This is a genomic window from Aquimarina algicola (assembly GCF_006443095.1).
GTDB classification, from domain to species: Bacteria; Bacteroidota; Bacteroidia; order Flavobacteriales; family Flavobacteriaceae; genus Aquimarina; species Aquimarina algicola.
In genome coordinates, this window is sequence record NZ_VFWZ01000003.1 from 345,475 (window position 1) to 403,145 (window position 57,671).

Here is a 57,671-nt window from a genome sequence, read left to right on the forward strand (position 1 = left end):
AGTACTACAATAAGTCGATTCTGGAAATGTTACCTTAGCGTTAATCATTAATTTATAATAATTCTAAATAATATTTTTTGACATTTTTGACTTATTAAACTTTACCTTTACTGCAAATTAATTTGAAATGAGAAAGTTAAATATAATTAGACAAACATTTGTGATTGGTTTTTATTTCACAGCAATCTTTAATTTAAGTGCTCAAGACAGCCCAGATATGGGTCAAAAAACAACAAATCAAGACAATTTTACACCTGTAAACATCATTCCTCCACAAGAAGCAACGGTAACGATCAATCAAGATCCCAAACTTAAAGCGCTTTTAGACATAAAATCTAAAATGGAAAAAGACGGAGAGTTTAGTGATCGTTATAAAATTCAGCTTTACTACGGAAACTTAAAAAAGGCCAATGAAATTATCAAATCTGCAAGACAAGATTTTGAACAATGGGATTCTTCACTACAATGGGAAACCCCTAATTATAAAGTTTGGATAGGAAACTACCGAACAAGATTAGAAGCAGACAGAGCACTTAAAGAAATACGCGAAAAATTTCCTAACGCTTTTATATTTAAGCCTGAGAAAAAACAATAAAATTTCATAAAACTGCAAAAAATAACCCTTGATAAAAATCAAGGGTTATTTTTTTATTGATTAAAAGCTTTTTTAAAGCTTTTTCTTAACCGCTACTTCTTCGTAAGCTTCAACGATGTCTCCTTCTCTAATATCATTGTAATTTTTAATTTGTAAACCACAATCATATCCTTTTGATACTTCTTTTACATCATCTTTAAATCGTCTTAAAGAAGCTAACTCTCCTGTGTACACAACTACACCTTCTCTAATCAAACGTATCCCAGAGTTTCTATAAATCTTACCATTTTGAACCATACATCCGGCAATAGTACCAATTTTAGAAATCTTAAACGTTTCTCTGATTTCTGCTGTACCTGTAATCTCTTCTTTCATCACAGGAGACAACATTCCTTCCATCGCATCTTTAAGATCATTTATAGCATCGTAAATGATAGAGTATGTTCTGATATCTATTTCTTCTTTGTCTGCAACTGACCTTGCATTTCCTGCCGGCCTTACATTAAATCCGATAATAATCGCATCAGACGCAGAAGCTAAAAGCACATCACTTTCTGTAATAGCACCTACAGCTTTATGAATGATATTAACATGTATCTCATCTGTAGACAGTTTCTGGAATGAATCTGTTAACGCTTCTACAGAACCATCCACATCACCTTTTAAGATAATATTTAATTCTTTGAAGTCTCCCAGAGCGATTCTTCTACCAATCTCATCCAGGGTAATATGTCTCTGCGTTCGAACAGATTGCTCTCTATGCAACTGTGCTCTTTTGGATGCTATTTCTTTTGCTTCTCTTTCATCCTCTAAGACATTAAATTTATCCCCTGCCTGAGGAGCACCATCAAGACCAAGTATTGAAACCGGCGTAGAAGGGCCAACTTCTTTTATATTATTACCACGCTCATCTTGCATGGCTTTCACTTTACCACTGTTTTTACCTGCTAAAACATAGTCTCCTATTTTCAGCGTACCGTTTTGAACCAATACAGTAGACACATATCCTCTCCCTTTATCAAGGAAAGCTTCTACTACAGTACCCGAAGCTAATCGATTTGGATTTGCTTTAAGCTCTAGTATTTCTGCTTCAAGAAGAACTTTTTCTAATAGCTCTTTTACTCCTAATCCAGTTTTGGCAGAAATGTCATGAGATTGGATTTTTCCTCCCCAATCTTCTACCAATAGATTCATAGAAGCTAATTTTTCTTTAATCTTATCAGGATTTGCAGTTGGTTTATCTACCTTATTAATTGCAAACACTATAGGTACGCCTGCTGCCTGAGCATGACTGATTGCTTCTTTAGTTTGAGGCATCACATCATCATCTGCTGCTATCACAATAATCGCCAAATCTGTCACTTGAGCACCTCTGGCACGCATCGCTGTAAAGGCTTCGTGACCAGGAGTATCCAGAAAAGCAATTTTTTGCCCACTATCCAGTTGCACTCCATATGCACCTATATGTTGGGTAATTCCACCACTCTCGCCTGCGATCACATTTTCTTCTCTGATATAATCAAGCAATGAAGTTTTACCATGATCAACATGCCCCATAACTGTAACGATAGGCGCCCTACCTTCTAAGTCTTTTGGATCATCTTCTACTTCGTCAATAGACTCTTCTATATCCGCAGTCACAAAATTAACCTCATAACCAAACTCATCCGCTACTATAGAAAGAGTTTCTGCATCTAAACGTTGATTCATGGTCACCATAATACCTAACGACATACAAGCAGAAATAACTTGCGTAGTAGATACATCCATCATTGTAGCAACTTCAGAAACCGTAACAAATTCTGTTACTTTAAGAACTTTACTATCTTGTTCTTGTTGTGCTACACTATCTTCAGCTTTTTGACGGTGCTGATCTCTTTTATCTCTACGATACTTGGCAGCTTTTGACTTATTAGATTTACCTTGAAGTTTTTCAAGGGTTTCTCTAACTTGTTTTTGCACTTCTTCTTCACTTGGTTCTTCTTTTACAACAACAGGACGTTTTCCTTTGCCAGAACCTCTACCTCTATTATTAGATCTATTATTTCTATTTCCGGGATGCTGCCCGCCTCCTTGTCTAGGACCGCCTCCTTGACCTTGAGAGTTATTATCTTTACTTATACGTCTACGACGCTTTTTGGGGTCTCCTCCTTGATTAGACTTTTTATCAGATTTGTCGTCTTTTTTCTTTGCAGGCTTTTTAAATTGAGCTAGATCAATTTTCTGCCCTGTAAAATTCGGACCATCTAATTTTTTATATTGAGTCTTAACTTTTTCAGGCTCTGCAGGAACTTCTTGTTGCTTAGGAGCCGCTTCTTTAGGTTTTATTTCTTTTTTAACCTCTGTTTCCACTGGTTTCTGTTCTTGAACTGGTGGTTTCTTTTGCTCAACAGGTTTTGGAGCTTCTTGCTTGATCTTGATTCCCTTTTTAGCAGGTCTATTAGAAATCATTTCAGGCTCTTTAGGTTTAACCACCTCTTCTTTTTTAGGAGGAGTCTCTTCTTTTTTAGCTTTTGCAGGTTCCGGAGCAGGAGTTTCTTCTTTTCTATCAAGCTCTATTTTACCTACTTGTTTTGGACCATTTAATTGAGCTTTGGCTTTTATGACTTCTCGAGCTTCTGCACGCTTACGCTTTTCTTCCTGCTCATTTTCAATCTGTGCTCTCAAAGCTTCTTTTTCTTTCTTTTTTTCTTCGCCCACTTCTTTGGAAGCTACCTTTTTGCTCTTATCTGTCTGAAATTCATCAAACAAGAGCTTATAGATATCTGAAGAAATTTTTGTAGTAGGACGCGCATCTATATCATGGCCTTTGGAACTCAAAAAGTCCACAGCCCGATCTAGCGAGATATTAAATTCGCGTAATACCTTATTTAATCTCATTGTTTTTGCTTCAGCCATAAATGCCTTTTAATTTTATGCTCAAATATAAATGAATTGAAGTTATTAATCTTCAAATTCTGATTTTAATATTCTAATAACTTCATTTACTGTTTCTTCTTCTAAATCTGTTCTTTTTACCAGATCTGATACATCTTGTTCTAAAATACTCTTTGCTGTGTCTAATCCAATTTTAGAAAATTCTTCTATAATCCAAGAATCGATTTCATCAGAAAATTCGGATAACTCTACATCTTCTTCTACTCCTTCTCTAAATACATCTATTTCAAATCCAGTAAGTTGACCTGCTAACCTAATATTGTGACCTCCACGCCCAATAGCTTTAGAAACTTCTTCTGGTTTTAGCATTACTTCTGCTCTTTTTCCTTCTTCATTTAACTTTATCGAAGTAACTCTAGCCGGGCTTAAAGCTCTTGTAATATACAACTGTACATTATTTGTATAATTGATCACATCAATGTTTTCATTTCCTAACTCTCTTACTATACCATGTATACGAGAACCTTTCATCCCAACACAAGCTCCTACAGGATCAATTCTATCATCATAAGAATCTACAGCTACTTTTGCTTTTTCTCCGGGTATTCTAACTACTTTTTTAACTGTGATCAGACCATCAAATACTTCTGGTATTTCAGACTCAAAGAGTTTCTCAAGAAATAATGGAGATGTTCTCGACATAATAATAGAAGGCTTATTCCCTTTTAATTCAACTGATTCAATTACCCCACGAACATTTTCTCCTTTTCTAAAAAAGTCTGAAGGAATCTGCCTGTCTTTTGGCAAAATAATCTCATTACCTTCATCATCCAACATAATAATCGCCCTATGACGAATGTGATGAACCTCTGCTGTATATATCTCTCCTTCTAAATCCTTGAATTGTTTATATATATTAGTATTATCGTGTTCATGAATTTTGGAAATCAAATTTTGTCGCAATGCTAGTATAGATCTTCTTCCCAGATCTATAAGCTTTACCTCTTCTGACACATCTTCTCCAACTTCAAAATCCGGTTCTATTTTTTGTGCTGCTGTTAATGAGATTTCCTGATTACTATCTTCAACTTCTCCATCTGCAACTACAATACGGTTTCTCCAAATTTCTAAATCTCCTTTGTCTGGATTTATAATAATATCGAAATTGTCATCGCTCCCAAATTTTTTCTTTAGGGCATTTCTAAACACATCTTCTAAGATCGCCATAAGTGTAACTCGATCTATCAGTTTGTCATCTTTAAATTCTGAAAATGACTCTATTAATGCGATATTCTCCATATCAATACTATTATAATTAAAATGTTATCATAACTTTTGCTTCTACTATATTTTGATAAGCTATATTAGCTTCTTTGGTAACTGTAACTTTACCTTTACCTACTGGTTTTGGCTCTCTGGTTTTCCAAGTAAGAACGACCTCATCATCTGTAGCAGAAACCAATGTTCCTTCTATAGAATCGTTTTCAGTTTTTACTTTAAGCTTTCTTCCGACATTTTTTTTATATTGACGAACGTGTAGCAGTCCTTCTGAAACCCCCGAAGACATTACTTGTAATGAAAAATCCTCTTCTTCTCTATCCAAATTGTGCTCTATCGCTCTACTTACAGCAATACAGTCTTCAACCTTCACCCCCTCATCTCCGTCGATAATGATTTCGATAGTATTATCGGAATGAATTTTAAAATCAATTAGAAATAAAGACGGATTCTCTTGTAGCGCCCCTTTCAGTAAATCTTGAACTTTATCTTTTAATGACATAAATAGATAAAAAGAGGGGACTTTGCGTCCCCTCAATCTGGTTTTTTAATTTCAACGCTGCAAAGATAGTAATAATATCTTATATACAAAAATTAGGTTACTAATTGATTTTTATTCGTAAATTTAAAACTAATAAGTTGATACTCTAACGATTCTACATTTTGTAATGTATTGTCATATTCTACAATTCGAACAAAGTGTACATGCGAAATTTTTAACACAAAACTTAACGAATTACTCACTCTTAAAAACAAACACCATGATCAAAAGCATTTTAGTGCCAACAGACTTTTCTAAACAGGCCGAAAGTGCCTTAAAAGTAGCTGCTCAAATCGCCAAAAAGAATGATGCAAAAATCTATGCTCTTCACATCTTAGAACTCCCCATACATCTTACAGACCTAATGTCTTCTGGCGCACCAGCGCCTGCTCCCGAAGCTATTTTCTTTATGCAACAGGCACACAAGAAGTTTGAAGAATTACTCGACAAAGATTTTTTAGACGGTATCGAAGTTATAGAAACCGTAAGTTTTGAAGATGTGATGAAAGGTATTATTGACGCCAGCACAAAAAATGAAGTAGATATAATTGTAATGGGGTCACATGGTTCTACAGGTATAGAAGAATTATTTATAGGGTCAAATGCTGAGAAAATCGTACGGATGTCTAAGCAACCTGTCTTAGTCATCAAAGAAAATTGCGATCTCTATGGAATCAGCGATTTTGTATACGCTACAAACTTTGACGATGAAGATAAACCTTCTCTCATAGCTGCATATGAATTTTCTAAATCAATAGAATCCAAGTTACATCTTGTATGGATAAATACTGCCAACAGTTTTAAAACCACATATGAAACTGAAGAAAAAATGAACAACATGATTGCTGGTTTAAATATTGACAACTATAGCCTGAATATTTATAATGATACTACTGTTGAAAAAGGAATTCTAAACTTTGCCAAGTCAATCAATGCCGGAATGATAGGAATAAGCACTCATGGCAGAAAAGGAATATCTCATTTCATCAATGGAAGTCTCGGTGAAGATGTAGTAAACCATGCCAAGAGACCTGTATTAACATTCAAAATCTAAAGATTAAGGCTATCTAAAATAAATTAGATAGCCTTAGATATAACCCAAACATTTAGCAAAACAAATTCAATACAAACTTTTATTATTTTCTTGTTTCCAGAATTTCACTTTAATATCCCGTACGATTGACTCTAATTTTATATTTATTTTTTCTAAATCCCCACCAACCTGAGAAGTGTAATATTTATACAAGTCGTTTTTAAATCTAAGCTTTATTACCTGTTTATCTCTAATTTTTTTGAAACTCTTGATTTTATAAGGTCCTTTTGACAACAAAACTTTTAGAGCTTTAAACTCTTCATCTTCCAAAACTGTTTTATACTTCCCTTTAACAGGAAGGTTATCTATTGCAGTAAAAGAGACAGAACCATCAGTATAAATCTGCAAATCATACACTTCACACTTTCCAAAACATCTCCCTTTGGAATAAAAAACCATTACTTCATCATTTTGCAATATTTCTGCCAAAGGTTTTTTATTTGAAGTACAAGAAAAATAAAACAATCCTAATACTACTAAAACATATTTCATATCTAAATTAATTTATGCTTTTGATTATCGCGACTTATGAAGACGACAGTGAGACTTATTTCTATCACCTATAGTTTTTGCATTTTTCCAAGTACCTGGTATTGGCAATAATCTTTCACTACTTTTCTGTGTATTTCCTCGAATGTAATTTCTTAATTTGACTAACTCTGATTTTTGATACAAACGCTGAACTTTTTTATCAGCCCCATTTTCACCTTTAGGTTTTGCTTTACTAGTTACAAAAGTTGCAAACACCTCAGCTATATCTTCTCCTGGATTTGTAGATGCATATTGTGTAACATATCGAGTTTTGTATTTTTGATAAAACTTTTCAGCTTCTTCTTCTTTTTCAGGATCCACATTATTAAATTCTTTCCATATATCTACCCAATGATTTTGATATAGTGTATTGATATAAGAATCCTCTTTTGAACACCCTTCTCCCGGGAAGTAGTGCTTACAACTTTCTTCATTTATAGATGAATCTACTTGTTCTTTTTCTAAACTTAAAATATGTCCAAATTCATGTATAATTGTATATGCTAGTTCTCCATCTTTATTAAAACCACCTTCATAGGCAAAATCTATTGCAATTCCCATTTGCCATTTAGAAAGATCTTTCTCAGTTTCAAAAACATATCCCGAACTACCGCTGTCCTCACCTGAATAAATCATGAATTCGCTCATTTTTGACATATATTCTTTTGGAATTATCTTTTTGACCAAATCCCATATCTGTTGGTGTTTTTTGGTATCCTTTTGATATTCTAGATTAGTTCCTGTTACATTTTCATCTCTCTTTTTTACAATCCTATCTCCTTCTACTCTATACAATGTAATCGATCCAGATTCTGAATTATCTTGCTCACTTGAGTCTGTTTGCTGACCAGCCACTGCATCATCATCGTTATCACAAGAATAGAAGAATAAAGCACAGACACTCAAGAAAACAATGAGCAGGTATTTTTTAGTTTTCATAAATTTTATTGCTATCATATTTTAAAAATTAAACTTGCTTTATTTCTAAAACACGAAACATGAAAACAACCCTAATTTTTATTTATTTTTTTGATCATTTATATAATGAATCAATAAAAAATAAAGATCAAGCAATATATATTTACAGAACACCTCGAATGAGATATAGAAGAAGATTTTCTTAGCATGTTACTTGTTGAATGACATCAAAGCAACAAAAGCAAGTTAAAGCATTTTGATTACAGAAAATAAAAAAAGGAGTAACAAAAATTGTTACTCCTTTTCTGTTGGTCTACTAGGGCTACCATACTTTTTAAATCCTGTTTACTTCTATTTAATTCCTTATATTTGAATACATAAGGGTTATAGGTTCATTAGAGTTATCTTTATTTAACAAAATTAAACAACACTCTTTCCCCCTTTAAATCCCCCTAATTAATATATTTTAAACTCTATTCACTAGAGTTAAATTAATCGTTATTAAACAGTATTCATTATAAAATGCAAGTTTCATTCACATTACGTAAGGATAAAATAAACAAAGATGGTTTCATTCCAGTGCGCATGCTAATTACCGTAAATGGAGAACGAATACGGAGAAATGTCAAAAATGTAAAAACCATTGCTAAAGATTGGAAGAATCAAAGGATCAAATCTAATCTTAAAAGTGAAACCTATAACTATCATTTAGAATACAACAAAGAACTTGATGATCTTGAAAATAAAGTGAAGTTGATTTATAGAAATGCTCTTCTCAATAACATTGCTATTACGAAGGAGTATATACTTGATAAATTAGATAACGAGAACTTTGGTTCAAACAATCTGACTCCTAACTTTTTTGATTCATTCCAAGAATTCATTGACACCAACAAGACCACTAAAGCGAAAGGAACTATCAAGAAATATGTTTCCTGTAAAAACTTCATACAAGATTTTGATACTGTAAAAAACTATAATTTGAGATTTGACAACATCAATATCAACTTTTATGAAGAATTCAGGGATTATTCATTTGATGAACGAAACACACTAAACAACTATTTCGGTAGAATAATATCCGTACTCAAAACCTTTATGAATTGGTCTTTTGAGAGAAACTATCATGAAAATCTCGAGTTTAAAAAATTTAAAACTGTAAGTAATACTATTGAGGTTATTTATCTAACAATGGATGAATTAATGACTTTGTATAATCATAAATTTGACTCAACTAGACTAGAACACGTTAGAGATTTTTATTGTTTTGGATGCTTTACTGGACTTAGGTTTTCAGACATAAAACAACTAAGACCTTCAAATGTTTTTTCTGATCACATTAAACTAAACATAACTAAGACAAAATCAATAGATCATAAAATTCCATTGAATAATTATGCAAAAGCTATATTAGACAAGTATAAGGAAACATTATATGAACCATTACCCGCCATCTCTTCTCAGAAATTCAATAAATATATTAAAGAATGTGCAGAGATAGTAAAAATTAATAAACCTCTTAATATTACTCGCTACATAGGTCAAAGAAGGGTAGATAAAGTACTTCCTAAATATGAGTTAATTACAAGTCATACAGCTAGAAAAACCTTCGTTACTAATAGCCTCATTTTAGGAATGAAAGAAATGGTAGTTCGAAATATCACAGGACATAAAGACGAATCCTCCTTTAAAAGGTATGTTGAAATTGCCGATGACTTTAAGAATAAGGAAATGGATGACACCTGGAATAAAATCTAACAAAATATGATTATCAAGTCTGATAAATTGGAAAATTTAATACGCTCTAAAAAGAACGATATTAAACAAGGAATAGATTATTTCAAAAATTTCTTGACTAACGCAACATTCCTAAACAGCATTGGGGTTTTGGAAGGGAATGATTTTTATAATCAGATAGTTGAATTTATCAATGTTGACGAAATGTTTAATACGGATCAATTTAATTGCGAGATAGATTCTTACAAATTTGAAAGAGAAAGACTTATCTCAAATATTTATTTACATAAAGAGAAGAACAAATTGTATGATGAGATCTTAAAATTAACTCCACAAGAATTTATCGAAAAAGATACGTACCAATTAAATAAATTAAGCGCAAATGAAATAGAAAGTATTCGTCTGAAATACTACCATGACAACGTATTCAATCTTTTAGTAGAATATGTAAATACTATTGAAAAAATAAGTTATGAATATGATTTAAAAAATATAGACAAAAAAATAAAAAATCGAGAATCAATACTCTATGACTCAAAAATAACCTTGTATAGCCCGCTATTGTTTGGACATGAAGAATGGGAGAAAATAATCTTAAATGAATTATTGCTTTCTAACTCAATAGAAGAAATGGAGCAAAAGAAAATAACATTTCTAGAAAACTTAATTGAGCTTGAAACTATCATCCCTTATGATTTTAAAAATCTCCCTCTTATTCATATCAACGAAACAAACTACTGGTTAACCCAGTGGAATGATGAGCAAAATTTATTTATTTACCCAATATATTTTTGGCTTGGAAGAAAAAAATATTTTCTTGAATCCCTAGGTAGTAATAAATTAAAAAGGCTCTTTAATAAAGAGCTTATAATGAGGTACAATGATGCAAAGAAAATAGTAAAAAAATTAAAAGATCAACTTAGACGAGATAAAATAGAAGTTCGAGAAGAAAAGTACTTAAAGCCAATTACCCAAGGACTGACTTATTTGTTATCAAAAGAAAATTCTAGTTTTTCGAAAACAGAATTGCGCCAACTAGCAGAGAAATTAATAACTAATTTGTTTTATTCAAGTAATACAGAACCTGAAGACAATATCATTGATACATCTATCAAAATTAACAACATTGTTCTTGTTGAATTTATTCTTTTTCTAAGAGATCAAAAACAGTACCTAACAGATAAGAAAATTTCTATCCCAAGATTAATCAGTGATAATTTAAACTATAAATCTAAAGGTTATTCATATCAAAACTTAAATAAAATTTACAAGGCTGTTGAAACAAAAAAAGAATTTAAGTTTAATGGTCTTACTTCTGTTAAGGCGTTATCAAATGAGATGAAAATGAGAAATTATTAAAGTAATTCGAACTAAAATTCATTTATTTAAATAATTTCAAGTTGTTAAAAATCAATTGTTTATAAGTGTGCCTGATTAGACTTTTCTAAAAATTATAATTCTCTAAAAGGCAACCTTAAAATAGATTAGCACTGTCGAATTAAAACAGTGTTAACATGAATAATCCAATATTATACGGTTTCACAAAAAAGGACTTAGAACATACTATTGAATTAGTAGTTAATCGTCTTAGAAAAACCGAACTTATCGATGAATCCTCTACCAATCCAGAAGAAGATCGTCTTACCCAAAAAGAAGCTGCAGAACTGCTGGGCGTTTCTGTTCAATGTCTAATTAAGTGGAAAAAGAAAAAACTAATCCCTTTTTATCAGATAGGTCGATCTGTATTCTATTCTAAAAAAGAACTCTTAGAACAAGCAAGAAAAAACACTAAGCTAGTCAAGGCAAGTCGAAGATAAAAAAAGCCTAAAAACAGCTTCCTACACTTCTTTTAGGCTTTAATCATCAATTATTAATTAGATGCAGTAAATATACTGTATTCTATAGAAATCAACACTATGGAAAACGAAACACCGTATATCCGCATAGGAACAACCTATTATAAAATTATTGAAATACCACTTATTTCTGGAGATACAATTTCTACGAGAACTAGATGGAATAGAGAAACTATTGCAGCTGACCATGGAAAAGAATACTTAGCGAACATACCTAAACTAGATGGTTTTTGCTGTATTCCTGATCACATTAATTACCAACAATATATTAAAGGGTTTTACAACACCTATCATGAATTACCTTATAAAATAGGTGAATATGGTAAAATAGAAGCTTCATTAGAATTTGTGAAACACATATTTGGAGAGCAATACGAACTTGGACTTGACTACTTAAGATTGCTTTTACGCAAACCAACTCAAATTGGCCCAATATTATGTTTAGTGAGTAAAGAACGAGGAACAGGTAAATCAACTTTTATAAAGTGGCTTAAAGCTATTTTCGGTTTAAATATGACCTACATAAAAGGAGATTCTTTTGCTTCGCAATTTAATGCCGATTGGGCTTCGAAACTAGTAATAGCGATTGATGAAGTTTTCTTTGACAAGAAAGAAATTACTGAAAGGTTAAAATATCTCTCAACTACTGACAAAGATAAGATTGAAGAAAAAGGAAAAGACCGAGTAGAAATTGAATTCTTTGGCAAATTTATTTTATGCTCAAACAATGAGGATAATTTCATTTTAATTGATTCTGATGAAATACGTTTTTGGGTCAGAAAAATTAAACCTTTTGAATCCGAAGACACAGAGTTCTTATCTAAATTAACAAAGGAAATCCCTGCCTTTTTGAGCTTTCTAAATGAAACTGATTTCACCACTCAAAAACAGTCTCGAATGTGGTTTACACCAGAACAGATAAAAACCAAAGCTTTAACTAAACTTATGTGGTTAAATAATAACAAGCTTGAAAAAGAATTAGTCTTATTCTTTTATGAAATATTTGATGCTACTGGAAACGATTATATACAAACTACTCCAAGAGAAATTAATGCAGGCTTGAATAAGCTTAAAAAGCGAAACTTTGAAGCTAATGAAATAAGAAAAATCCTTAAAAATACTTGGGATTTAAAACCTGCAGAAAACTCCAACGCTTATAAAGGTTTTGAATATACATCCTATGGCGAATTTGTCCAGATTGAACGTAAAGGAAGATACTATACCATAAATAAGGCTTTTGTTCTCAAACTTTTTGATGAATTGATGACAGATTAAGTTAAATCCTTATAAACAAAGAGATAACCCCTTTCATCAAACTGTCATCAATTTGTCATCAAAAATAAAAATGATGACCAGTAAAATTCAAGCTTGATGAATGATGAAAAAATGATGACACGCTTAAGCCTTGATATCATTAATCTCCAAACACTTTGTCATCAAATCATCAAAAAAATTAAAAAAGAGTTCCATTATGAAAACAACAAAACTAACGTGTGAAAAAGCCCGTAATATTTCCATCGTGCAAACACTTGGAAAATTAGGGCATTTTCCTAAACGAGAGACAGAGAAAGAAGCTTGGTTCCTTTCTCCTTTCAGGAAAGAAACCCAAGCCTCTTTCAAAGTATCTAAACAACTAAATCGATGGTATGATCACGGTGAAGGATTTGGTGGTAATGTAATTGATCTTATTATCAAATCTCAAAAATGCACAATCAAAGAAGCTTTATACTTTTTAAGCCAGGATCATTTTTTTTCTTTTCATCAGCGAACAGTTACTAAAAAGGAAGAAATCAAAAAGGATTATGAAATTTTAAAAGTAAAAAAACTTGAAAATCAAGCTTTATTAGAATATCTAATTTCTAGATCTATTGATTTGGAAATTGCGCAAAAGTACTGTCAGGAAATCTACTATAGAAATAATTACAAAAACTACTTCTCAATTTCATTTAAGAATGATCAAGATGGTTACGAACTACGTAACAAGTACTTTAAAGGATGCCTTGGAAAAAAAGCTGTAACAACTCTTGGAAATGATAGTGATTGCATTTGTGTTTTTGAAGGCTTTATGGATTTCTTGTCTTATAAAACCTTGTACAAGTCTGTCAAATTAGATGAAGACTACATCATATGTAATTCGACCTCATTAGTTAAAAGTATAACATCAAAACTTCAATATTACCATACAGTTTATGCTTGCTTAGACAACGACAACACAGGTAATAAAGCAACCTCATTTTTAAAAGAAAATCATAATGGTGTTTTTGACTGTAGTATCCTTTACAAATCTCATAACGACATCAACGATTACCTAATAGGAAAATCTTAAAACTCAAAAAATGTTCTCCATAATCTTAAAATTAGCAAAGGCTTTATTCTTCATTTTTTTGATGATTTTACCTATTAGCTTTTTAGCTGCAGCACCACTATTTATTTTCATAAAATATTTTGATTTTTGTGCGCATTTTGAAATAGATAGTATACCTAATGAAGTAATCCAATTAAGTAAGTTTCCTCTATTTCTGGCAATTGCTTTTTCTCTGAATCCTGTACTAATTTTCTCCACAATGAAAATAATTGGAAAAGGAAACACGATCATAAGGAATGCATTTATAACAGGAATAATAGTATACCTAGAAATATTCTTTATCCCATTGTTCCAAACTCTCATCAAAGATGAATACCTGTTGCCTTATTCAATATTAACTATTGATATATGTCTCTTGACCTTTTTACTGGTTCGATTCTTTATTAAACGGAATCGATAACCTGATTTAGTAATACAAAGCGTAGTACTCACTACGCTTTGTTCCAAAGCTGCGTTCGCTTTTTTCCTTAAAAGAGGAAAAAAGAAAGCCAATCTAACCGGATAAAAAATATAAAAAATGAGCTACGCTATTTTAAGAATGCAAAAGGTGAAAGGTAATATGACTGGTATAGGTAAACACCTAGATCGTAGTTATGATGGTTCTGATTCTATTCCCGAAAATGCCAATATAGATAATACAAAAAACAACATTCATTGGGATAAAAATGGCACTGCATATACCCAATCAGAATGGACTGCGTATACCAAAGAAAACACTTTCACTAAAAGAGTAAATCAAGAGATTAAAGAGAGATATACTCAGGATAAAAAAATAAGAAAAGATGCTGTAAAATGTATTGAATACATAATGACATCAGATCATCAAAAGATGGTTGAAATTTTCTCTGACCAGAAAACTGCTCAAGAATGGATAAAAGACAACAAAGTGTTTTTAGAATCAATTTATGGGAAAGAAAATATTGTCAGCATTCATCTACATCTGGATGAACAAACCCCTCACCTACACGCAACTGTTACCCCATTAACAGAAGACGGAAGATTATCCGCAAAAGATTACATCAACGGCAAAAAAGTTCTTAGAGAACAACAGACAATGTATGCTGAAATTATGGAAAAGTATGGAATGGAGAGAGGTGAAAAAGGCAGTACTGCAAAACATACTAGACCTAGAGCATACAGAAAACAACAAATTGATAGAAACAGATAATTATGAAAAAACACTTAGACAATTTTTATGTTAAGTCAGGATTATTTAACAACTATAAGATTCATAACCTAAATAGATCTTTAATAGCTATAGGAGGTGCAGGATCAGGAAAAACCTATTCTATAATTAATCCCTTATTAGGGTACTGTATTCCTCGAAAAGGAGTGTTAACATTTGACCCTAAAGGAGAGCTTACATCCCTTATCAATACTATCGCAAAAAAGCATAATAAGCCAATTATAAACTTTTCATTAGATAACAATTATGATGTAATAAACCCTTTGACCTTATGCGAAAACAAAAGTGATATTATTGAATTCAGTTCTTATTTTCTTAGTGGAATTGTAGGTATTCCCCAACAGGATAATGCAAAGTATTTTTTTAATGCTGCAAAATCAGTTCTAACGGGTGTTATAGTGTACTTCAGAAATAAAAAACCTAAACTATGCACTATACCGCATATTATAGCACTCTTTTTATCAGCTAAACCAGAACAGATAACCTCTTTGCTGAATAGTGATGAAGAAGCTAAAAGAGCTTCACAAGTTCTAGTAAGTATTAATGAAGATAAAAAGCTGTTAGGTTCTGTTTTAAGTACGTTTACCGCATTTTTTGCCAGTCTTGACACTCCTTTACTATTTAGAAATTTAGTTAGTCACGAAAGGCTCGATTTACCCAATAATCCTGAAAATCCAAATGTAATTAATCTAATATTCAACCTTTCAAAAAGGGACTTGTACACTCCTATCTACTCTAGTATTATAGGGATGATTATCAAGAAAATGAACATCCCTAATCAAGCCAAATCTGCTGTAATCATAGATGAATTTACAGTGTTATCGATTCCGAATTACAGTAATATTCCTGAAACTTCACGATCTAATGGTATTTCTAATTGTATCGCCATTCAAGATTTTTCACAGCTAATTTCAAGATATGGTAAAGAAGAAGCCAGTAGTATCATTAGCAATATGGGATCACAGTTTCTATTCAGAACTACCAATCCTGAAACCTTAGAGCATTTCCAAAAAATGCTGGGAACGAGAGAAGTTGAAAACATATCGAACAACAACAGTACAGATTTAAGTTTCAAATACTCACAAAATAAGGGTATCCGAGATAAAAACATATTAAGCAATGAGCAAGTAATTAAATATAAGCCTGGACAATGTTTTGCCGTAATCGCAGATGGCAATAAACACTTTATAGAGAATAAAAGAATTACAGGAAATCATTATTTGAAAAACTATTCAAATAAATCTCCAATAAAGGAAACTTCTACTGATGAAAGAAGAGTATATAACCAGGTCTATGCAGATATAAAAAGCTTATTAAAAAGACCTCAAATTGCTACAACAGAGAAATTCAATATGTAACATAAATCATTAATAATCAAAAACAATCCTATATGAAATCAAAACTTATAATTGGGCTTCTATTCATTTACAACTCCATTACTGCTCAGGTAGCAGAAAACGCAACCGCTATTCTTACAGATAAACTGGAAGAACAGTTTCAAGAATTTCAACGTTTAAGTGATCAGTTCAATGATGACCTAGCAAAAATTAAGGAATCTATCATTCTAAAAACAGCAAAGAAACATTCTTTTAGTGCCCTCGGAGGATATACCGAAAATGGCTTTTCTATTTTAGGAAGCTATAATTTTTACAACAGTAGTAAATTAAGCAGACTCAATAATTTTATTGAACTAAGTATTCTGGCATCTTATATAAAAGAAGATCAGTCTAATTATGAAATACCTATACAGAATTACACATTCAATGCGGGTTATTTCACAAGAATACCAATGCTTAGCGGAACACTTCAAGAGGTTACAACTACAATTGGTTTAGGTGGACTTATAGGATATGAAAGTATTAATAGCGATAATCAAGATTTACCAAATGGTGCCTTAATTCTAGACGAAAGTAAATTTATTTATGGAGGCTTTGTTGGAATGAATGTAGATATATTCATCTCAGATCATTTTGATTTAACTGCGAAAAGTAATCTCTATTATCATCCTAACAGTGACATTGGACAGACCAAAATCTTTATAGGAGCTGGAATAAAATATTCAATTTTAAAAAACTAAAACAATGAGAAATATAATTTTAATTCTAACAATAATAACAATAGCAATTAGCTGCGAACCTATTGAAGTTGAAATCAAGGACAATTTCAATTTTGATACAACTGTTCTTACTGAAAGTACGGGGAAAATAAATTCTGAAATACCTTTGTTGCTTACTATTAAACCTGATAGATTAATTCAAGGAACAAACTATTCATTCTCATTCGTATATAAGGAAGGAAATGGGATATTATCATTAGATAATCAAATATTACAGGCAAATCAAACCTATCCATTAGAAAACCTTTCTAATCAGCTAAAATTTAGAGGAGGTTCTAAAGGAAAGTACCAAATTGATTTTACTATTGTAGATGATAACGCTAATGAAATCCTTCATACTGTTGAATATACTTTATATGATGATAACGATTTTAGTTTCAATGTAGAAGCCCAAAATTTAAGTGTTTTCTATTCTCAAGAAATTCCTTTCCAATTTAACTTAGCGGAAATTGACAATGGTTCTCCTGAAGTATCAAGGTATACTTTGAGATATGAAACTAACAATCTACAAACTACCTTTCTATATGATGAGATTGAATATGGACCAGGAGATATAATCGATAATATTTCTTTAGGTGAGTTTAGAGCAATACTAAAAAGTTCTGAACCTGGCACAAGTTCTATTTCATTTTTTACAACTTCCTCATTAGGAATAACCAAAAGTGTTACATACCAAATTGAGTTCAAACCAATAGACTTTGATCTTAACGTTTCTTTCGAAAATGAAAACCCTACTAAAGCTGAATACACCATTGTAAATTTTTCTATTGAGGAAGTATTTGAATCTAATGAAAATTATGAGATTAGGTATTCATCAGATAATAATTCGTACAAGCTATTTGAAGGATATCATTGCAGTACTAATATAAATCTTGAAGGCACCACCATAACGATTCCTAAGCAATTCTCTTTCCTTTTCTCTGGTTGTAATAACATATACGATGATGAGATAACATTTACATTTTTTGTAAAAAACAGTACTATAGAAAAAGAGTTCTCAAAAACAGTTTCTATTAAACCATTCGATTTTGAATTCAGCATTACTCCTGATATTACTACTACAGATCTAGAAAATATCAACAAAACTTCAAGATTACTAATAGATTACGCAGTATTCTTAGATGATGATGAATTTTCTGTCAATAATTATTATATGAAAGTTACTTCCAGTTTAGGATCTGGTACAATCGGATACTTCTCAGATTCATATGGTAATAGTTCTGAATTCCAATTGATACACAGAAATACGTTTTTCTCTTTCACGAGCGGAGTTAGTGGTGAAGCTACTCTAACATTTGAACTTGTTGCAAAAGATAGCGGTCTTACTAAAACCCAAACAATGAATGTACGGTTTGTAGATTGAGATATATACCATCAAATAAATAACAAAAAATGATTGCAAAATTCTTAAACTCGCTAGAAGCTATCCTAATACCAATGCTGATTTTATTAATTGCATTTGTTGTCGATGCAGGAGTACTTTTTTATAGAGTATTGCCAATAGATATGAATAAAGATTTGAAATTGTTCGCAGCTATAATGCTCGGTATTGCTGTAGCTTTTCCTTTGCTGCTAACAAGCGTGAATTCTAAGCTATTGAAACAGAAATATAATATTGGTTTTCCAGAGATATTTGGATTCTGCAGTTTCTTTATGACGCTTTTATTCTTTGATGTTTTTTCAGAGCAGATCAAATCATTCAATTGGTATTTGACAACAGTATTTATGTGTTTGCTTTTAGGGCTTATTGATTATTTATATGCACATCTTTTCGTAAAAAAGTATAATCAAATCAATGAATCCGAAAGACAAAAAACACACTATCTAGAATTACAACAGGAAAGCGTTAGTATTCATCAAGACCTAAAAAAGTCTAATGAAGTCCTAGAGAAGTACCATAAGGAACTAAACGAGACTAAAACAGGACTTAAAGAAGCCATCGAGAGACTACAGCAGGCTAATGAAAAGCTAACCTGTCCTCATTGTAGTGAACTACAAAAATCCGTTAGTGCATATCGAAACCACATAGGAGCTTGTAAGCATAACCCAAAAAATAGTAGCTCGCTAAATGGAAAAATCAAAATTAATACTATAAAATAATGAATCGTTCAAAGCCATCTTATCTTGATCAGCTTCGCAAAATTACGTTAAGGGGGCATACGCCCACTTACCTTAAATCTTTGCTCGCTTCTCTACCCTAAGTTGGTTTTGAACTTAACAACTAAAAATTAAAAAAATGGACAAACACTTATATTTCTTTTACAACCCATTAAACAACACTATCAAAATTGGAAGGTCGGATAATCCTGATCAAAGGTTAAAATCAATTAAATATATGTCAGGAGTTACTAAGCTTAAATGTATTTTAATTTATAAGTACCGTGGTGATTTAGAACCATATCTTCATAATTTGTTTTCTCAATATAGAACAATTGGAGAATGGTTTAAATATGAGTCTGTTTTGAAATCTTACATAGAATATTTATTGAAATATGACAAACAAATAAAAGAACATGATTTAGCTTATATAGCAATATCAAGTGATGTCTATTTTCATTTACGCAAACTCTATCAAAATAAATCATTGACATTTAACCAAGTAAAAAGAGAAATAAGACCTCAATATGAGAGTTTTAATAAAATTTATCATAATCTTTTAATTTCAAAAAAAAATCAAGAAAAAAGTGCTTATTCTCTCTGGCAATGTATTAGAAAAAGAAACATACATGTTACAACTAGAGATAAAAACACCAAATACTCCTCTGGAGATGATTATTTTATTGATTTTAATGATAATGAATATTCGTTGCTAACTCATTACCTGTAGAATCTAAGAATTTAATTCAAAGAAAGTCAAATAATTTACCATTCATTTCATAGTATTAGTTTTGGTAGATTTTGGGGCTGCGCGCTTCGCTTACTAAAAAAAATAACAAGATGTATTGGAAAGAAAAACTTAGAAATCAATCAAAAGAAGAATTGATTGACAGAATATCCTCTTTGATCACAAAAACAGAAAATCAAGCAAAACAATTGAAACAAAAAGACGATGCTATAAATAACTATAGACTAAAAGTAAAATCCTATGAATTAAAATTAGTCAAGGCTTTACCTAACAATAAAAAAGAGAGTGCCAAGCTCAATCAACATGAAGCTCTATTACGTGATTATAGATTAGAAATAAGTGATTTAAAAGATGAGATTGATTCCTGGAAAGAGAAATATCTTATTTGTTTGGAGAAATTGAAAAAGTAAAACTTATATATAAATGACGATTTATCTCCTTCTTTAAACATCTGGTTCTCATTTTATTTGTAATTATTCAATTATAACCTTAAAAAACCTTATTTTAGAGTAAAATTCCCCACTATCGTTTTTTTCGATACTGGGGAATTTTTTATGCGTCGCTATTACATTACATAAACCAAAAACCATTTATTATGAGATCATTATTACTTTCCTTCTTTTTTCTAATTATAATTAAATTCGGACAAGCTCAAAAAAGCTTTTCAATATTAGGCAACACCTATAAATATGAATATAAAGAGACCGAACAGAAATTTAAAATAATTAAAATAGAATCTAATAATGATGAATTTATTCATTCGAAAGATATTTCTCCTGACTCTTTTTCAGGTTTTTCTTCAGCAATAAGGGGTTATTTTAACAATCAAGAATTCTATTTTTTAAGTAAGAAATTCAAAATTAAAGATATTAGTAAAGTTGGAATTGAAAACGAAATTGAAAATGGAAATATTCAATTTAAAGATCTCCCGAATGAAGATAAAATATTGGATACAGGAACTTTTGAGATAGTTGGAATGCCAAAGAAGTTTAGAAATTTCAAATACATAACTATAAAAAATGAAGGTTCTGATGATCATTATACTATTGAAAATAAAAACCTTAATATTTCTATAAATAATATTGAAGAATTAAGTTCTAGCAAAATTAAAGAAAATCTTATATCCCCTCTTAAAACAAAATCCGAAGAAATACTAGCACAAATTAAAGCTGAATTTTATGTTCATCTAAGTGAATTTGATAAGTTCTATGACTCAGTTATTAAAAAATCACCTGATTATACTTTCTTAGAAACAGAAGTTTTTGAAGATACTGCTGGCAATAGTCATAACATTTCAGTTTTCTATTTAGAAAAAGAAGAAACAATAAGTTTGAAATTGATAAAAGTAAGTGATCAATCAAATTTAGGAATTGGAGTTTTTAAAACTACTTGGGAGATATATGAATTTAAAGAAAGTTTTTTTGGGTATTTTAATTTTCCTAAAAACACTATAAATAATCTAGCTATAGAAAGAATCTTAGCCTTAATTAAACAAAACAAATCTACTTCTAAACTATTGAAAGAGAAAAAAGAGGCAGAAAAATCACTAAAAGAAGTTATAGAAAAATTTGATAATGAAAAAACCAATTATAGTGGAAGAATTGTAGTTAACAAAAAGTTCAATCTTTATAACCAAGAACCTGCTAAAGAGAAAGTTAAAGTTAAAAAATGCAATTGGTGGGTTTTGTGTTTATGCAAAAAGGAAATAATCAAGAATAAATACGTTTCGAAAATTTCTAATGTGTTTATGGTTGATCATGTTAATATTACATTTTTCAATAATAGAATTGATGAGTTATCTATTGAGGGCAGATTTGAAAGTCATCCTGATATACCTGTGTCTATTAAAAATGATCAATACAGTTTGACTTTAAAGGATTTCAGAAATAGAACTCAAACAGATTTTTATAGGAATAATGAATTGGCGATAAACGGGAAATTTTACTATGGAGATGTTTTGAGTTTTCTTTCTTTAGAAGACGGTTCAGATTTTAATACTGCGATTAAAAATGGTTCAATAAAGGTTTCACCGGGTAGCCCTGTAAAAGTGGAAAGCAGAGATATTTACGATTACTTTACAGGTGTTATATTTTCAGATTTTTTAGGCTTTAATCCAAACAACTCTAACAGTCTATTAGTTGCGGAAGGTATGGTTAGAATCCCTTTAAACCGATATCATAAAGGGAAACGCACCTATTTAGATAATTTAACCATATCAGGTTCTGCGAATATTGTAGGCAATACAGAAAATAATGCCCTAAAAATTGAACTTGAGGACATACAGAGAGAGAATCCAGAAGATTTTAAGTTGTCTGAGGAAAATTTCAGTTCTAATAATTTTGACTTACTCAGATATAATAATACTCGCTTAGGAATAAAGGCTAGTTTAGTAACTTATGAACTAAAAACACTTAAGAGTTTCTTGCATCTTAGATATGGGCTAGAACTTGTTAGGACTCGCTTCGATTTTAATTTAATAGGCATTGATTCAACAACAGTTGATAGCGAAATAAGAGTTGAAAGATCACTATTTGCTGAAAAAAGTTTTCAGATTTTCTCTATAGGCCAGGAAGTTGATTTGAATATAGAAATTAGGCCGCAATCAAAATACTTTGGTGCAGACATATCTTTTGGGATCAATTGGTTTGGAGAAACTGGTGGAAATGATGTGAATTTTAGAGCCTTCAATAACACTCCTAATTTAAAACTGATGGGTACAGTATATGCTACTCCAAAAAAGAGTAAAAATGGATTATTTCTTAGGTTAGGCGCCTATTATAATCTTGGAGATTATGAATCATTTCCTCAACTTATGATAGGTTATGCCGCTAATCTATCTTCATTCATAAATAAAGGAGCTAATCAATAGTATTAGTTTTGGTAGGTTTTGGGGTTGCGTGCTCAGCTTGCTATTTTATTCTATTTAATAGCTTTACGAAATTTTGATAAACCTGAACTTCCATGGATTTTGAGTTAAAAATATTTTGCAAATAATCTATAACTAACTTGATATCTTTGGGTTTTACAGGAGTATTATTTCGCTTTATAAAAGGTCCATCAGTCTCCGTTAGAATAAATTCTTTAGGAATTCTTTTTATTATTTTTTTTCCAGATTCAGATTTTATCATTGCCGTATTTACTGAAAAATAATATCCCTCATCAATAATCTGATCTATAAGTTTTACTCCTCCAGAATACCAATGGAATATAGCATTGTGTATTTTATATTCTTTCAATAATTGCAAAACCTCTTTCTCTGCTTTTCTAGAGTGAATACTTAATATTTTTTTTTCTTTTGAAACGGCTGCTAGAATTTTTTCAAAACTATCAAGTTGAATGTTTTTAGTACTCATTCCTTCTCTTGAGAAGTCCAACCCTATTTCTCCAATATAAGATGTCATATCAAGGTATTTATAAAAAAGAGGGAGTTCTTTAGAGTGATACTCAGCCATTAACGGGTGCATTCCTAGAGCTAATCTAACTTTTTTGTAATTTTGAATATGGGGGTATCCCATTTTGAAATGGCTTGGCAAATTAGTCATTCCAATAGTAATTATTCCAAGGTTTTCCGATTCTTTAATAATATCTTTAGGCGTTGGATACAAATCAAAATGACAATGTGAATCTATAAACATTATATATTAAGTTCAGATTTAATAAAACTATTCCCTTTATCCTTAAAAAGCTGTAATACTTCTACTTTTGAACGTAATACCATTTTGGCATAATCTTCCAAATCTTCAATTGGAACACTTCCATTTATCAAAATATCTCTTTTCATTTGTTCTAAATTGATGTCTTTCCTTAGATAGTTTATTACTGCCGGCAAATCTACATAACTATTTCTAGATGATGGACGTGTTATATCCCTTCCGTAAATTTGATTGTCTCTATTAGACTTATTTAATGAAGCCCTACGATATATACATGGCATACAAACACCACAATGATTAGTATTTTTATTTTCCCAACTTCTATTATGTCCAGATTTTCCGCAAGAAGTAGACTTTTCTACAAGAAGGTTAAGTACAGTAGAGTTCAAACAATTTTCTATCATTTCTCCCTTTGTATGAAACTTGTAGGGGTTTTGAAGTTCCATTTTAATATTCAAATTATTCAACAAAGATTGCATCTTACTTATTACAAATGGATGTGTGGTTCTTGTACTCAAAGAGCTAACTCTAGATGGTGTCAATGGATAATTAATAGAAATTGTCCCATTTTCTGGTATTATTAAATTCGAAGAAGGTGATAAATAACAGCCTAATCCTATAAAGAAAAAAGAACGACTTCTGTAATTTCCTTCTGTATTGAACTTATCACCATTTATATTAACTCTACTTAAAGCTAATTTTGCCTGAATCCAATTAGCTTTAATTTTATCAGGGTATTTTTTAATTAAATCAGAGAACAGTAAATTTTGATCTCTATTCGGTCCTGATGAATAAAAATCAAAATGAGAAACTAATAAAATTTCCTCATCCTTATTTAGCTTTTCAAGTTGATCAATAATTCCAATTAACGAATCTAATCCTCCAGAAAACAGGCTAGTAGTTTTTATTTTATCTAAATTGAAGTTTTTCCTGTTTTTATTCCATCTACCTTTAGTTTCAATATAAATTCTATCAATGGTATTTAGTTCAAAACCTATATTCCAATAATCTCCAGTTAAAAACTTTAATGCTTCTTGCAATATTATTTCTTGACCTGTCCAACTGGGTAGATTATAAACTGGAAATGTAACGTCTATTTCTCTAGCCCATCCATCATCAGAATAATATTCTCTATCCAGAAGGCAATCTATTCCATAAACAAGGACAGATATTAGAAATAAATCAAATTTTATTGATTTTATATCTTTTGTTAAATCATAAGCATCCACAAAATTGCGTAGAATTAATGGTACTTTTTGCTCAATTCCTTTTAAGTCATTAAAAACCAAATTAATATTTGAGAATTTACCATTATTGGCTTCGTATAATTCAATTTTTACTTCCATAATTATTCAAACACAGTTAAAATATCTTCTTGCATATTTTTGATTAATCTATCAGCTTCATCTGAACCCCAATCAAGTTTTTGTAAAGAATATGTTCGTTGTACATCTCTTAGACTCTCAAAAATGAAGTCTTTAATTTGTCTAAAAAGATTATTACAATCCAATTGATTTTTATCTTTTATCAATTTTTCATAAAACCATTTATCTAAATGCTCATAAATATAGTATCCAAAATATTTAATAATAATATCCTGAGATGTTTCTATTTCGAATTTATCAGTCAGTATTACCCCTATATCATCAATATCATTTGCATCAGAGATAAGCTCCTCTAATAATTTCCTTGTGGCTTCCTTAGCAGCTATTTCATCAATTGTTGAAGCTGATCCTGAACAATATTCAATTAAATGATTAATTACATCTGAGACTGACTTATCCTGTAAATTATCTAATCCCGTTCCCTCTAACGCTTCTCTAATATTGTTACCAGCACTAGTAAATGAACCAAAGAAACCTCCAATCTTTTTTGCTGTTTTTATTCCGCTTCTACCTCCTATTTTAGAGCCGCCACGCCCCCCTTTTTTAGAGCCACCGATTACAGCTACATAATTTTTTAGTATTCTGTTTTTCTTTTCAACAGACAAAGAAGATGAATCACAACTACTAGTAATAGAAGAACTCAAATCTCCCCAATTAGGCATCATTGCATGTCGTGTGTCTGAGAAAGACTTGGAAGTACCCATTATTATTTCGTTTTTAAATTATATGCTTTACTTATTTTACTTCTATTATCACTAAATAATTCATTGAAAAAATGACCCATAACTGGATGATTATTAAACCTTCTAAGACTCACTCCTAATGCAGGATCAATATCACTTTTCTTAATTACCTTTAATGCTTCCATATAATATGTTGTTACATCTTCAAGCTCCATTTCCAACATATAATTAAATATTTCATAACTCTTTTTTTCTTTAGGGCTTTTTTTAATGTTACTTGAAAGTATATTTAAGAAACTGTCTTTTTCTAGTGAATTAAGTTTCACAAACTTTTCACCAATAACCCTCTTGATTAAAGCTGTAGGCATCTCTTGATTTAATTCATTAAATAATGCTTTTACAATTGGTGGAATTAAACTTGAAGCTGAAATAGAGGTAGCTATCCTATCTCTTGATATCCAAAAATAATCACGTAAATCAACATCGACCAATTTTGGTTCAATATGAAGCCATTTAATAATTTTCTCTTTTGACCAATCACCGAAGCCAGCATTTTCGACTTCTTTAGATTGTTCATTAGAATTCCCTTCATCACATATCTTTTCTAATAATATTATTTCCTGGGGCTTACCCTCTTGATTTAACTGCCATTCAAATAATTGCCTAAAAAGTCTAATTTCTGAATATTCTAATAGCATTAATTTGGCTAAAATAGAAGTATTAAAATCACTTAGCCTTGCCACATTGGACAACCTTTGCCTAAGTATATAAGTATTCAGAAATCTTTTTATTTGTCTTGGGTTTCCATATAAACTTTGAGTTATTAGCGGAACTAAAGAAGGAATAGATATTATATTAGACTTAACTTTTTCAAAATCTTCAGGCTGCAGCAATGATTCTATATTTAACAAACCATAAGCAGAATATTTATCTTTTATTCTATATTCTTGAAAATTTGAATGAATTCCTTTAAATTTTTCATTTCCAATTTCCCTTTTACATATCAGCATTGAGATATATGTTTCAACCTCTGGTTCAGATAGTTTAGGTAGCGAATAAGGTAATTGTATTAATTTTTCTAAATAATCATCAATAATTCTTGAATTATCCCCTTGTATTGAATTAGTATCTCCATATTTAAATTCAATAGCATGCCTAACTATTCTAGGATCCGCACCTATAACAAATGCTGTTCTAGGAACGTTTACAAACAATTTAATTGCTTCTAAATTTTCTATAATCCTCTCTGGTTTACATCTATCCAAATCGTCAATTATAACTACTAATCTTTTAAAATTAGTAGCCTCTAATAAATCTGAAAAATCATCCCTAAATTCTGCTACCGGGTTTATATTAGAATTTTCATTTTCTTCATTCTTTTTTAATGAGTCAAAAAATTCTCGCCCCTCATCTGAACTCATTTTCTCAATCAGTTTTTCTGGACTATCTAGATTCCATTCTGCTAATTTTTGCATTGCAAAAGGGGCTAAGCTCAATCCTCCAGTAAAGTATGCAGATACTGCGGGTAAGGCTATATTCTTTAAAACCATACCTGCCCCTCTCATCCAGTTAATTGATTTCCATAATTTTTTAGATTTTTCTTTTATTGATTCTTTTATCTCAGCACTTAATTTTTTGTTATCCTCTAATCCTTTTAAAATAGAATTAAGTAGTGCTGCTTTTGCATCATCATATCCTTCAAAAGTCCATCCGTTAAAATATATACAAAGGGTATCCTCTTCTTCCTCATCTTTATCAAATTTTTCCTGAATTATTTTTAAAATACTTGACTTACCGCTACCCCAATCTCCAAAAACCCCTATAGTAATTGGCAATACAGAATCGTCTTTAATAACATCTATGAGTAAATCTGCATGTACTTTAAATCCTAGTAAGTCTTCTGATGTTTCATTGTCTGACCACATATTTAATTATTTAATAAAGTGAAATAGTAATATTTTAGTAATTACTTCTATATAAAATATTAATTCTCTAGCCCTGTAGCGAATTTAATCTTTGTTTCCATTATTAAATTGCGGTAATCCACAATTCATTAGTCCTATTTCAAAACACAACCCCTTTACCTAAATACTATATTTAGGTAAAGGGGTTGTGTTTACTTTTATAAATATAGCTATTATACTTGAGTGTAAAAAACCTTAATTTCAGCAATAGTTTTCCATTTTACTAGGTTTTTTAGATTTAACTTCAATTTTTATTGAATGTTTAATTCTTTAACTCTTCTTTCTCTTTAATTATATCAACTAATTCAGACCAATCATATTTTTTCATAGAAGCACCCAGTTGATATGTTGCAAAGCTATCCGCTTTAACTTTTAAAGCTGCTGCCAATGCTTGATTTGATTCTTCCCAAACATAGCTACTTTGTGAGACTACTTGCCCAGACATTTTCTTAAATTCTTTTAATTTTTCAGAATATCTTTCCATTTCCTTAAAGGAAATAGCATTATTATAGTTATGTTTAATTATCCCTGTCGTAGCACTTAAAACAAAACTATCCTTCATACTATCTAAACCAATTTGATAATAAGTTATACTATCATTTTTAAAATCAGCAATTGCCATTTTCATACTCCATTTATTTTCTTGATCTTTTTTAGGCTTATAAGTAACAAAAGCGGAATGTATATCTTTTCTATATCTAGCCATTGCGATTCTTTCCCTATATTCTGGTATAATATTTCCCAATTTATCAATCTCTCCGACATTACTTATTACCTTTTGATTAATTCCTTTTAATTCACCATTAATTGAATAAAGACTAAATGCAATCCATCCTAGAAAAGTCAGTAATGCAGTAATTAAAATTTCTTTAATTCCAATACTTATAGTATTACTTTTATTATCATCTCCCATTATATCTAGGTTTTAAGAATTGACACTATATATTTTAACATTTTAAACAAAATACCCCATATCCTAAATCAAAAGGATATGGGGTAATCAAATATGAATTTAATAAAATTCAATAAAACTACAATCACATTTTTATTTTTTCCTCCCTATTTTTTTATAAAACCTACTTTATTCTGTATCAGAAAATACAGTTGCATTTTTCAAATAATACAATATATATAGTTTTTTATATACATATTGTATTATTTGTTTTTTATTTATAACTTTAGAGCAATTCTTAAAATTCAAAATTGGACGCTAACAAAAACTACAATAAAACATTAACAACTACAATTCGTTTAAAAAGAATTGAACGAGGTATTACACAGGCAGAATTAGCTAAAAATGTAAATATTTCACCCATAATCTATGGTCATATAGAATCAGGACGCCGAGAATTAAAAATATACGAGTTTGTAAATCTATGCCACTATTTGGATATTGATATTGATGAAACTTTAGAATCTAGCATATTAAACATTAATGAAAATATACTAACACTTGAAAAAAAACTTAAAAACAAAGTAATATCTTTTACAAGTTTTAAAGGTGGGGTTGGTGTATCGACGTTATCCATTCTTCTCTCAAATGAAATATCTAAGGATTATAAAATTATTTTAATCGATTCACACTATCAGAACTCGTGCTACGATCTAAGAATGAGGGATATAAAAACATTCCCTGAGACCAAACCATTATATGAGATCAAAACAGTTCCATTCGAAAATCTTGCAAATTATCTAAGTACTGCAAAAACTGAATATGATTACATAATTATAGACCTCCCTAAATTCTTTTATATAGAAGATCATATTGAAAATATTATTGAAAAAAGTGATTTTGTTTTTGCTCCTTTTCATTTAAGATACAACAATCAACCATTTGAGACTTATAAAGACGAACCTTTAAGGTATGCTGATGGTCGATTGGATTTATTTGTAAACCTTAGAGAGCGTTCCTCTAAAAAAGGAAACAAAGCTGTCTTCTCACTGATTCCCTTTAGAAACAATATAGATGTTGAATTCAAAGAATATATTGAAAATTACGACATCACATTAATTCCTGAAACGTTCAAAGAGTTTGAAGAGATACCAGAGTATCTAGATACAATAAACCCTATTTCTACAAATGAAAACTCTTCTTTTGCTCCATATATAATGGAAACAATGAAAGTTTTATACTACTTAATGGAAATCACAGATTCAAACTTAGTAATCGAGGATCAAAAGAATATCAAAAAATTGAGATGGAAGAATCTTTTTGATAGAATCTAAAAAAAACACATTGTTATGAAAATCAAATATCTACTAATAAAAAATAATCCTTTAGAAAACCTAAACAACCTACTTGAAGATTTCTCAGCTACACTTAAAACTATTACTATTTTACTTACTATTAGCGCTATAGCGGTAATAATAATCCATCACTATATCCGCAACAAAAGATAGCATAAAAACATTCTTTCCCCCTATATATCCCCCTAAAAAAGCAAAATCCCTTTAAAAACAAATGTTTTAAAGGGATTAAAGTTGGTCTACTAGGGCTCGAACCTAGACTCTTCTGGACCAAAACCAGACGTGTTGCCAGTTACACCATAGACCAATGTGTGATTGCGGGTGCAAATTTAAAACTTTCTTTTTGCTCTGCAAATATTTTTTAAAAAAAATATCAAATAATTAATTGTTAATTTCTCTTTTTACAATATCTCCTACAATTTTAAAATATAAACTTCTGTTAAGCGTTTCCAAAAAAAACCAATTCGGAAGTATTTTTATTACTAAATTCGCCACACGTTATATAACCGAAGAAATCTTATGAATACATTCAACTTTAGTAAGTGGAATAAAATATTGGGATGGGTAGTATTTGCAATTGCTCTATGTGTTTATTCTATTACAGTAGAACCCACAGCTAGCTTTTGGGATGCAGGAGAGTATATTGCCACCTCATCAAAATTGCAAGTAGGACATCCTCCAGGGGCACCTCTGTTTCAAATGATTGGAGCTTTTGCCTCGATTTTTGCATCAGAACCTACACAAATAGCACTAATGGTTAATATGACTTCTGCGTTCGCAAGTGCATTTGCCATACTTTTTATGTTTTGGTCTATTACTATTTTAGCAAAAAACATTGTTAGCAAAGATGAAACAGTGTCTCAGGGGCAATCATTTGCTATTCTTGGAAGCGGTTTTGTAGGAGCTTTAGCATTTACTTTTACGGATAGTTTTTGGTTTAATGCAGTGGAAGCAGAGGTATATGCAATGGCAACTTGTATTCTTGCTGTACTCTTTTATCTAGGTTTACTATGGGAAAGAGATATGCACAAACCAAGAGGAAATAAATGGCTTATTTTAATTTCTTTTATTGTAGGATTATCTTTTGGAGTTCATTTTATGGGATTACTCTCTATTCCTGCCATTGGATTATTATACTATTTCAAAAACTATAAAGATATTAACATTGTTAATTTTGTACTAGCTAATGTTATAGTAGTAGCTATATTATTATTTATTTTTAAACTACTCTTGCCTTCTACTCTTAAATTCTTTGGTTTTGCCGAAGTATTTTTTGTAAATACAATAGGACTACCTTTTAATTCAGGTACTATTATCGCGGGATTAATCATAGCTACTGCTTTTTATTTTGGAATAAAATATACAAGAAGTAAAAAATATGTACATCTCAACACGCTTTTATTGTGCATACTTTTTATTCTAGTTGGTTTTTCTAGTTGGATCATGCTACCTATTAGGGCCAATGCAGGAACAGTTATTAACGAAAACAATCCAAACAATGCCAGAGAACTTTTAGCATATTATAATCTTGAGCAATACCCAGAAACACATTTGTTTTACGGTCCTCAATTTACCGAAATCTATTCTGGTTTGGATAGCGAAACCCCTTATGAAGATGATAAACCAAAATACGAAAAAGACCTTAAAACCGGTAAATACATCATTGTAAATGACTGGAAGGACGCTAAGCAAAATTTGGATAATGCTCACAAAGCGTTTTTACCAAGAATGTGGAGCACAGAGCATATTGCTAATTACATGGAATACTCTGGACCAATTAAATTTACAATAAAACCAGAATATCAAAGTGAAGAAGAGTTGCTTAATGCCGTAACCCAATTTAGAAGAGAATATGCTAGTGGAAAATTAGACAATGATGACTATCACAAATTTTTACAATCTTTTGGCAATTATATAGATGTAGAAAAACCTTCATTTTGGAGCAATGTCACATACTTATTTGACTACCAAATGGGTTATATGTATTGGCGTTATTTTATGTGGAATTTTGTCGGGCGACAAGACGATAATCAAGGTAAGATGACCAAATTAGAAGGAAATTGGTTAAGCGGAATAAAATTTCTTGACGAAATTCGATTAGGCCCACAAGACAATCTACCAGAAGACGCCCTCAAAAACAAAGCTCGAAATACGTATTACTTTTTACCATTGATTCTTGGCTTAATAGGCTTTATATTTATGTTTCAGCAAGACAAGAAAAAATTCTGGGTATTACTTATATTCTTCCTATTTACTGGATTAGCATTAAAGATTTATCTTAATGAAAGACCTTTTGAACCTAGAGAAAGAGATTATGCATTAGTAGGTTCTTTTTATGTTTTCTGTATATGGATCGGCTTTGGGGTGTATGCAATTTTTGATGCTCTTAAAGCGTATCTAAAACCCAAAATACTCGCCCCTATTGTTACTGCATTTTGTTTTCTTGCAGTACCAGTTCTTTTAGCCTCAGAAAACTGGGATGATCATGATAGATCTAATAGATATACTGCACAGGCTATGGCAAAAATGTATTTACAATCCTGCCAGGAAAACGCAATATTATTTACAATAGGAGATAATGATACTTTTGCTTTATGGTATGCCCAAGAGATCGAAGGATATAGAACAGATGTGAGAACTGTAAATACAAGCTTATTTGCTACAGACTGGTATATTGATCAAATGAAAAGAGCTGCATATGATGGCAAACCTATTCCTTCTCAACTCACTCATGAGTTCTATAGGTTTGGTAACAATGACGCTATATATCATAAACCTATTACCAAAGACACAATGTTGATCAAAAATTGGATGAGATGGATTGAAAGCAATGATCCAAGAACCAAAGGTGATCTTCAAAGTGGTAAAAAGGTCAACACATTTCCATCAAAGCACATCAGAATACCAGTTAATAAAGAAAAAGTTTTAGAAAGTGGAATCGTTGCACAAAAAGATGCGCACCTTATAGTGCCTTATATCGATATTCATCTTAAAGGAGATCTTCTATTTAAAAACAGGCTGCTCATGCTTGATATTATCGCTAACAACAATTGGGAAAGACCAATTTATTTTACCGGCGGTAGTTATGGAGATGATGATTTTCTTTGGATGAAAGACTACTTACAACTAGATGGGGTTACCTTCAAACTAGTTCCAATAAAGACAAAAGTAGACCCTAGAAATCCTTTTGACATGGGTAGAATCGACACAGATCTCATGTACAAAAATGTAAAAAGTTGGGATTGGGGTAACAGTAATGATCCCAATATATATCATGATCCAGAAACAAGGAAAAATGCGATCACATATCGTAGTAACCTTGCTCGTTTAGTAGACGCTCTTATCAAAGAAGGTAAGAAGGATAAAGCAAAAGAAATACTTGATTTGGCTATGGAAAAAATGCCAATAGAGTATTATGAGTATTATACTTTACTAGAAGCATATGTGAGTGGTTATTATGCAATAGGAGAAAAACAAACAGCAAGAGACCTCTGGGGGAAACTTGCTAAAAAATACCATGACCAACTCACCTATTTTGGTAGTTTAGAACTTAAAGATCAATACGAATATGCCGAAGACATCGTCACCAATGTTGAACGTTATCGAAGCTTAATAGATCTTTTAATCATTAACAAAGACAGAGAAATGGTAGAAGAAAAAGCTGATGAATTCAACAAATACCTGAGACTGTTTACAAGGCTTTATTCTAGTGATGAAGAATACGATGACGGAATAGAGCAACAAGAGGAACCTCCTATTGAGGAGCAAAAAACACCTCAAGATTCTACTGTATTAGATACTTTATCAAACTAAAATACAAACGAGGCTTTAAAAAATTTAAAGCCTCGTTTTTTTATCGTGAATATCATACCTGTAAAAACACCATATCTTATAAAGAGCATTTTCTCTAATTACATCTGGGATCTTCCTGAAACAGATAAGAAAAAGATATATCTTACTTTTGATGATGGACCAATACCAGAAGTTACAGACTTTGTATTAGCACAGCTTGAAAATTACAGCGCAAAAGCTACCTTCTTTTGTATTGGCGATAACATACAAAAGCATCCTGATATTTTTAAAAGAATTATAACAAATCAGCATGCAATAGGCAATCATACCATGAACCATATAAAAGTTTGGAAACATAGCAAAAGCGCTTATATCCAAAACACAATCAAATGCCAGAATATTATTAATAGTAACACTAGAAAGAATGAGAACACAATACTCTTTAGACCTCCTTATGGCCAAATAAGCATTTCTACATTCAAAGAATTAAAGAAATTAGGATATAAAATTATTCTTTGGGATATTCTATCAAAAGATTGGGATAAGAAAACAAGTCCCGAGAAGTGCTTGAAAAATATAATTGATAATACTAAAGCAGGAAGTATTATAGTTTTTCATGATAGTTATAAAGCTGCCAAAAACATGAAATTTGCTTTACCAAAAGTTCTGGATTACTACACCAAAAGAGGATACACCTTTGAAAAGATCACTTTTTAAACATATTCTTTCATAAGACCTATAAGAGTATTAGCATCTTGTTCTCCACTTTGTCGCCATACCATTTCTCCTCCTTTATAGATCATTAATGTAGGAAGTCCTTTGATGCGTAAGGCTGTGGCTAACTCTTCATTTTTATCCACATCAATTTTTATCACTTTACCTTTATCACCTAAAGCAGCTGCTACATCTTTCAAAACAGGGTGCATTGCCAAAGAAGGCTCGTTCCACTCTGTATAAAAATCTAATAAGACCGGCACTTTAATCCCAATAATATCTCCAAATTTTGACATGTCTAAAACTTTTTTGTTTTGATCTAACATCTATTTGACACTTAAACAATTGTAAATATAACATTTTCTAGTGACTACGCCTCTTCTTTACCTTTACGCAACTCAATAACTGTAATTTCTGGCCATATCCCTACTCTACCGGGAAAAGCATGAAAACCGAACCCTCTGTTTACATTAAGAAATCTTCCCATTTCGTTATACATACCCGCCCATTGCTTGTACACATATTGTACAGGACTCCATCGCATAAAACCAGGAATTTCGATACCAAACTGAAAACCATGAGTATGCCCACTCAAGGTTAGATGAAAATGATCTTCATGTTCCTTTACTTCATATTCCCAATGAGAAGGATCATGACTCATTAGAATTTTAAAATCTTCTTTATTTATTTTTTGAGATGCTTTTTCTAAATCTCCAGCTTTTTTAAAATTATGTCCCCAGTTTTCAACTCCTACGATAGCTATTCGTTGTCCGTCTTTTTCTATAAAGTCACTATCATTAAGTAACAGATTAAAATTGATTTTAGTATGTATATCCTTTATTGCCTGAAAGTTATTCTCTTTTTCTTCCTGACTCTCCCAAGTTACATATTCACCATAATCATGATTCCCCAGAACAGAGTATTTACCATATTTATACTCTTTAATTCTATTAAAAGTATCAATCCAATCATCCATTTCGCTTGCTACTGTATTCACAATATCACCGGTAAACAAAAGCATATCTGTATCTTGCTCATTAATAAGGTCTATTGCATATTCAATTTTATCAGCATCATCAAAACTCCCAGAGTGAATGTCAGAAATCTGAGTAAGCCTAAAACCATCAAACGCAGAAGGAAGATCGTCAAAGTACAATACGTGTTTTAGGACTTTAAAATTATATTTTCCTTTTACTATACCATACAAAAGCCCTGCAAAAGGTATCGAAGCAACCCCTAATGCTAATTGAGATAAGAATTTTCTTCTCCCGGGAAAGTATCCCATTTCATTCTCTCCAGTAGAAGGAATAATATATCTGTAAATAGCAACAATGACTCTTATAATATCTTCACCAAACATAAAAAGCACCAATACAATCTTTGGCACTACTGTGAGCATAATCATACCACTTGCTCTTAATGTATATTTTGTTGGCCCAACGCTTCTGTCATAATTTGCAAAAACATAAATTACATACCCCAAAATCAATATCGAAATCACTATATACGACAACTGTATCCATTGGTTTTTTGCAATAGTTCGTATGGCTTGATAAGCATAAAGCTCTATCAATAAATAAATAAGTATAGGAATTAACCAACGCATCTTTTCTAAATAAGTCTAATTTTTTTGACAAAACTATCTTACCTTTTTAACTTCTGAATATTTTTAAGTAAAAATTAACGGTAAACAAATTTTAATTCCTAAATCCATTAAAATAAGTAAGCTACCTTTCATAAATCTTAATAAATTCTTTTAGTACTAAGATTTTTATTTGTAACTTCGTTTCACTTATAAATTATTCAAAACAAAGAAATACCGTATTATAAAAAATTACTATCGTATTTATAGCAGTTGATACATTGTTATCAATTTTATTTTGGGGCGAAGTGCCGTCATATATTGGCGGCATTTCTTTTTTTATTTCTCACATTACATTATTGACTTTATAATTTCAGAAATCTTCTTTCTATATTGCACCTCTAAAATCAGATTTATATTATGTCACAAAAACGTCTTTTTCTACTTGATGCTTATGCTTTGATTTTTAGAGGTTATTATGCACTGATCAAAAATCCCAGAGTAAACTCTAAAGGTCAAGATACTTCTGCAATCATGGGTTTTGTAAACTCATTATTTGATGTAATCAAAAGAGAAAGGCCAGACCACTTAGCAGTTGCTTTTGACAAAGAAGGCAGTAAAGATAGATTAGAGATTTTTCCTGATTATAAAGCGAATCGCGATGAAACTCCCGAAGCAATTAGAATTGCAGTACCAATCATTCAGGACATTTTAAAAGCAATGCACATTCCTATCATCGAGCAAGCAGGAGTTGAAGCTGATGATTTGATAGGAACTATTGCCAAACAAGCAGAAAAGCAAGGGTATAAAACCTACATGGTAACTCCTGATAAAGATTATGCTCAATTAGTCTCAGATAATATTTTTATGTATCGCCCCGCAAGAATGGGTAATGGTATTGAGATTTGGGGTATCCCAGAGGTTCAAAAAAGATTTGAAGTAGAGAGACCTGAACAAGTAATTGATTATTTAGGAATGATGGGAGATGCAGTGGATAATATTCCGGGATTACCGGGTGTAGGAGACAAAACTGCTAAAAAATTTATTGCCGCCTACGGTTCTATGGAAGGCTTATTAGAGAATACCGATAAGCTCAAGGGGAAAATGAAAGAAAAAGTAGAAGCCAATGCAGAATTAGGTCTCTTATCCAAAAAGCTTGCTACTATCATGATAGACTGTGATGTTACCTTCAGCGAGGATGACTATGTACTTTCTGAACCTGATAGCAAAAAGGTACAAGAGATTTTTGAAGAACTAGAATTCAGAAGGCTTAAAGATCAGTTTATTAAGATTTTTTCTAAGGAAGAAGACTCCGTACAAAACAGTGGTTCTTCTACTAGCAAAAAAAGTACTACACAAGCAGGAGCAGGTCAATTCTCGTTATTTGGAGAAAATATTGAAAATGGAGCTGAGACAGATACTTTCTCTAATAGAAAAACAATTGCAAACACTAACCATTTCTATCAAAGTATAGCACCGGGGATGGCAATGAAGCTTTTTGTACAAAACTTATTAAAACAAGAACACGTATGTTTTGATACAGAAACCACAGGTCTTGATGCGCTAACAGCAGAATTGGTTGGTATCGCGTTTTCATGGGAAATAGGCAAAGGCTATTACATTCCATTTCCTGAAAACAAAGAAGATGCACAAGAATTCATAGAGATTTTACGCCCATTTTTTGAATCCGATACCGTTGTAAAGATTGGCCAAAATCTAAAATATGATATCAAAGTATTGGCAAAATACAATGTAGAAGTCAAAGGAGAGCTTTTTGACACCATGTTAGCTCATTATCTTATCAATCCCGATATGAGACATAATATGGATGTACTTTCAGAAACCTATCTAAACTACACCCCAATATCTATCACAGAATTGATTGGTAAAAAAGGTAAAAACCAACTTTCATTCAGGCAAGTTCCTCTCGAAAAGCAAACAGAATATGCTGTTGAAGACGCGGATATCACTTTTCAATTAAAAGAGCATTTTGCTCCAGAACTCAATGCTGCCAACACTCTTTCGTTGTTCAAAGACATCGAAATTCCTTTGCTGAGGGTATTAGCCGATATGGAAATTGAAGGGATTAATCTAGACAAAGCATTCTTAAAGTCTCTCTCACAAGAACTTGATAATGATATTACTTCTCTTGAACAAAAAATCTATCAAGAAGCAGGAGAAGAATTCAACATAGCCTCTCCAAAACAACTTGGAGTAATTCTTTTTGAAAAAATGAAACTCGTAGACAAGCCCAAAAAGACAAAAACTGGGCAATATTCTACCGCAGAAGATGTACTTTCTTATCTAGCAAAAGATCATGAGATTATAAGAAACATTTTAGAATTTAGAGGACTCTCCAAATTAAAGAGCACTTATGTAGACGCATTACCGAACCAGGTTAATGTTGTTTCTGAGCGAGTTCATACAGACTATATGCAAACTGTAGCAGCTACAGGAAGATTAAGTTCTAATAATCCTAACTTACAAAATATTCCTATCCGCACAGAAAGAGGACGACAGGTAAGAAAAGCATTTATACCAAGGAACGATGAATACACGCTGCTTGCAGCCGATTACTCACAAATAGAACTACGAATCATTGCCGCTTTAAGCAAAGAGGAAACCATGATTCAAGCTTTTAAAAATGGAGAAGACATTCACGCCTCTACAGCTGCAAGGGTATTTAATGTACCTATCGAAGAAGTTAGCAGAGAACAACGTGGTAACGCAAAGACTGTAAATTTTGGTATCATCTATGGTGTTTCAGCATTTGGATTAAGTAACCAAACGAGCCTTACCAGAAGCGAATCAAAAGACCTTATTGACACTTACTACAAGACGTATCCCAAATTACGAAATTATATTAGTGAACAAGTAGATTTTGCAAGAGAGCACGGATATGTACAGACAGTTTTAGGCAGAAGACGCTATCTAAAAGATATAAACTCTGCTAATGCCGTAGTTCGTGGAGCTGCAGAACGTAATGCTGTAAATGCACCGATACAAGGTAGTGCCGCTGATATTATTAAAATTGCGATGATCAATATTCATAAAAAACTAAAAGAAGGAAACTATAAAACAAAAATGCTATTACAGGTTCATGATGAATTGGTATTTGATGTCTACAAACCTGAGTTAGATGAAATAAAAACCATGATCAAGACTGAAATGGAAAATGCATATCAACTAGAAGTACCATTGGATGTTGATCTTGGATTGGGAAATAATTGGCTAGAAGCACATTAAAAAGAGATACCAACCTTAAAAACAGCATGTTATTTTTCAAATACTAACACATAAGTCCCATTTGTAGTAGTTATAGCACCTTCTGAATCTCTATTTACAAGAATTAAACTTTGCTCTTCAGAAGTCATAACCCCATTAATTAAAGACATTAATAAGGTTTGATCAATCTCATTAAAAACATAGTTTAATACTACAACTTCATTTTCTTGTGTATAAGTACCCTGTATATCTTGAGTAGTACAAATTATATTTTGCACAGGCATACCAGTATCATTAATCTCTTGTTCTAAAAAGGTAAACCGCCCTGTAAACGTACCATCCTCATTCAAACGAATAAAAGAACTGTTATGACAATCTGTTTCTAAAATCTGATTTTCAGACGATACCTTGTCATTATTTATATCTGTACCAGGATTAGTATTGTATCCTACCAAAGAATATATACCTAAGACTGGTATTTTTACATCTCCAGCATCATCATCTGATACACATGAAAATGCAAACGCAATAAGAAAAACTAAAGAAGTAATGATTTTTAAACGCATTTTAATGGTATAATAAAAAAAGATACTTTGTAAATATAACCATTTAGTGCTTATTAAAATTTTTGTTTTTCGGATCCAGTCTTATTCATATTGATATAAAAATCATAATAATTCAAAAAGGTTGGAACAGTAACCGGGCTCAGAAGATTTGGAGCATTAAAAAGCGCGCAAATAGCAATCTTGTTTTCCGGGTCTACCATTAGTTCTGCTTTATATTGGTTCACATTTCCACTATGATAGATTAAAGTTCTACCCCTATAATCAAGAATACGGTATCCTTTGGCGTAAAAAGAATCCACTACACCTTCCCAATAATTAACATTAATGTCTTCATTATTTGTACAGATAAAAGGATTAAAAACTGTAGCCAAAGCTTGAGGAGAAATAATATCAGGCCTATATCCTAATAATATTTTTAAATACTCACTCATATCCGTAATAGAAGCATTAACACCACCCGCAGCAGCTACATTATAATAGTTTTTATGAATAGAAGTGATATTATACCGCTTAGCATAAGGATTAAAACTATGAGGCAAAGCTACATTATCATTACTCTTTATAGCATTGTATGTACTCGAAGCATTATACATTTTTGCAGGAATAAATAATCTCTCTTGTATCAATTGATCAAAAGGGACATTAGTTTCTTTCTCCATTACTTTTTCTATAATAGAAAAAATAGCATTTTGATATTCGTAATCAACCCCTTCTTTAGCAATAACTCCTTTATATCTAAATTGAGGAATAATTCTATCCAGCGGTAAACCTTTATGAATAAGCTTCGTATATGTATATTTATACAGCCCGGTTGTATGAGACAGCAAGTGATTCACCTCTATCCTTTCAGCCTGTTCACGATCTCTTAAAGAAAAACGATTGATAGACGCTTTAATCAATTGATTCCATTTTAATTCATTATGATCAACTAGATTCCCTGCTAAAACCGAAGTTACTCCTTTTGATAAGCTAGCGATCCTAAAAACCGTATTCACATCTACAGAATCAATTGTGTTTACAGCTTTTACTCCATAACCTTTTTTCAAAACAACTGTAGAATCCTTTATAATAACAAGTGCTGCCCCCGGGCATTCAGAAATTTGAAAATTAGTTTTAAAAAAGCGCTCATAATGATCAATAAAATTCTGAAATGAAACATCAGGATCAACAACTTCTTCAACGATTTCTACTTCTTCTTCAGATTTTTGTTCAACTTTTTTACAACAAAAAAACAATACCAATACACTACAAAAGAAATATTTACTCATATAAAAACAATATGATGCAAAATACATTTTAAATCAATACTAAAATCGAAGTTCTGCAAGCATTTAAAAAGCATCTACTTTAACTCCTTGATTATCTGAGAAAACAATATCAATATTCCATAACTCAATTCGCAATCTTTTTATTTAGAATTACAATACAAATCGATATGTTAGTTTTATAAGAAAAGTATTTTCTGGTTGTTGCCCTAGAATCTGATCATCCAAACTTCTAAAAAGATGCTGCCTAGAATCGCCATCACCTGTTATTCCTTGTGACCAAACCAAAAACAACTCTGATCCCGGTATATACTCCCAACGTAATACCAGATTAGATCTAAATTGAACAAAAGCAAAATCAGGATTATCAAAAGTATAATCTTCAACCCCATCTTTGTCTTCATCTACAGAATACTCATCATCAGTTTCATTAAATAAAATTTGAGTAGTATCAAATAAGGTAACCCGTTCACTCAAATCATTAGCTACAGCATTATTAACAAAGTTGAAATCTTTATATCTACCTCGAGATATAAAAGGTTCGCCGTAATACTGTATTGTAAGATTAGGATTAATATTATAATTGAGACGAATACTAGTGCTTAATGTTTGTTGATCTATATCACCGGTAATATACCTAGGAACTCCATTAAAATCGACTTCATCTACATATTGTGTTTTATTAGGCTCAAGTCTGAATTCTGGATTGAGTGATATGCTCAGCGCATTAAATGGTTGATATCTGAGTCTTAGTACAAACCTATTAAAAGAAAAACTATTTTGCTGTGCTCTCGACCCACTATATCCAACGGTAAAATTAAATCTTTTCCTCTGGTCAGAACCAAAAAACAGATATGCAAAATTCTCATCAGAAAATCGCCATCTCGGACCTCCACGTAAAAAGGTATTTGTAAAAATCCTAGGCTTGTGACCAAAACCAAGCTCTGTCCACCAATTATTTTGATAATTCATAAAGCCTTCAACCTGATATTGGATACGATTATAATTACCCTCAAAATCAAAAGTGGTAAACTGATCGAGTTTAATATTAGCTCTTCTATAAAACTTTGTTGGTTTCAAAAACAAATATCTTGCGCTAATAAACTGTCTAATATCATCTGCTTGTCTCAAAAAACCAATATCATTTAACTCTAACTCTGGTGAACGCCAGAACACACCTGCTTCGTATCTCCATCTACCGCCACCTGATTTTCCGCCTACCAATTTGCCCCCAGTACCCGTTAATGAAGTTCTATTGGGATCGACCTCTACATGATCGGCATCTACTCTTTGAAAAAGATGTGTAAGTTCTTTTTGTGTTTCTTCTATAGCTTCTTTTGACCCTGTGACATGACTCGCTACTATATTACCTTCTATAAAATATTTTCTTTCTTTCCAATTATGCCTAAAATCTAATCCGGCAGAATAAGCAGACTCCCTCAAGAGGTTTAAATTATTTTCGCGTGTTCCAACCACTTCAATGGTTTCGTCTGTATTTGGATCTTCTTCATCGATATCAAAAGCATTTCCCAAATCTCGATGTGTTGCAGTAAAAATTCCACCAATAAAGGAATTCCTATTATTAAAATCTTTTTGAACTCTACTTACAAAATAATTTGTTAATGGCTCTACAATAGCTTCTCTCCTATTACCATTTTCATCTTCGATTTTAGCTATTTCTCTAGAAGTAACACTTTCTAAAATACCGATAGACCATCCATTTTTTGTTTTCCCACTAAATTTTGCCGCTCCCAGAATTGTCGTATTTGAAGGCCTATCTATAAACTCATCATCAATCTCTGATATAGAACCTTGTGGAGTTCTCCCTATTCTTCTTGAGTAAAACACATTATCTTGACCGTTTGCAAATTGATAATCAAAAATGTTTTTATTTTCTACAAAAAAAGGACGCTGTTCTCTAAAAAAGATTTGAAAACCATCTAAAGCAATCGCTGCAGGGTCTGCTTCTACTTGCCCAAAATCAGGATTAACAGTTAGATCGAGAGTAAGATCATTTGTAATACCGATTTTAGCATCTAATCCTCCATTAAGTTTAAAATCTTGTCCATCCCTAAAAGGATTATTTTCTTCCTCTGGATATGTATCTAGTTGTGTTACTCCAAACGGTTGGATTTCTAACTGTTTTTGTGGCTGGATATCCAACAGTCCATGTAACTCACCAAACTCACTTACCCATCCTGGTGCATCTTGAGGTATTCTTTGCCAAACAGATCTTTCATCATTTCTAAAAAACCTTCGGTTTACCTGTAATCCCCATATCTGTTCCTTACTTTTTCCAAATTTTAATTGACTTAGAGGAATCTTTACTTCTGCAATCCACCCATCTTTATCGATACTCGTTGCTGTATACCAAATAGGATTCCAACTATCATCCCAATTATCTCCGTTTTGCGATATAAATTCATCTCCCTTTACTCCAGCAGCTGTTATAGTAAATGAAAAACCAGTTCTTTTGTCATGATAAGTATCTAAGTTAATCTCTACCCAATCTCCTGCAAAACCATCTCTACGAGACAACCTGTTTTCTATTTTTTCAGGCTCTGAATCAAAACATCTATAAGCTACATATATATATTTCTGATCATAAATAATTTTGAATTTGGTTTGTTGAGAAGGAGGAGTATTCTCATCAGGTTCATTTTCTATAAAATCTCCTGTCCACTCTACAAGATCCCAAGCAGATTCATCTAAAACACCATCGATATTAGGAGCTTCAGTTCCATTTAGTGGTTTTGTTGTATAAATACGTTTTTCTACTTTCTGAATAGTATCCTGTGCATTAAAAGTTGTGGTAAGCAGAATAAAAATCAGAAAAGAGTAATATTTTTTCATGAGATGTAGCGTGTTGTCTAAGTAAATGTATTTAACAGGATCAAATAATTTTATATTTGTAACACTTATCAGATATTTTTTAATAAAAAATTAACACAGTAAAATTAAAAACAATCAAAATCTACACTGTATTCTCAATAAACCAGATAGATGTTACTGAAAACCAATGCATCATCTAAAAAAAATAATATCAAATACCTATTTGCTATATAAATATATAATTGTACATTTGCACCCCTATTTTATATAGGAAAAGGAATGTTTAATTAGTAAAAAAGAATTAGTGTGGACACATTAAGTTACAAAACAGTATCTGCAAACAAGGGAACCGTTACCAAAGAATGGTTACATGTAGATGCTGAAGGACAGACTTTAGGACGTCTTTCTTCTGTAGTAGCTATACTACTTAGAGGTAAGCACAAACCTAATTTTACCCCACACGTTGATTGCGGTGATAATGTAATTATTACTAACGCCGACAAAATCAACTTAACAGGAAAAAAGTGGACTGATAAATCATATATCCGTCACACAGGTTATCCTGGTGGGCAAAGAAGCCTTACTGCTCAGGAATTATATGACAAAAATCCAGAGCGTTTAATCGAAAAAGCGGTAAAAGGAATGTTACCTAAAAACAAATTAGGAGCAGCTTTATTCCGTAATTTAAAAGTGTATGCAGGAGCAGAACACAGTCATGAAGCTCAGCAACCTAAAACTATTAACTTAAAAGAATTTAAGTAATGGAAGTTATTCACAAAATTGGTCGTAGAAAAACGGCTGTAGCTAGAATTTATTTAAAAGACGGTTCTGGAAAAATCACAGTGAACAAAAGAGAGCTTGCTGAGTATTTCACAACCGGACCTTTACAATACAAAGTAAACCAACCTCTTGTTATGACTAGCAATGAGGACAAGTACGATGTAATTGTAAACGTTTATGGAGGAGGAATCACAGGTCAGGCAGAAGCTGTACGTTTAGCAATATCTAGAGCTGTTTGCGAATTAGATGAAGAAAACAGATCTGTATTGAAGCCTGAAGGCCTATTAACACGTGATCCAAGAATGGTAGAACGTAAGAAATTTGGTCAGAAGAAAGCTCGTAAGAAATTCCAGTTCTCTAAACGTTAATATATCGAACAATTGTATCGATATTTATCAAAGTTATTATTCTCAATTAAGAATTAACTTTAGATTTTAATTAAAAATAAAAAACTGTATTTGTTGTTACCTCACAGAGGGTTAGTTTAGCATCTAAATGCACAAGGCCATACATCAAAGTAGCCACTTGAGCATTGCTAATTCAACAGAACGTAAACTATTACAAAAATGGCAAACAATATCGAAGTAAAAGAGTTACTTGATGCAGGTGTACACTTTGGACACCTTACAAGAAGATGGGATCCAAATATGGCTCCATACATCTATATGGAACGTAATGGTATCCATATCATCAATCTTTATAAAACTGCTGCAAAAATAAATGAGGCTAGTGAAGCCCTAAAGAAAATAGCAGCATCCGGAAGAAAAATTCTATTCGTAGCTACCAAAAAACAAGCTAAAGAAATAGTAGCAGAAAAAGCAAGCAAAGCAAATCAGCCTTACATCACAGAAAGATGGCCAGGAGGAATGCTTACTAACTTTGTAACTATTCGTAAAGCGGTTAAGAAAATGGCTGCTATCGATAGAATGAAAAAAGACGGTACTTTTAACACATTATCTAAGAAAGAACGTTTACAGGTTGATCGTTTAAGAGCAAAATTAGAAAAGAACTTAGGTTCGATCTCTGACATGACTCGTCTACCTGGAGCATTATTTGTTGTAGATATTACTCGCGAACACATCGCAGTAAAAGAAGCTCAAAAATTAAACATTCCTATTTTTGCAATGGTAGATACCAACTCTGATCCAAGACAAGTTGATTATCTTATCCCTGCAAATGATGATGCTTCAAAATCAATCGACAAAGTAATGACATACGTTTCAGATGCTATTATCGAAGGTTTAAGCGAAAGAAAAGCTGCCAAAGATGCTCCTAAAAAAGAAGCTCCAGCTCCAGCTCAAAAAGAAGCTCCAGCCCCAGCTCCTGTAGCAGTAGCAGAAGATACCGCAAAACAAGAAGAAGAATAAACAGATTGTTCATCACAATCTTTTATTTTAGGTTAAGTGAATACACACAAAGCTTAACATTAATATAAAACAGATGAGTCGTTTGGTTATTTACTTTTGCAGTATTTACACTAAACGACTTATTTTTTAAAACACACACAATAAAATTAAATAGTTAACGATATGGCTAAGATTACCGCCGCAGAAGTAAATAAATTACGTAAAGCAACAGGTGCAGGAATGATGGATTGTAAAAAAGCACTTGTAGAAGCTGATGGAGATTTTGACAAAGCAATTGAAATCCTTAGAAAAAAAGGACAAAAGGTTGCAGCTAATAGAGCTGACAGAGAATCTACTGAAGGCGCAGTTATTGCAAAAGTAAACAACACACAAAACAAAGGTGTAATTGTTTCTCTTAACTGCGAGACTGATTTTGTTGGTAAAAACGAAAGTTTTATTTCATTAGCTCACGAATTAGCAGAATTAGCATTAAGCGCTTCTTCAAAAGAAGACTTACTTGCTATGGATTTTAACGGAATTTCAGTACAAGAAAAACTTACTGAACAAACTGGAGTAATCGGAGAAAAAATTGAAATCGGTGATTTCAGAGTTTTAGAAGCTCCATTCGTAGGTTCTTACATACATGCAGGTAATAAGATAGGTGTATTAACTGGTCTTTCTGGTGGTGCAGATGGTGCAGATGTTGTTGCAAAAGATGTTGCAATGCAAGCAGCAGCGATGAATCCTGTAGCGCTAAACGAAGATGGTGTTGATCAAACTGTTATCGACAAAGAAATAGAAATCGCAAAAGATCAATTACGTCAAGAAGGAAAACCTGAAGAAATGTTAGACAATATCGCAAAAGGTAAAATCAAGCGTTTCTTCAAAGACAACACTCTTGTAAATCAAGCTTTTATTAAAGACAACAAGAAAAGTGTTGCTGATTACGTAAAAACATTAGGTGACGTATCTGTAGTTGCTTTTGAAAGAGTAGCTCTAGGATAAATAAACCTAAATACAAATACTACTACTTTTGAAAAGTAGTTAGGCATAAAACAACAAAACCGCTCTTTAACAAGAGCGGTTTTTTTCTTCAGCATTTTCAAAATATCTTTTTCATAAACTCTTGACATTATACAAGTTTTGATGATCATCAAAACTTGTCCCCCAAAATAAAAGGTTAACTCCCCAATCAACCTTAACTATACAAACATCAAATGTTTACATAAACAAAATGCCAAACTTATACTCCAAAAATATTTTTCTCTCTCAACATCTTTTTTGTTTTCCACAAGGCAAACGTATAACATAATTCTACACAAACCAATACCCTTTGCAGGGGAAAAACACCCTTTTTTTCTAAAAAAGGCAAACTTTAACATTTACCTATATCATAACAGAATCATGTTTGTTTTTTTTAAGTATTTCGTAAATTAAGAATATCATTATATTTGCACCACAGTTAAACCTAGCAATGAAATACAAAAGAATACTACTTAAATTGTCCGGTGAAGCCTTAATGGGTGAACGCCAATACGGAATCGATCCAAAAAGACTAGCAGAATATGCCAATGAGATAAAGCAAATAACAGATAAGGGCGTACAAGTTGCTATTGTGATAGGTGGAGGAAATATTTTTAGAGGAGTTGCCGGAGCAAGCAAAGGTATGGACAGAGTTCAAGCAGACCATATGGGAATGCTCGCTACGGTAATTAATGGATTGGCTCTACAAAGTGCATTAGAAGATGCCGAGATACCGACAAGACTTCAATCTGCAGTAAAAATTAATGAAGTTGCAGAACCTTTTATCCGTAGAAGAGCAATGCGCCACTTAGAAAAAGGAAGAGTTGTTATTTTTGGAGGCGGAACAGGTAATCCATATTTTACTACAGACTCTGCCGCAGTATTAAGAGCAATAGAAATTAATGCCGATGTAATTTTAAAAGGAACTCGAGTAGATGGAATATACACTTCTGATCCCGAAAAAAATGCTGATGCTACAAAGTTTGATTTTATATCATTTGATGATGTTTTAAGAAAAGGATTAAAAGTAATGGATACTACTGCTTTTACTTTAAGTCAAGAAAATGAGCTACCAATCATCGTATTTGACATGAATAAAACCGGGAACTTATTCAAAGTAGTTTCTGGAGAAACTATAGGAACACACGTTAATCTTTAAGCAAAATGAGCTCATCTGAAATAGCACGATCAGACAAAGCTTTTGTATGATAAGTCAAAAGAAAAGAATAATAAAATGAACGAAGAAATAGATTTTATTATAGATTCTACAAAAGAATCTATGCAGGCTACAATCACTCATTTAGAAAAAAAACTACTTAACATTAGAGCAGGAAAAGCTTCTCCTGCAATGCTAGGTGGAGTTATGGTCGAATATTACGGATCTCCTACCCCTCTTAATCAAGTTGGTAATGTGAGTACGCCAGATGCAAGAACCATAACCATTCAACCTTTTGAAAAATCAATCATTCAAGAAATCGAAAAAGGAATTCTTGCTGCCAACCTAGGCTTCAACCCAATGAACAATGGAGAAAGTGTGATCATAAATGTACCACCTCTTACTGAAGAACGCCGTAGAGATCTTGTAAAACAAGCAAAAGCAGAAGCAGAAGATTCTAAAGTTGGGGTTCGCAATGATCGTAAAAATGCAAATAACGAAATTAAGAAGCTAGAAAAAGAGGGACTCTCTGAAGATATGGCAAAAAACACAGAAGTAGACATACAAGAGCTTACCGATACATTCATCAAAAAAATCGACGAAATGTTAAATGTGAAAGAAAAAGAAATTATGACTGTTTAACATTTCTTAATGTACGTTAATTATACCTAAAGCGTTTTCTTATTGGAAACGCTTTTTTGTATCTTCGCCTTTTGAACTCATTCGGCATAATGCAGAGCAGGCTTTTTTGTTTACTATTTTTCACACATTTTGTTTTACTGTCTCAAGTTAATCTAGAAGGTATTGTAGTAGACAAAACCACCGATGAGCCATTATCCTTTGCTACCATTAAAACAAACACAGGTTCCTATGCATTGACATCTGTGAAAGGAACTTTTGCCATCAGATGCAAAAGCCACCCCGTCAACCTAACCATTAGTTATTTGGGATACCAGACTCAAATAATCGAACTCACTGAGAAAGATTCAAAAAATATAAAAATTGAACTTCAGCCCAAAGAAGAACCTTTGGATATCATAAAAGTAAATTCTGTCAACAACAATCTTGCCTCCAGGATTATTAAGGAAGCTATTCGAAAAAAGAAGCTCAATAATCCTCAAAAAGTATTAAATAGTTACAGTTATAAAAGTTACAATAAGTTAAAAATCACCGAAGACAATCAAGCCCGGCTCAATACTATAGACACCTCTAATGTAGAGATGAAACGCTTAATCAACGATGCGCATTCTTTTTTATCAGAAAAAATAAGTTTTCATCAGTTTAAGAAAAATACCGAAGAAAAAGAGACAATATTGGCGACTAGAATGACTGGTTTTGAAGAACCTATATACAATGTATTGGGCATCAAAATACAATCAAATTCTTTGTATGAAGAAGAATACACCATTTTCAACAATAAATATATTAGCCCTCTTTCTAATCGTGCATTGCGTAATTACTATTATAAGATTTTAGATACTACTCAAACCAAAACACCTGCATTTGTAATACTTTTTCAACCTCGAAAATCTAAAAGTTTTGCTGGATTAGAAGGCGTTCTGCATGTAGACATAAAAACATTAGCAATACAAAAAGCAATTATTGAGTTACGAGGAGAACTTAATGTAATGGCAAAACATGACTTCAAATATTTTTCTGAAGCAAAAAATTGGTTTCCGATAAGTCAAGAAATTAGCATTAGACCCGGTAATGGAAGACAAAAAATAAGCTTATTTGGAGGACAAATCTCAGTAGGCAGGTTAGCAAATGACCAAAAGAGTTTTTCTGGCAATAATGATTTCTTAATATCTAAAACAGATTTACTGGACATAGAACTGAATACAGATATTATTGCAAAATCCAAACAAGCTTCTATAAAGATTGACCCCTCTGCAACTAGCCGCCCGGAAAGCTATTGGCAACAATACAGAACCAGTTCTATTACACAAAAAGACTTAAATTCTTTTCAAGTTGTTGATAGCATTGTAAACGCTCAAAAGATTGAACGTAAAATTAATGTTATACAAGGATTCAACTCTGGGTATTACCCTGTAAGCTTTTTTGATTTTGATTTAACTTACCCTATAAAATTTAATAATTTTGAAGGACTCCGTTTAGGAATTGGTGGTCAAACAAACAGCAAATTTTCTAGTCGTTTCAGGCTTCAAGGATACTTTGCTTATGGTTTTAGGGACAAAGAGTCTAAATATGGTTTTGGGGGAGGTGTTCTATTAAACAAAAATTCTAATTCGTGGTTAAATGTAAACTACACAGATGACATAAAAGAAGTAGGTAGTTTTCTTTATCTAACGGATAGAAGAGTATATTCATTATTTGAACCACGTCTTGTAAACATTGATTTTTATTACAAACACAGGACATGGAGCACGAGTTTACAAAAACAAATATTCCCAAAATTACTCTCAGAAACTCAATTATCGATAAGCAATATTACACAAACAGATAGCTATCTTTTTAGTAATGACAATGAACTATTTTCTGCTTATAAAACTGCAGAAGCTACTCTTGCATTACGCTGGAGCCCGTTCAGCAAATTCTTAAAAACTCCAAACAATTATAAAGAAATTACTGATGGGTATCCAAAAATAACCGCACAATACACTCAAAGTTTTAAAGGAGTTTTAGGTAGTGATTTTACCTACAGCAAAATCGGCTTGAAAGCAGAATACATTGTTAATCGGATTAATCAATCCAGAACTAGTTTTCTGTTTGAAGCAGATATTGCATCCGGTGACGTACCCTTAACACATTTATATCATGCATATCCCAATGCACCAACAGAAGAAAAAGTTTTTCAAAGATTCTCTGTCGCAGGAAGAAGAACATTTGAAACTATGTTTTTTGGTGAGTTTTTTAGTGATAAATTAGCTACACTACAAGTAAAACATACTATCCCCCCTATTAGAATAGCCAATTGGCTGAAACCAGAACTGGTACTCATCACAAGATATGCAATAGGGGATGTAGATGATTTAGAAAGTCATCAAAATGTCGAGTTTTCTTCATTAAATCAAGGGTTTCAAGAATCAGGATTTGAAATCAATAAATTATTTGCCGGTTTCGGTCTTAGTTTTGCTTATAGATATGGAGCATACCACTTGCCGAGAATTGAAGATAACATTTCTTTTAAGTTCACTTTTTACCTCAAATTATAAGAATTTTGAACTTGATCATTTTCTTTATAAAAATTCATAAATAATAACCTATCAAATCCTTACATTTGCAGCAGTAAAACACAGGATGACAAAATTATTTAGTTTCGGGTTTTGGAATTCATTGGCTGGAGTTATTTTACGTAATAGAGCCATTATATTCTTAATAATAATAGGGATTACCGTTTTTTTAGGTTTTCAATGGAAGAACATGAAGTTATCATACACAGAAGCGAACCTTCTTCCTGATGACCATGAAGTTAATATACAATACCAAAAATTCCTTGACAAATTTGGAGAAGAAGGCAACCTTATAGTAATGGCTATAAAAGACAGTTCTCTTTTTACTCCCAAAAAATTAAAAGCTTGGAACGATTTTAACAATTCATTCAAATCGTACAAAGAAATTGATTTAGTTGTATCTCTTGCAGATATCAAAAAACTAAAAAAAGAAGATAACCCTCAACGATTTGAGCTTGTTCCTTTTATAAAAGACAGCACAAACTATACTGACCAACAAGTTGCAGAATATAAAGATGAATTATTTAATAAACTTCCATTTTACGAGGGATTAATCTACAGTAAAAATTCTAATACGATACAATCAATTCTTTATCTAAAGAAAGATATCGTCAATACATCGCTAAGAAAAAAGTTTATTGAAAACACCTTACAACCTTCTGTAATTGCTTTTGAGAATGAGTATGATGTCGATATTAAGGTTTCTGGTATGCCTTATATCAGAACACTTAACTCTCAAAACATAATGGACGAAATTCTGGTTTTTATACTAGCAGCACTTTTAGTAACGTCACTTATTTTCTTTTTCTTTTTTAGATCATTTAGAGCAACTTTTATCTCTATGACGGCAGTTATCATAGGAGTTATGTGGGCTTTTGGGATTTTAGGACTATTAGAATATGAGATCACAGTGCTTACAGCTATTATTCCTCCTCTGGTTATTGTAATAGGAATTCCTAATTGTATCTTTTTAATTAATAAGTATCAACAAGAAATAAAAAAACACGGTAACAAGGCAAAGTCTTTACAGCGTGTCATCACAAAAGTAGGTAACGCCACTTTGATGACAAATGTTACCACTGCATCTGGATTTGCCACATTCGCGCTTACAGAAAGTAAGTTGTTAAAAGAATTTGGGATCGTTGCTTCAATAAATATAGTAGCTCTTTTTGTACTATGTTTATTGGTTATAACAATTATATATAGTTATATGCCCCAGCCACAAGAAAGGCACCTAAAACATCTTGGGAAACGCTGGATAGAAAGGCTGGTAGATTGGATGGAAAATATGGTAAAAAACAGGCGTATTACCATATATTTCTCTTCTGTAATTATATTGATGACCAGTATTATTGGTATTTATATGATTAAAGTTTCGGGCAGTTTATTAGAAGATATGCCCAAAGAAGCTGGTTTTTACAAGGATATCGAATTTTTTGAAAATGAATTTGATGGCATCATGCCTCTAGAAATCTTGATTGACACAAAACGTAAACAAGGCGTATTAAAACTCCCAACAATAAAACGCATAGAAAAACTACAAGAATTACTAGAAGAAACTCCTGAGTTATCCAAACCAATCTCTATAGTCAACCTTGTAAAATACTCTAAGCAAGCTTTTTATAACGGAAATCCAAAATATTACCAAATTCCTACTAGCCAAGAACGTAATTTTATTTTACCATATGCAAAAAGCTTTGAATCACAAGGAGGAGTAATGCAAAGTTATGTTGATTCTACAGGACAGTATGCTAGAATCACTACTTTTATGAAAGATGTAGGAACTGAAGAAATGGAGCGTATTGAGAAAACTTTAGCTCCAAAACTAGAAAAGATATTTCCTAGTGATAGATACGAAGTATCATTTACAGGAAAAGCCCTCATCTTTCAAAAAGGGACAAAGTATCTCGTATGGAATCTTACCTTTTCACTTGGTCTGGCTGTAGTACTCATTGCACTTTTTATGGCTTGGATGTTTAGATCATTCAAAATGATTATAATCTCTTTGATCCCAAATTTACTCCCTTTACTTATGACGGCAGGATTAATGGGCTTTCTTGGCGTCCCTATAAAACCTTCTACTATACTCGTTTTTAGTATTGCCTTTGGTATTTCGGTAGATGATACGATACATTTTCTAGCCAAATATCGACAAGAATTAAAATCAAACCATTGGAGAATTCGAAAATCTGTATTTGCCTCTCTCAGAGAAACAGGAGTAAGCATGTTTTATACCTCTACAGTATTGTTTTTTGGGTTTTCTGTATTTATGATTTCAAGTTTTGGAGGCACAAAAGCACTTGGTGGGCTGGTATCTACCACCTTACTATTTGCAATGCTGGCAAACTTACTATTATTACCTTCTTTATTACTTTCATTAGAAAGAAGTATTGCTAACAAAAAGACATTAAAAGAGCCTAAACTAAAGATCATTCCTAACGACGAAGACCTTGAAGAGAAAAAGGAACAAGAATAACATATCTATTCTATCTCTCTTTTCTTTAATAACTCTACCCTTTATATTAAAACAAAAAAAGCCCCGCAAGAAGCGGGACTTGATAAGATAGATACCCCAAATCTATCCATGAACTAAACTTAACGTAAACACAATCGTCATAATTGCAATTACAATATATACCCGTTGTTTGTAATATAAAACACCTCTTGGGGGGGGAAAATCCCCTATTTATAAAAAAAGTCAATATTTAACATAAAATTAAGATCTAAAAACAACACAAAACACTGTTTTACAGATATTTAAACAAAATAAATTCTTCTCAAGAAAGTAAAAAAAAAGGAATTTTTAAGGGTAAAATAGCTCGAATTATGGTTTTTTTATAGAATCACTACTGCAAAAAGACGTCAAATTTTATTTTTTGCACTAAAAAACCTTTACAAAAGTGTTGCAATACTTCTTATTTTTTATGCTATTTACTTATTTGAATTCATAACATCATGATTCTGTCAGATTAAAAAATTATATTTGCTCCTCTTATTTTTTACTTATCAAAATCTATTTCCTTTCAGAAGGAAAAAGTGTACATAAGAAAAGAATAAGATTTGATATCATTAAAGATAAAATCAAGAAGTTGTATCGTAGATAATTTCTCAAAAAACCTAAAATGGAATAAACTTTTTATAATTATCCATTAAGAATAATAATTTTTGACATATGAAACACACAAAAGTAATAGACGTATTAAAAAGTGATAAACTATTACAACCTGTAACTGTAAGAGGATGGGTTCGTTCTTTTAGAAATGATCGTTTTATAGCGGTTAATGACGGTTCTACCATTAATAACATTCAATGTGTTTTAGAAGATAATACTATAGATGATACTACTCATAAAAGAATTAACATTGGTGCAGCAGTTTCTATAACGGGAACTTTGGCAGAAAGTCAAGGAAAAGGACAGCGCGTAGAAATACAAGTCTCTTCTATAGAAATTGAAGGAGATTCTGATCCAGAAGAACTTAAACTTACTATCTTATCTCCAAAAAGGCACTCTCTTGAAAAGTTGCGTGAGCAAGCTCATTTAAGAGTAAGAACCAATACGTTTGGCGCAATAATGAGAGTTCGATCAAAATTATCATTTGCCATACATGAGTATTTTCAGAAAAATGATTTTTATTATGTGCATACCCCTGTAATTACAGGAAGTGATGCTGAAGGTGCCGGAGAAGCATTTAAAGTTACAAATCTAGACCTCAATAATGTCCCAAAAGATGACAACAATGAAGTTGATTTCAAAAAAGATTTCTTCGGAAGAGAAACAAACTTAACGGTTTCTGGTCAATTAGAAGCAGAGACTTATGCTATGGGGCTAGGTCAAGTATATACTTTTGGACCAACTTTTAGAGCAGAAAACTCGAATACTTCAAGACATTTGGCAGAGTTTTGGATGATAGAGCCAGAAGTTGCTTTTTGTGACCTAGACGGAAATATGGATCTTGCTGAAGATTTTATTAAGTATGTGATTCAATTTGTGTTAGACAATTGTCAAGACGATTTAACATTTTTAGAAAATCGATTAGTACAAGAAGACAAACAAAAACCGCAAGCTGAGCGTTCTGAAATGTTACTAAGAGACAAATTAAAATTTGTTTTAGAAAACAATTTCAAAAGAGTGAGCTATACCGAAGCAATCGAAATCTTAAAGAATTCTAAGCCTAATAAGAAAAAGAAATTTAAATTTCCTATAGATGACTGGGGAGCTGATTTACAAAGTGAACATGAAAGGTATCTGGTAGAAAAACATTTCAAATGTCCTGTAATATTATTTGATTACCCTGCTAATATCAAGGCTTTTTATATGCGATTAAATGAAGATGGCAAAACAGTGAGAGCTATGGATATTTTATTCCCGGGAATTGGAGAAATAGTTGGAGGATCACAGAGAGAAGAGCGTTTAGATGTATTAAAAGAAAAAATGGACGCGCTTGATATTCCTGAAGAAGAATTATGGTGGTACTTAGATACTCGTAAATTTGGAACTTGTACACATAGTGGATTCGGACTCGGTTTTGAACGTCTAGTACTATTTGTAACCGGTATGGGCAATATTCGAGACGTAATCCCTTACCCAAGGACTCCTCTTAATGCAGAATTTTAAGAATAAAATTATATAACATTATTAATCAATTATAATGTTTCTTCATTAGAATTTCAGATACTAGGTCTTTGATTACTTTTTGATCACGATCTGGTATCTGATTTTGTTTTTGAGCCTTATCTATTTTATCGAAATGAGGCATTTTGCCGGTTTTGTTTAACACCTCAAGCATTTCTACAAAAAAACTATTCAAAATAGGAATGACATATTTACTAGATTCATTATTTCTCTTTAAATGAATAAACTTTTTTGAGTATGCCAGAAATATCTGAGGGTATTTAGAAAAAGTAAAAAGAGCTTCACAAAAACTTCGATAAACTTCTTCTTTACTTAAATGATTTTTGAATCGTAATTTTTTTTGATCTATCTGTGATAGAGTATATAACAATACACTTTCTTTTATAAACTTACTGTAATCATTTTTTGAATAATAATATACTTCCATACCAATATTAGTATTCACAACCAGTACCTCCTGCCCAATACTTTCTCGTAAAAATGATTGAAAAATTGAAACCATAGAAGATGACATTAGCAATCTTCTTTTCAAACCGATAAATCTAATATTTACAGACTTAATACTTTCTATATGGGTATATGTACTCACAAGACAATTTTAAACAAGTTCAGATAATTCAATCCCTTGATTTTTTGCGTGCATTTCTGCTGTAAAACCATTGTGATCTTTTGCCGTAATATCAGCGCCATTTTTTAACAATAAAGAAATAATTTCTTTTTGTCCAAACGTTGCTGCATAAATAAGGGCTGTTCCAGAGTTAACGTTCTTTTGATCAACATCTGCACCGGAATCAATCAATAATTTTGCGATATCATAATGTCCTTTAAAACAAACTCCCATCAAAGCGGTATTACCAGCCCCATCTTTCTCATTAATGTTAGGATTATATGTTAAGATCAAATCTACAATATCTTTGGATCCGTAATATGATGCTAATAAAAGAGGAGTAGATCCTCTTGAATCTTTTATATTTACTAATTCTGGATTGTTATTAAGAAGGGCTTTCAATGTTCCTAATTCTTGAGAACGTATAGCATTAAAAAGAGTATCCATATTCTTTTTGATTAATTCTAATTATTTAAATTAATTATTTATCAATATAACAAATTTTGAACGTTATTACTGATAATTATAAAATTTTAAGGTTGTTGCAAGAAATAAAAACAGGTGATTTTATTACAAAACCACCTGTTTATTTTATAATTTATATTATGCTTGATCAAAACGATCAAGATCCATTACTTTACTCCAAGCTTTTATAAAATGTTGTACAAATTTTTCCTGAGCATCTTTAGAACCATAAACTTCAGCAAGAGCTCTTAATTCGGAGTTAGAACCAAATATCAAGTCTACTCTTGTACCTGTCCATTTTATCTCGCCAGTAGCACGGTTACGTCCTTCGAATGTTTCTTCGGCATCAGATGTCGATCCCCAACTTGTACTTAAATCGAGAAGATTTACAAAAAAGTCATTTGTAAGTTTACCCGGTTGATCTGTAAAAATACCGTGTTGAGAATGATCAAAATTAGTATTCAATACACGCAATCCACCCACAAGAACTGTCATTTCTGGTGCGGTCAATGTAAGCAGCTGTGCTTTATCAATAAGCATTTCTTCTGCAGAAGTACCATAATCACTTTTTATATAATTTCTAAATCCATCTGCTCGTGGTTCGAGAACAGAAAAAGACTC

Annotated in this window: 47 protein-coding genes and 1 tRNA gene (1 of these 48 running past the window's edge); 28 read left to right on the forward strand and 20 right to left on the reverse strand. The window is 31.7% G+C overall.

All coding sequences use genetic code 11. The annotated features are described in order from the left end of the window. Positions 1–127: 127 nt before the first annotated feature. A complete protein-coding gene (locus FHK87_RS12375) occupies positions 128–595 on the forward strand; it encodes an SPOR domain-containing protein (protein ID WP_140593318.1) in 468 nt (155 codons plus the stop codon). A gap of 72 nt (positions 596–667) precedes the next feature. Here FHK87_RS12375 and infB read toward each other — a convergent pair whose 3' ends face one another. Genes infB through rimP form a run of 3 tightly spaced genes read right to left on the reverse strand, consistent with a single transcriptional unit; the run spans position 668 to position 5,252 of the window. Further along, a complete protein-coding gene (infB, locus tag FHK87_RS12380; protein ID WP_140593321.1) occupies positions 668–3,493 on the reverse strand; it encodes a translation initiation factor IF-2 in 2,826 nt (941 codons plus the stop codon). Positions 3,494–3,538: 45 nt separating this feature from the next. Then, the gene (nusA, locus tag FHK87_RS12385) at positions 3,539–4,771 is read right to left on the reverse strand and encodes a transcription termination factor NusA (protein WP_140593323.1); all 1,233 of its coding nucleotides are present in this window, start codon (positions 4,769–4,771) and stop codon (positions 3,539–3,541) included. Positions 4,772–4,787: 16 nt separating this feature from the next. Further along, entirely contained in the window at positions 4,788–5,252 is a 465-nt protein-coding gene (rimP, locus tag FHK87_RS12390; protein WP_140593950.1) for a ribosome assembly cofactor RimP, read from the reverse strand. Between the two features lie 259 nt (positions 5,253–5,511). Between rimP and FHK87_RS12395 the strand changes: the two genes are divergently transcribed. Continuing rightward, positions 5,512–6,345, forward strand: coding sequence for a universal stress protein (locus FHK87_RS12395; protein WP_317133545.1), 834 nt, complete (start codon positions 5,512–5,514; stop codon positions 6,343–6,345). A gap of 66 nt (positions 6,346–6,411) precedes the next feature. On the opposite strand, the gene FHK87_RS12400 is transcribed toward FHK87_RS12395, so the two are convergent. Continuing rightward, positions 6,412–6,876 (reverse strand): DUF6438 domain-containing protein, encoded by a 465-nt coding sequence (locus FHK87_RS12400; RefSeq protein WP_140593326.1) that lies wholly within the window; start codon positions 6,874–6,876, stop codon positions 6,412–6,414. A 24-nt stretch (positions 6,877–6,900) separates the two neighbouring features. After that, positions 6,901–7,854, reverse strand: a complete 954-nt coding sequence (locus FHK87_RS12405; RefSeq protein WP_226294221.1) for a putative zinc-binding metallopeptidase — start codon at positions 7,852–7,854, stop codon at positions 6,901–6,903. Positions 7,855–8,355: 501 nt separating this feature from the next. On the opposite strand from FHK87_RS12405, the gene FHK87_RS12410 reads away from it, so the two are divergent. The 5 genes from FHK87_RS12410 to FHK87_RS12430 all read left to right on the forward strand — a co-directional run bounded on the left by FHK87_RS12410 (position 8,356) and on the right by FHK87_RS12430 (position 13,752). Then, positions 8,356–9,591, forward strand: a complete 1,236-nt coding sequence (locus FHK87_RS12410) for a site-specific integrase (RefSeq protein ID WP_140593331.1) — start codon at positions 8,356–8,358, stop codon at positions 9,589–9,591. Between the two features lie 6 nt (positions 9,592–9,597). Next, positions 9,598–10,929, forward strand: a complete 1,332-nt coding sequence (locus tag FHK87_RS12415) for a hypothetical protein (protein ID WP_140593334.1) — start codon at positions 9,598–9,600, stop codon at positions 10,927–10,929. A gap of 155 nt (positions 10,930–11,084) precedes the next feature. After that, a complete protein-coding gene (locus tag FHK87_RS12420) occupies positions 11,085–11,387 on the forward strand; it encodes a helix-turn-helix domain-containing protein (RefSeq protein ID WP_109435631.1) in 303 nt (100 codons plus the stop codon). A gap of 99 nt (positions 11,388–11,486) precedes the next feature. After that, entirely contained in the window at positions 11,487–12,701 is a 1,215-nt protein-coding gene (locus FHK87_RS12425; RefSeq protein WP_140593336.1) for a primase-helicase family protein, read from the forward strand. A 196-nt stretch (positions 12,702–12,897) separates the two neighbouring features. Further along, the gene (locus FHK87_RS12430; protein ID WP_140593339.1) at positions 12,898–13,752 is read left to right on the forward strand and encodes a toprim domain-containing protein; all 855 of its coding nucleotides are present in this window, start codon (positions 12,898–12,900) and stop codon (positions 13,750–13,752) included. 3 nt (positions 13,753–13,755) lie between these two features. Here the strand turns inward: FHK87_RS12430 and FHK87_RS12435 are convergent, their stop codons facing one another. Further along, the gene (locus FHK87_RS12435; RefSeq protein WP_140593341.1) at positions 13,756–14,094 is read right to left on the reverse strand and encodes a hypothetical protein; all 339 of its coding nucleotides are present in this window, start codon (positions 14,092–14,094) and stop codon (positions 13,756–13,758) included. Positions 14,095–14,308: 214 nt separating this feature from the next. Here FHK87_RS12435 and mobV point away from each other — a divergent pair, with 214 nt between their 5' ends. The 8 genes from mobV to FHK87_RS12475 all read left to right on the forward strand — a co-directional run bounded on the left by mobV (position 14,309) and on the right by FHK87_RS12475 (position 22,807). Continuing rightward, positions 14,309–14,959: a MobV family relaxase gene (gene mobV, locus FHK87_RS12440; protein WP_140593344.1), complete on the forward strand. Its 651-nt coding sequence runs from the start codon at positions 14,309–14,311 to the stop codon at positions 14,957–14,959. Between the two features lie 2 nt (positions 14,960–14,961). After that, positions 14,962–16,335, forward strand: coding sequence for a type IV secretory system conjugative DNA transfer family protein (locus tag FHK87_RS12445; RefSeq protein WP_140593346.1), 1,374 nt, complete (start codon positions 14,962–14,964; stop codon positions 16,333–16,335). A gap of 32 nt (positions 16,336–16,367) precedes the next feature. Further along, the gene (locus FHK87_RS12450; protein WP_140593349.1) at positions 16,368–17,054 is read left to right on the forward strand and encodes a conjugal transfer protein TraO; all 687 of its coding nucleotides are present in this window, start codon (positions 16,368–16,370) and stop codon (positions 17,052–17,054) included. Between the two features lie 4 nt (positions 17,055–17,058). After that, on the forward strand, positions 17,059–18,456 hold the full coding sequence (locus FHK87_RS12455) for a TraQ conjugal transfer family protein (protein ID WP_140593351.1): 1,398 nt from the start codon (positions 17,059–17,061) through the stop codon (positions 18,454–18,456). A gap of 29 nt (positions 18,457–18,485) precedes the next feature. Next, positions 18,486–19,193, forward strand: a complete 708-nt coding sequence (locus FHK87_RS12460) for a hypothetical protein (protein ID WP_140593353.1) — start codon at positions 18,486–18,488, stop codon at positions 19,191–19,193. A 136-nt stretch (positions 19,194–19,329) separates the two neighbouring features. After that, positions 19,330–19,920, forward strand: coding sequence for a GIY-YIG nuclease family protein (locus FHK87_RS12465; protein WP_109435640.1), 591 nt, complete (start codon positions 19,330–19,332; stop codon positions 19,918–19,920). Positions 19,921–20,030: 110 nt separating this feature from the next. Further along, entirely contained in the window at positions 20,031–20,348 is a 318-nt protein-coding gene (locus tag FHK87_RS12470) for a hypothetical protein (protein ID WP_140593356.1), read from the forward strand. A gap of 185 nt (positions 20,349–20,533) precedes the next feature. Further along, a complete protein-coding gene (locus tag FHK87_RS12475) occupies positions 20,534–22,807 on the forward strand; it encodes a BAR domain-containing protein (protein WP_140593358.1) in 2,274 nt (757 codons plus the stop codon). Between the two features lie 40 nt (positions 22,808–22,847). Here FHK87_RS12475 and qatD read toward each other — a convergent pair whose 3' ends face one another. The 5 genes from qatD to FHK87_RS12500 all read right to left on the reverse strand — a co-directional run bounded on the left by qatD (position 22,848) and on the right by FHK87_RS12500 (position 28,536). Further along, positions 22,848–23,573: a Qat anti-phage system TatD family nuclease QatD gene (gene qatD, locus FHK87_RS12480; protein ID WP_140593361.1), complete on the reverse strand. Its 726-nt coding sequence runs from the start codon at positions 23,571–23,573 to the stop codon at positions 22,848–22,850. Next, entirely contained in the window at positions 23,573–24,937 is a 1,365-nt protein-coding gene (gene qatC, locus FHK87_RS12485; protein WP_140593364.1) for a Qat anti-phage system QueC-like protein QatC, read from the reverse strand. Before qatC ends, qatD begins: the two co-directional genes overlap by 1 nt. 2 nt (positions 24,938–24,939) lie before the next feature. Next, positions 24,940–25,680 carry a hypothetical protein gene (locus FHK87_RS12490; RefSeq protein ID WP_140593366.1) on the reverse strand — a complete coding sequence of 247 codons (741 nt, stop codon included), beginning with the start codon at positions 25,678–25,680 and terminating at the stop codon, positions 24,940–24,942. A 2-nt stretch (positions 25,681–25,682) separates the two neighbouring features. Next, positions 25,683–27,584 carry a KAP family P-loop NTPase fold protein gene (locus FHK87_RS12495; RefSeq protein ID WP_140593369.1) on the reverse strand — a complete coding sequence of 634 codons (1,902 nt, stop codon included), beginning with the start codon at positions 27,582–27,584 and terminating at the stop codon, positions 25,683–25,685. A gap of 301 nt (positions 27,585–27,885) precedes the next feature. Beyond that, entirely contained in the window at positions 27,886–28,536 is a 651-nt protein-coding gene (locus tag FHK87_RS12500) for a hypothetical protein (protein WP_140593371.1), read from the reverse strand. A 290-nt stretch (positions 28,537–28,826) separates the two neighbouring features. Between FHK87_RS12500 and FHK87_RS12505 the strand changes: the two genes are divergently transcribed. After that, positions 28,827–29,849, forward strand: a complete 1,023-nt coding sequence (locus FHK87_RS12505; RefSeq protein WP_140593373.1) for a helix-turn-helix domain-containing protein — start codon at positions 28,827–28,829, stop codon at positions 29,847–29,849. A gap of 255 nt (positions 29,850–30,104) precedes the next feature. Here FHK87_RS12505 and FHK87_RS12510 read toward each other — a convergent pair. Continuing rightward, a tRNA-Gln gene (locus tag FHK87_RS12510) sits at positions 30,105–30,177 on the reverse strand. Positions 30,178–30,389: 212 nt separating this feature from the next. Here FHK87_RS12510 and FHK87_RS12515 point away from each other — a divergent pair. Together FHK87_RS12515 and FHK87_RS12520 are read left to right on the forward strand one after the other, a co-directional pair. Further along, positions 30,390–33,683: a glycosyltransferase family 117 protein gene (locus FHK87_RS12515; RefSeq protein ID WP_140593376.1), complete on the forward strand. Its 3,294-nt coding sequence runs from the start codon at positions 30,390–30,392 to the stop codon at positions 33,681–33,683. 45 nt (positions 33,684–33,728) lie between these two features. After that, positions 33,729–34,379 carry a polysaccharide deacetylase family protein gene (locus tag FHK87_RS12520; protein ID WP_140593378.1) on the forward strand — a complete coding sequence of 217 codons (651 nt, stop codon included), beginning with the start codon at positions 33,729–33,731 and terminating at the stop codon, positions 34,377–34,379. Here the strand turns inward: FHK87_RS12520 and FHK87_RS12525 are convergent. Beyond that, positions 34,376–34,672 (reverse strand): thioredoxin family protein, encoded by a 297-nt coding sequence (locus FHK87_RS12525; protein ID WP_140593380.1) that lies wholly within the window; start codon positions 34,670–34,672, stop codon positions 34,376–34,378. The genes FHK87_RS12520 and FHK87_RS12525 overlap by 4 nt on opposite strands. Before the next feature lie 74 nt (positions 34,673–34,746). Further along, positions 34,747–35,982, reverse strand: coding sequence for a metallophosphoesterase (locus FHK87_RS12530; protein ID WP_140593382.1), 1,236 nt, complete (start codon positions 35,980–35,982; stop codon positions 34,747–34,749). A gap of 393 nt (positions 35,983–36,375) precedes the next feature. On the opposite strand from FHK87_RS12530, the gene polA reads away from it, so the two are divergent. After that, positions 36,376–39,204: a DNA polymerase I gene (gene polA / locus FHK87_RS12535; protein WP_140593385.1), complete on the forward strand. Its 2,829-nt coding sequence runs from the start codon at positions 36,376–36,378 to the stop codon at positions 39,202–39,204. Between the two features lie 29 nt (positions 39,205–39,233). Here polA and FHK87_RS12540 read toward each other — a convergent pair whose 3' ends face one another. From FHK87_RS12540 to FHK87_RS12550, 3 genes are all read right to left on the reverse strand, one after another. Further along, the gene (locus FHK87_RS12540; RefSeq protein ID WP_140593390.1) at positions 39,234–39,749 is read right to left on the reverse strand and encodes a hypothetical protein; all 516 of its coding nucleotides are present in this window, start codon (positions 39,747–39,749) and stop codon (positions 39,234–39,236) included. A 53-nt stretch (positions 39,750–39,802) separates the two neighbouring features. Further along, a complete protein-coding gene (locus tag FHK87_RS12545) occupies positions 39,803–41,017 on the reverse strand; it encodes a serine hydrolase domain-containing protein (RefSeq protein ID WP_226294222.1) in 1,215 nt (404 codons plus the stop codon). Positions 41,018–41,167: 150 nt separating this feature from the next. Continuing rightward, a complete protein-coding gene (locus tag FHK87_RS12550) occupies positions 41,168–43,867 on the reverse strand; it encodes a DUF5916 domain-containing protein (RefSeq protein WP_140593395.1) in 2,700 nt (899 codons plus the stop codon). A 285-nt stretch (positions 43,868–44,152) separates the two neighbouring features. On the opposite strand from FHK87_RS12550, the gene rplM reads away from it, so the two are divergent. The 9 genes from rplM (at position 44,153) to asnS (ending at position 55,960) form a co-directional block, all read left to right on the forward strand. Continuing rightward, positions 44,153–44,608 carry a 50S ribosomal protein L13 gene (gene rplM, locus FHK87_RS12555; protein ID WP_140593397.1) on the forward strand — a complete coding sequence of 152 codons (456 nt, stop codon included), beginning with the start codon at positions 44,153–44,155 and terminating at the stop codon, positions 44,606–44,608. Then, positions 44,608–44,994 (forward strand): 30S ribosomal protein S9, encoded by a 387-nt coding sequence (gene rpsI, locus FHK87_RS12560; RefSeq protein ID WP_140593400.1) that lies wholly within the window; start codon positions 44,608–44,610, stop codon positions 44,992–44,994. The genes rplM and rpsI overlap by 1 nt, the downstream gene beginning before the upstream one ends. A gap of 198 nt (positions 44,995–45,192) precedes the next feature. Further along, complete coding sequence (gene rpsB, locus FHK87_RS12565) at positions 45,193–45,993, forward strand: 30S ribosomal protein S2 (protein ID WP_140593402.1); 801 nt, start codon at positions 45,193–45,195, stop codon at positions 45,991–45,993. Positions 45,994–46,155: 162 nt separating this feature from the next. Next, complete coding sequence (gene tsf, locus FHK87_RS12570; protein ID WP_140593405.1) at positions 46,156–46,977, forward strand: translation elongation factor Ts; 822 nt, start codon at positions 46,156–46,158, stop codon at positions 46,975–46,977. Positions 46,978–47,446: 469 nt separating this feature from the next. Further along, a complete protein-coding gene (gene pyrH / locus FHK87_RS12575; protein WP_140593407.1) occupies positions 47,447–48,154 on the forward strand; it encodes a UMP kinase in 708 nt (235 codons plus the stop codon). Positions 48,155–48,229: 75 nt separating this feature from the next. Continuing rightward, positions 48,230–48,793: a ribosome recycling factor gene (frr, locus tag FHK87_RS12580; protein ID WP_140593412.1), complete on the forward strand. Its 564-nt coding sequence runs from the start codon at positions 48,230–48,232 to the stop codon at positions 48,791–48,793. An 89-nt stretch (positions 48,794–48,882) separates the two neighbouring features. Further along, positions 48,883–51,327 carry a DUF5686 family protein gene (locus FHK87_RS12585; protein ID WP_140593414.1) on the forward strand — a complete coding sequence of 815 codons (2,445 nt, stop codon included), beginning with the start codon at positions 48,883–48,885 and terminating at the stop codon, positions 51,325–51,327. A gap of 85 nt (positions 51,328–51,412) precedes the next feature. Beyond that, positions 51,413–53,821 carry an efflux RND transporter permease subunit gene (locus FHK87_RS12590; RefSeq protein ID WP_140593416.1) on the forward strand — a complete coding sequence of 803 codons (2,409 nt, stop codon included), beginning with the start codon at positions 51,413–51,415 and terminating at the stop codon, positions 53,819–53,821. A 696-nt stretch (positions 53,822–54,517) separates the two neighbouring features. Then, entirely contained in the window at positions 54,518–55,960 is a 1,443-nt protein-coding gene (gene asnS, locus FHK87_RS12595; protein ID WP_140593418.1) for an asparagine--tRNA ligase, read from the forward strand. Positions 55,961–55,985: 25 nt separating this feature from the next. Here asnS and FHK87_RS12600 read toward each other — a convergent pair whose 3' ends face one another. The 3 genes from FHK87_RS12600 to katG form a co-directional block, all read right to left on the reverse strand. Beyond that, positions 55,986–56,567 carry a hypothetical protein gene (locus tag FHK87_RS12600; protein WP_140593420.1) on the reverse strand — a complete coding sequence of 194 codons (582 nt, stop codon included), beginning with the start codon at positions 56,565–56,567 and terminating at the stop codon, positions 55,986–55,988. A 9-nt stretch (positions 56,568–56,576) separates the two neighbouring features. After that, positions 56,577–57,032: an ankyrin repeat domain-containing protein gene (locus FHK87_RS12605; protein WP_140593422.1), complete on the reverse strand. Its 456-nt coding sequence runs from the start codon at positions 57,030–57,032 to the stop codon at positions 56,577–56,579. Between the two features lie 156 nt (positions 57,033–57,188). Then, positions 57,189–57,671, reverse strand: partial view of a catalase/peroxidase HPI gene (gene katG, locus FHK87_RS12610; protein ID WP_140593424.1) — the final stretch only. It continues 1,764 nt past the right edge of the window; only the last 483 of its 2,247 coding nucleotides appear in the window; its start codon lies off the right edge, out of view — the gene reads right to left on this strand; it ends in the stop codon at positions 57,189–57,191.

Excerpts from the sequence above, each read along its gene's own strand:
- FHK87_RS12375 (WP_140593318.1), top strand. The coding sequence starts at position 128 with ATGAGAAAGTTAAATATAATTAGACAAACATTTGTGATTGGTTTTTAT.
- tsf (WP_140593405.1), top strand. The coding sequence starts at position 46,156 with ATGGCTAAGATTACCGCCGCAGAAGTAAATAAATTACGTAAAGCAACA.
- FHK87_RS12490 (WP_140593366.1), bottom strand. The coding sequence starts at position 25,680 with ATGGGTACTTCCAAGTCTTTCTCAGACACACGACATGCAATGATGCCT.
- FHK87_RS12435 (WP_140593341.1), bottom strand. The coding sequence starts at position 14,094 with ATGAGAGTTTGGAACAATGGGATAAAGAATATTTCTAGGTATACTATT.
- FHK87_RS12425 (WP_140593336.1), top strand. The coding sequence starts at position 11,487 with ATGGAAAACGAAACACCGTATATCCGCATAGGAACAACCTATTATAAA.
- pyrH (WP_140593407.1), top strand. The coding sequence starts at position 47,447 with ATGAAATACAAAAGAATACTACTTAAATTGTCCGGTGAAGCCTTAATG.
- FHK87_RS12420 (WP_109435631.1), top strand. The coding sequence starts at position 11,085 with ATGAATAATCCAATATTATACGGTTTCACAAAAAAGGACTTAGAACAT.
- FHK87_RS12415 (WP_140593334.1), top strand. The coding sequence starts at position 9,598 with ATGATTATCAAGTCTGATAAATTGGAAAATTTAATACGCTCTAAAAAG.
- asnS (WP_140593418.1), top strand. The coding sequence starts at position 54,518 with ATGAAACACACAAAAGTAATAGACGTATTAAAAAGTGATAAACTATTA.
- FHK87_RS12545 (WP_226294222.1), bottom strand. The coding sequence starts at position 41,017 with ATGAGTAAATATTTCTTTTGTAGTGTATTGGTATTGTTTTTTTGTTGT.
- rimP (WP_140593950.1), bottom strand. The coding sequence starts at position 5,252 with ATGTCATTAAAAGATAAAGTTCAAGATTTACTGAAAGGGGCGCTACAA.
- FHK87_RS12450 (WP_140593349.1), top strand. The coding sequence starts at position 16,368 with ATGAAATCAAAACTTATAATTGGGCTTCTATTCATTTACAACTCCATT.
- qatD (WP_140593361.1), bottom strand. The coding sequence starts at position 23,573 with ATGTTTATAGATTCACATTGTCATTTTGATTTGTATCCAACGCCTAAA.
- FHK87_RS12585 (WP_140593414.1), top strand. The coding sequence starts at position 48,883 with ATGCAGAGCAGGCTTTTTTGTTTACTATTTTTCACACATTTTGTTTTA.
- FHK87_RS12465 (WP_109435640.1), top strand. The coding sequence starts at position 19,330 with ATGGACAAACACTTATATTTCTTTTACAACCCATTAAACAACACTATC.
- nusA (WP_140593323.1), bottom strand. The coding sequence starts at position 4,771 with ATGGAGAATATCGCATTAATAGAGTCATTTTCAGAATTTAAAGATGAC.
- FHK87_RS12400 (WP_140593326.1), bottom strand. The coding sequence starts at position 6,876 with ATGAAATATGTTTTAGTAGTATTAGGATTGTTTTATTTTTCTTGTACT.
- frr (WP_140593412.1), top strand. The coding sequence starts at position 48,230 with ATGAACGAAGAAATAGATTTTATTATAGATTCTACAAAAGAATCTATG.
- FHK87_RS12525 (WP_140593380.1), bottom strand. The coding sequence starts at position 34,672 with ATGTCAAAATTTGGAGATATTATTGGGATTAAAGTGCCGGTCTTATTA.
- FHK87_RS12445 (WP_140593346.1), top strand. The coding sequence starts at position 14,962 with ATGAAAAAACACTTAGACAATTTTTATGTTAAGTCAGGATTATTTAAC.
- qatC (WP_140593364.1), bottom strand. The coding sequence starts at position 24,937 with ATGGAAGTAAAAATTGAATTATACGAAGCCAATAATGGTAAATTCTCA.
- FHK87_RS12455 (WP_140593351.1), top strand. The coding sequence starts at position 17,059 with ATGAGAAATATAATTTTAATTCTAACAATAATAACAATAGCAATTAGC.
- FHK87_RS12495 (WP_140593369.1), bottom strand. The coding sequence starts at position 27,584 with ATGTGGTCAGACAATGAAACATCAGAAGACTTACTAGGATTTAAAGTA.
- rpsB (WP_140593402.1), top strand. The coding sequence starts at position 45,193 with ATGGCAAACAATATCGAAGTAAAAGAGTTACTTGATGCAGGTGTACAC.
- FHK87_RS12530 (WP_140593382.1), bottom strand. The coding sequence starts at position 35,982 with ATGCGTTGGTTAATTCCTATACTTATTTATTTATTGATAGAGCTTTAT.
- FHK87_RS12500 (WP_140593371.1), bottom strand. The coding sequence starts at position 28,536 with ATGGGAGATGATAATAAAAGTAATACTATAAGTATTGGAATTAAAGAA.
- FHK87_RS12430 (WP_140593339.1), top strand. The coding sequence starts at position 12,898 with ATGAAAACAACAAAACTAACGTGTGAAAAAGCCCGTAATATTTCCATC.
- FHK87_RS12470 (WP_140593356.1), top strand. The coding sequence starts at position 20,031 with ATGTATTGGAAAGAAAAACTTAGAAATCAATCAAAAGAAGAATTGATT.
- FHK87_RS12395 (WP_317133545.1), top strand. The coding sequence starts at position 5,512 with ATGATCAAAAGCATTTTAGTGCCAACAGACTTTTCTAAACAGGCCGAA.
- FHK87_RS12515 (WP_140593376.1), top strand. The coding sequence starts at position 30,390 with ATGAATACATTCAACTTTAGTAAGTGGAATAAAATATTGGGATGGGTA.
- FHK87_RS12590 (WP_140593416.1), top strand. The coding sequence starts at position 51,413 with ATGACAAAATTATTTAGTTTCGGGTTTTGGAATTCATTGGCTGGAGTT.
- FHK87_RS12460 (WP_140593353.1), top strand. The coding sequence starts at position 18,486 with ATGATTGCAAAATTCTTAAACTCGCTAGAAGCTATCCTAATACCAATG.
- FHK87_RS12605 (WP_140593422.1), bottom strand. The coding sequence starts at position 57,032 with ATGGATACTCTTTTTAATGCTATACGTTCTCAAGAATTAGGAACATTG.
- FHK87_RS12540 (WP_140593390.1), bottom strand. The coding sequence starts at position 39,749 with ATGCGTTTAAAAATCATTACTTCTTTAGTTTTTCTTATTGCGTTTGCA.
- rpsI (WP_140593400.1), top strand. The coding sequence starts at position 44,608 with ATGGAAGTTATTCACAAAATTGGTCGTAGAAAAACGGCTGTAGCTAGA.
- mobV (WP_140593344.1), top strand. The coding sequence starts at position 14,309 with ATGAGCTACGCTATTTTAAGAATGCAAAAGGTGAAAGGTAATATGACT.
- FHK87_RS12410 (WP_140593331.1), top strand. The coding sequence starts at position 8,356 with ATGCAAGTTTCATTCACATTACGTAAGGATAAAATAAACAAAGATGGT.
- FHK87_RS12550 (WP_140593395.1), bottom strand. The coding sequence starts at position 43,867 with ATGAAAAAATATTACTCTTTTCTGATTTTTATTCTGCTTACCACAACT.
- FHK87_RS12475 (WP_140593358.1), top strand. The coding sequence starts at position 20,534 with ATGAGATCATTATTACTTTCCTTCTTTTTTCTAATTATAATTAAATTC.
- FHK87_RS12405 (WP_226294221.1), bottom strand. The coding sequence starts at position 7,854 with ATGAAAACTAAAAAATACCTGCTCATTGTTTTCTTGAGTGTCTGTGCT.
- infB (WP_140593321.1), bottom strand. The coding sequence starts at position 3,493 with ATGGCTGAAGCAAAAACAATGAGATTAAATAAGGTATTACGCGAATTT.